Annotated in this window: 43 protein-coding genes and 5 pseudogenes; 18 read left to right on the top strand and 30 right to left on the bottom strand. The window is 65.9% G+C overall.

Annotated elements, in window-relative coordinates:
• A pseudogene (locus G3N96_RS18295) lies at positions 1 to 197 on the bottom strand (hypothetical protein); the annotation flags it as partial.
• A 160-nt stretch (positions 198 to 357) separates the two neighbouring features.
• The gene (locus G3N96_RS18290; RefSeq protein WP_124581401.1) at positions 358 to 663 is read right to left on the bottom strand and encodes a hypothetical protein; all 306 of its coding nucleotides are present in this window, start codon (positions 661 to 663) and stop codon (positions 358 to 360) included.
• 174 nt (positions 664 to 837) lie between these two features.
• On the opposite strand from G3N96_RS18290, the pseudogene G3N96_RS18285 reads away from it, so the two are divergent.
• Positions 838 to 1,011: pseudogene (locus tag G3N96_RS18285) on the top strand (CBS domain-containing protein); the annotation flags it as partial.
• A gap of 109 nt (positions 1,012 to 1,120) precedes the next feature.
• Here G3N96_RS18285 and G3N96_RS18280 read toward each other — a convergent pair.
• The 4 genes from G3N96_RS18280 to G3N96_RS18265 all read right to left on the bottom strand — a co-directional run bounded on the left by G3N96_RS18280 (position 1,121) and on the right by G3N96_RS18265 (position 7,137).
• A complete protein-coding gene (locus tag G3N96_RS18280; RefSeq protein ID WP_206138028.1) occupies positions 1,121 to 3,424 on the bottom strand; it encodes an ATP-binding protein in 2,304 nt (767 codons plus the stop codon).
• A 37-nt stretch (positions 3,425 to 3,461) separates the two neighbouring features.
• A complete protein-coding gene (locus G3N96_RS18275; protein WP_206138027.1) occupies positions 3,462 to 4,829 on the bottom strand; it encodes a sigma-54 dependent transcriptional regulator in 1,368 nt (455 codons plus the stop codon).
• Positions 4,830 to 5,286: 457 nt separating this feature from the next.
• Positions 5,287 to 5,751, bottom strand: a complete 465-nt coding sequence (locus G3N96_RS18270) for a DUF1269 domain-containing protein (protein ID WP_206138026.1) — start codon at positions 5,749 to 5,751, stop codon at positions 5,287 to 5,289.
• Positions 5,752 to 5,934: 183 nt separating this feature from the next.
• Positions 5,935 to 7,137, bottom strand: a complete 1,203-nt coding sequence (locus G3N96_RS18265) for an RNA-guided endonuclease TnpB family protein (protein WP_206138025.1) — start codon at positions 7,135 to 7,137, stop codon at positions 5,935 to 5,937.
• 164 nt (positions 7,138 to 7,301) lie between these two features.
• Here G3N96_RS18265 and G3N96_RS39225 point away from each other — a divergent pair.
• A pseudogene (locus G3N96_RS39225) lies at positions 7,302 to 7,415 on the top strand (transposase); the annotation flags it as partial.
• A 218-nt stretch (positions 7,416 to 7,633) separates the two neighbouring features.
• Positions 7,634 to 7,852, top strand: a complete 219-nt coding sequence (locus tag G3N96_RS18255) for a DUF6566 family protein (RefSeq protein ID WP_089444146.1) — start codon at positions 7,634 to 7,636, stop codon at positions 7,850 to 7,852.
• 38 nt (positions 7,853 to 7,890) lie between these two features.
• On the opposite strand, the gene G3N96_RS18250 is transcribed toward G3N96_RS18255, so the two are convergent.
• Entirely contained in the window at positions 7,891 to 8,268 is a 378-nt protein-coding gene (locus G3N96_RS18250) for a DUF5594 family protein (protein WP_206138024.1), read from the bottom strand.
• A 37-nt stretch (positions 8,269 to 8,305) separates the two neighbouring features.
• Positions 8,306 to 9,838, bottom strand: coding sequence for an FAD-dependent oxidoreductase (locus G3N96_RS18245; protein ID WP_206138023.1), 1,533 nt, complete (start codon positions 9,836 to 9,838; stop codon positions 8,306 to 8,308).
• 235 nt (positions 9,839 to 10,073) lie between these two features.
• On the opposite strand from G3N96_RS18245, the gene G3N96_RS18240 reads away from it, so the two are divergent.
• Positions 10,074 to 11,234: an NAD-dependent formate dehydrogenase gene (locus tag G3N96_RS18240; protein WP_206138022.1), complete on the top strand. Its 1,161-nt coding sequence runs from the start codon at positions 10,074 to 10,076 to the stop codon at positions 11,232 to 11,234.
• Positions 11,235 to 11,277: 43 nt separating this feature from the next.
• Here the strand turns inward: G3N96_RS18240 and G3N96_RS18235 are convergent, their stop codons facing one another.
• The 6 genes from G3N96_RS18235 to G3N96_RS18210 form a co-directional block, all read right to left on the bottom strand.
• The gene (locus G3N96_RS18235) at positions 11,278 to 12,702 is read right to left on the bottom strand and encodes a PLP-dependent aminotransferase family protein (protein WP_069249479.1); all 1,425 of its coding nucleotides are present in this window, start codon (positions 12,700 to 12,702) and stop codon (positions 11,278 to 11,280) included.
• Positions 12,703 to 13,095: 393 nt separating this feature from the next.
• Entirely contained in the window at positions 13,096 to 13,350 is a 255-nt protein-coding gene (locus tag G3N96_RS18230) for a hypothetical protein (RefSeq protein ID WP_206138021.1), read from the bottom strand.
• Positions 13,351 to 13,381: 31 nt separating this feature from the next.
• On the bottom strand, positions 13,382 to 13,837 hold the full coding sequence (locus tag G3N96_RS18225; protein WP_124585684.1) for a DUF1269 domain-containing protein: 456 nt from the start codon (positions 13,835 to 13,837) through the stop codon (positions 13,382 to 13,384).
• A 68-nt stretch (positions 13,838 to 13,905) separates the two neighbouring features.
• The gene (locus G3N96_RS18220) at positions 13,906 to 14,103 is read right to left on the bottom strand and encodes a hypothetical protein (protein WP_206138020.1); all 198 of its coding nucleotides are present in this window, start codon (positions 14,101 to 14,103) and stop codon (positions 13,906 to 13,908) included.
• A gap of 54 nt (positions 14,104 to 14,157) precedes the next feature.
• The gene (locus G3N96_RS18215) at positions 14,158 to 14,607 is read right to left on the bottom strand and encodes a phosphate-starvation-inducible PsiE family protein (protein WP_206138019.1); all 450 of its coding nucleotides are present in this window, start codon (positions 14,605 to 14,607) and stop codon (positions 14,158 to 14,160) included.
• Positions 14,604 to 14,984 (bottom strand): LysR family transcriptional regulator, encoded by a 381-nt coding sequence (locus G3N96_RS18210; RefSeq protein WP_206138018.1) that lies wholly within the window; start codon positions 14,982 to 14,984, stop codon positions 14,604 to 14,606. Before G3N96_RS18210 ends, G3N96_RS18215 begins: the two co-directional genes overlap by 4 nt.
• 385 nt (positions 14,985 to 15,369) lie before the next feature.
• Between G3N96_RS18210 and G3N96_RS18205 the strand changes: the two genes are divergently transcribed.
• The 5 genes from G3N96_RS18205 to G3N96_RS18185 all read left to right on the top strand — a co-directional run bounded on the left by G3N96_RS18205 (position 15,370) and on the right by G3N96_RS18185 (position 23,992).
• Positions 15,370 to 16,410 carry a Dyp-type peroxidase gene (locus G3N96_RS18205; protein WP_206138017.1) on the top strand — a complete coding sequence of 347 codons (1,041 nt, stop codon included), beginning with the start codon at positions 15,370 to 15,372 and terminating at the stop codon, positions 16,408 to 16,410.
• 515 nt (positions 16,411 to 16,925) lie between these two features.
• Entirely contained in the window at positions 16,926 to 17,741 is an 816-nt protein-coding gene (locus G3N96_RS18200) for a family 1 encapsulin nanocompartment shell protein (RefSeq protein ID WP_124585676.1), read from the top strand.
• Positions 17,742 to 17,845: 104 nt separating this feature from the next.
• Positions 17,846 to 18,115: a hypothetical protein gene (locus G3N96_RS18195; RefSeq protein ID WP_206138016.1), complete on the top strand. Its 270-nt coding sequence runs from the start codon at positions 17,846 to 17,848 to the stop codon at positions 18,113 to 18,115.
• 621 nt (positions 18,116 to 18,736) lie between these two features.
• Complete coding sequence (locus tag G3N96_RS18190; RefSeq protein WP_206138015.1) at positions 18,737 to 21,586, top strand: AAA family ATPase; 2,850 nt, start codon at positions 18,737 to 18,739, stop codon at positions 21,584 to 21,586.
• Between the two features lie 126 nt (positions 21,587 to 21,712).
• Positions 21,713 to 23,992, top strand: coding sequence for an FdhF/YdeP family oxidoreductase (locus G3N96_RS18185; protein ID WP_206138014.1), 2,280 nt, complete (start codon positions 21,713 to 21,715; stop codon positions 23,990 to 23,992).
• A gap of 108 nt (positions 23,993 to 24,100) precedes the next feature.
• Here G3N96_RS18185 and G3N96_RS18180 read toward each other — a convergent pair whose 3' ends face one another.
• Complete coding sequence (locus G3N96_RS18180; RefSeq protein ID WP_206138013.1) at positions 24,101 to 25,522, bottom strand: cytosine permease; 1,422 nt, start codon at positions 25,520 to 25,522, stop codon at positions 24,101 to 24,103.
• A gap of 394 nt (positions 25,523 to 25,916) precedes the next feature.
• Between G3N96_RS18180 and G3N96_RS18175 the strand changes: the two genes are divergently transcribed.
• Entirely contained in the window at positions 25,917 to 26,840 is a 924-nt protein-coding gene (locus tag G3N96_RS18175) for a LysR substrate-binding domain-containing protein (protein ID WP_206138012.1), read from the top strand.
• 83 nt (positions 26,841 to 26,923) lie between these two features.
• On the opposite strand, the gene argE is transcribed toward G3N96_RS18175, so the two are convergent.
• The 4 genes from argE to G3N96_RS18155 all read right to left on the bottom strand — a co-directional run bounded on the left by argE (position 26,924) and on the right by G3N96_RS18155 (position 30,620).
• Positions 26,924 to 28,087 carry an acetylornithine deacetylase gene (argE, locus tag G3N96_RS18170; RefSeq protein WP_206138011.1) on the bottom strand — a complete coding sequence of 388 codons (1,164 nt, stop codon included), beginning with the start codon at positions 28,085 to 28,087 and terminating at the stop codon, positions 26,924 to 26,926.
• The gene (locus G3N96_RS18165) at positions 28,080 to 28,757 is read right to left on the bottom strand and encodes a DUF1028 domain-containing protein (RefSeq protein ID WP_206138010.1); all 678 of its coding nucleotides are present in this window, start codon (positions 28,755 to 28,757) and stop codon (positions 28,080 to 28,082) included. Before G3N96_RS18165 ends, argE begins: the two co-directional genes overlap by 8 nt.
• Positions 28,758 to 28,766: 9 nt before the next feature.
• Complete coding sequence (locus G3N96_RS18160) at positions 28,767 to 29,204, bottom strand: RidA family protein (RefSeq protein ID WP_206138009.1); 438 nt, start codon at positions 29,202 to 29,204, stop codon at positions 28,767 to 28,769.
• A gap of 75 nt (positions 29,205 to 29,279) precedes the next feature.
• Positions 29,280 to 30,620: an NAD(P)/FAD-dependent oxidoreductase gene (locus tag G3N96_RS18155; RefSeq protein WP_124585662.1), complete on the bottom strand. Its 1,341-nt coding sequence runs from the start codon at positions 30,618 to 30,620 to the stop codon at positions 29,280 to 29,282.
• Positions 30,621 to 30,922: 302 nt separating this feature from the next.
• Here G3N96_RS18155 and G3N96_RS18150 point away from each other — a divergent pair, with 302 nt between their 5' ends.
• A complete protein-coding gene (locus G3N96_RS18150; RefSeq protein ID WP_206138008.1) occupies positions 30,923 to 31,216 on the top strand; it encodes a hypothetical protein in 294 nt (97 codons plus the stop codon).
• Positions 31,217 to 31,806: 590 nt separating this feature from the next.
• On the opposite strand, the pseudogene G3N96_RS18145 reads toward G3N96_RS18150, so the two are convergent.
• The 6 genes and pseudogenes from G3N96_RS18145 to G3N96_RS18120 form a co-directional block, all read right to left on the bottom strand.
• A pseudogene (locus tag G3N96_RS18145) lies at positions 31,807 to 31,989 on the bottom strand (hypothetical protein); the annotation flags it as partial.
• A 68-nt stretch (positions 31,990 to 32,057) separates the two neighbouring features.
• The gene (locus tag G3N96_RS18140; protein ID WP_089433632.1) at positions 32,058 to 32,339 is read right to left on the bottom strand and encodes a PAAR domain-containing protein; all 282 of its coding nucleotides are present in this window, start codon (positions 32,337 to 32,339) and stop codon (positions 32,058 to 32,060) included.
• Between the two features lie 9 nt (positions 32,340 to 32,348).
• Positions 32,349 to 33,236 carry a DUF4123 domain-containing protein gene (locus G3N96_RS18135; RefSeq protein ID WP_124585658.1) on the bottom strand — a complete coding sequence of 296 codons (888 nt, stop codon included), beginning with the start codon at positions 33,234 to 33,236 and terminating at the stop codon, positions 32,349 to 32,351.
• A gap of 37 nt (positions 33,237 to 33,273) precedes the next feature.
• Positions 33,274 to 35,355 carry a DUF2235 domain-containing protein gene (locus tag G3N96_RS18130; protein ID WP_241022701.1) on the bottom strand — a complete coding sequence of 694 codons (2,082 nt, stop codon included), beginning with the start codon at positions 35,353 to 35,355 and terminating at the stop codon, positions 33,274 to 33,276.
• A gap of 95 nt (positions 35,356 to 35,450) precedes the next feature.
• Positions 35,451 to 35,969 (bottom strand): DUF3304 domain-containing protein, encoded by a 519-nt coding sequence (locus G3N96_RS18125; protein ID WP_241022700.1) that lies wholly within the window; start codon positions 35,967 to 35,969, stop codon positions 35,451 to 35,453.
• A 420-nt stretch (positions 35,970 to 36,389) separates the two neighbouring features.
• Positions 36,390 to 38,912 carry a type VI secretion system Vgr family protein gene (locus tag G3N96_RS18120; protein ID WP_206138006.1) on the bottom strand — a complete coding sequence of 841 codons (2,523 nt, stop codon included), beginning with the start codon at positions 38,910 to 38,912 and terminating at the stop codon, positions 36,390 to 36,392.
• A gap of 509 nt (positions 38,913 to 39,421) precedes the next feature.
• Here G3N96_RS18120 and G3N96_RS18115 point away from each other — a divergent pair.
• Positions 39,422 to 39,577, top strand: a complete 156-nt coding sequence (locus G3N96_RS18115) for a hypothetical protein (protein WP_206138005.1) — start codon at positions 39,422 to 39,424, stop codon at positions 39,575 to 39,577.
• A gap of 212 nt (positions 39,578 to 39,789) precedes the next feature.
• Positions 39,790 to 40,803, top strand: coding sequence for a tryptophan--tRNA ligase (gene trpS / locus G3N96_RS18110; protein WP_206138004.1), 1,014 nt, complete (start codon positions 39,790 to 39,792; stop codon positions 40,801 to 40,803).
• 127 nt (positions 40,804 to 40,930) lie between these two features.
• Here the strand turns inward: trpS and G3N96_RS18105 are convergent, their stop codons facing one another.
• Entirely contained in the window at positions 40,931 to 41,341 is a 411-nt protein-coding gene (locus tag G3N96_RS18105) for a VOC family protein (RefSeq protein ID WP_206138003.1), read from the bottom strand.
• A gap of 461 nt (positions 41,342 to 41,802) precedes the next feature.
• On the opposite strand from G3N96_RS18105, the gene G3N96_RS18100 reads away from it, so the two are divergent.
• From G3N96_RS18100 to G3N96_RS18090, 3 genes are all read left to right on the top strand, one after another.
• The gene (locus tag G3N96_RS18100) at positions 41,803 to 42,231 is read left to right on the top strand and encodes an STM2901 family protein (RefSeq protein WP_206138002.1); all 429 of its coding nucleotides are present in this window, start codon (positions 41,803 to 41,805) and stop codon (positions 42,229 to 42,231) included.
• Positions 42,231 to 42,581, top strand: coding sequence for a DUF1493 family protein (locus tag G3N96_RS18095; protein WP_124585645.1), 351 nt, complete (start codon positions 42,231 to 42,233; stop codon positions 42,579 to 42,581). Before G3N96_RS18100 ends, G3N96_RS18095 begins: the two co-directional genes overlap by 1 nt.
• 128 nt (positions 42,582 to 42,709) lie before the next feature.
• Positions 42,710 to 43,150, top strand: coding sequence for a nuclear transport factor 2 family protein (locus G3N96_RS18090; RefSeq protein WP_206138001.1), 441 nt, complete (start codon positions 42,710 to 42,712; stop codon positions 43,148 to 43,150).
• Between the two features lie 24 nt (positions 43,151 to 43,174).
• On the opposite strand, the gene G3N96_RS18085 is transcribed toward G3N96_RS18090, so the two are convergent.
• From G3N96_RS18085 to G3N96_RS18070, 4 genes are all read right to left on the bottom strand, one after another.
• Positions 43,175 to 43,561: a VOC family protein gene (locus G3N96_RS18085; RefSeq protein WP_089429578.1), complete on the bottom strand. Its 387-nt coding sequence runs from the start codon at positions 43,559 to 43,561 to the stop codon at positions 43,175 to 43,177.
• A gap of 221 nt (positions 43,562 to 43,782) precedes the next feature.
• The gene (locus G3N96_RS18080; RefSeq protein ID WP_124585639.1) at positions 43,783 to 44,703 is read right to left on the bottom strand and encodes a bestrophin family protein; all 921 of its coding nucleotides are present in this window, start codon (positions 44,701 to 44,703) and stop codon (positions 43,783 to 43,785) included.
• Between the two features lie 176 nt (positions 44,704 to 44,879).
• A complete protein-coding gene (gene cydB / locus G3N96_RS18075) occupies positions 44,880 to 45,887 on the bottom strand; it encodes a cytochrome d ubiquinol oxidase subunit II (RefSeq protein WP_089444122.1) in 1,008 nt (335 codons plus the stop codon).
• Between the two features lie 3 nt (positions 45,888 to 45,890).
• Entirely contained in the window at positions 45,891 to 47,291 is a 1,401-nt protein-coding gene (locus tag G3N96_RS18070) for a cytochrome ubiquinol oxidase subunit I (protein WP_206138000.1), read from the bottom strand.
• A gap of 427 nt (positions 47,292 to 47,718) precedes the next feature.
• Here G3N96_RS18070 and fdhD point away from each other — a divergent pair, with 427 nt between their 5' ends.
• Positions 47,719 to 48,597 (top strand): formate dehydrogenase accessory sulfurtransferase FdhD, encoded by an 879-nt coding sequence (gene fdhD, locus G3N96_RS18065; protein WP_206137999.1) that lies wholly within the window; start codon positions 47,719 to 47,721, stop codon positions 48,595 to 48,597.
• A pseudogene (locus tag G3N96_RS18060) lies at positions 48,597 to 49,067 on the top strand (molybdopterin molybdenumtransferase MoeA); the annotation flags it as partial. The gene fdhD and the pseudogene G3N96_RS18060, both read left to right, overlap by 1 nt.
• Between the last annotated feature and the right edge of the window lie 138 nt (positions 49,068 to 49,205).

Below are 49,205 nucleotides of genomic sequence, written 5' to 3'. Positions count from 1 at the left end.
GTGTTGCCCGGCGACGGCCGCGGCTCGTAACGCGTATTGGCATCGGGCATCGTCGTGCCCGGCGACGGCGGGTGGGCGCCGGGCGGCGCGGGAGGCGCGTCTCGCGCGCCGTAGGGACCCGGTTGCATGCAGGCAGCCAGCGCGCACGCGGCGGCCAGCAGGCATGCGCCGGTGCGGATCGTGCGGATCGGTTTCATCGAACACCTCCTGACATCCGCGGCAGCCGCGGAATCGGTTGGGCAGGCCCCGGCCAATCCGCAATCCACGTGCCGTCCGTTCACGCTTCAAGCACGCCGTCACGCAGTGCGCCGGGCGGTTGGGCCGCCGTCGTTCGCCGCGATGCCTGCCTGCGCGCCGCTATGCGTCGTACGCGGCCATCACGAGCCACAGCTCGCGGCCGTCGTCGCGCACGCGTGCCGCGAGCGCATACGTGTCGGCGGGCTCGCATGCACGCTGCAGCGCGAATCTCGCCGGCTCGGTCGCGCCGAACGTCTCGTCGCCGAGCGGCCGCACGTCCGCCTTGCCCTCGAACATCCGCCGCTCGGGCCGGTAGATCAGCGGTTCGCGCTTCCATTCCTTGAAGCGGCTCTTCACCGAATCGAACCCGCCGCCGCAAACGTTGAGTTCGTAGCGCACGCCCTCTCGCCGTTTTGGAATCGTCATCGTGCCTCCGTGGATGTGCGCGCGGCCGGCACGGGTCGCGCCGCGCGTGGTCGTCGTCATCTTCGTCGTCATCTTCGTCGTGTTCCCCGTCGCTACGGCAAGTCGCGTGCCGCGTGCCGACCCCGGGCATGGTCGTTGCGGCGGCGTTCGCGTCATCGAGGAGGATTCGCTGGCGAGATCCAGCATGACATGGCCGATGCGCAGTTGCGGCGCCTGCCGGTCGTCGATCACGACAAGCGGCTGGTCGGCATGCGGTCGCTCGCGAACATCGCGACACGCTCGGCCGGCCCGGCGCGCGACGACGTCGCGAACACGCTCGAAGGCGTGTCGCAGCCGAAGCGGACGTGATAGCGCGTCGCAGGCCGCGCGCGATGCAGCCTGCCGGCCTCCGGCCAAGATCGGCCCCGCCTCACCGTTACGGGCCGTCGCAACAGGGCAACGACGGACGGCCGCCGCGTCAGCCGGCCTGCTTCGTCACGCGCACGATCTTGTCCGCCAGTTCGCGCACGTCGACCGGCTTGCACAGATAGCCGTCGAACCCGGCCTCGAGCGCGCGGCGTTCGTCGGCCAGGCCCGCATGCGCGGTCACGGCGAGCACCCGCATGCCGGGCGGCCCGCCGCCGTTCATGCCGGTGCGCCGCAACGCGTCGAGCAGCCAGAAGCCGTCGCCGTCGGGCATCGCGAGATCGGACAGCACGACGGTCGGCCGCAGGTCGGCGGCCACCGCGAGCGCTTCGCGCCCCGTCGACGCGATCGCGACGGCCGCGCCGAACGTCGTCAGCGCGGCGGTGAGGCTTTCGCGCGTCGTCGGATCGTCGTCGACGATCAGGATGCGTTGCGTATCGAGCGTCAACGGCGCGCGAAGGGCGTCCACGTGCGCACTCCCCCACGCCACCGCGCCGGCCGGCTGCCAGCCGGCCGGCAGCGTCACCGTAAACGTCGCGCCGCGATTGCGGCCCGCGCTCTCGACCGTCACGCCGCCGCCGTGCAGTTCGGCGATATGGCGCACGATCGACAGGCCGAGGCCCAGCCCGCGCCGCGACGACGCCGGCGAATCCTCCGCGCGGCGGAACATGTCGAACACGTACGGCAGGAACGCCGGCACGATGCCCTGCCCCGTGTCGCTCACGGTCAGCACCACGCGCGCATCGACGCGGGCGAGCCCGACCGTCACGCTGCCGCCGGACGGCGTGAACTTGAGCGCGTTCGACACGAGGTTCGACAGCATCTGCCGCAAGCGCTCGGCATCGCCCGACACCACGCAGGTCGAGGCCGAACAGTCGAATTCGAGCACGATGCCGGCCGACGACGCGGCCGTCTGGAACGCGCCGACCGAATCGGAGAACAGCCGCACGACGTCCACCGGCATCGCGTCGAACTGCAGCTTGCCGGTCGCGAGCGACGACGCGTCGAGGATGTCGCCGACCATCCGCGTGAGCGAACGCGCGCTGCGGTCGATCGCGTCGACCGCCTGCTGCTGCAGCGCGCTGTCGCCCGAATTGCGCAGCACCTCGACCCAGCCGTAGATCACGTTCAGCGGCGTGCGCAGCTCGTGCGACACCGTCGCGAGCAGTTCGTCCTTCAGCCGGTTCGACGTATCGGCCTGGTCGCGCGCATCGCGTGCGCCCTGCAGCGACCGCTGCGCGCGCAGGTCGCGGCGGCGCTGCGCGCCGGCTTCGCGCAGCGTCAGCGACAACGCGACGGACGCACGCACGTCGCCGCGTACCGGGCCCGCCGACACGGTCGCACGGAAGCGCCGGCCGTCGCGTCGCACACACAGCAGGTCGATCGGCCCGACCGCCGCGTGCATGTCGTCGAACGACTGGACGAGCGGCTTGCGTTTCAGCCAGCGCATCGCCACCAGCGATTCGAACGCGCGCCCATGCGCATCGCTTTCGTCGTAGCCGAACATGCGTTGCGCGGCGGGGTTCCAGCTGACGATGCGGCCATCGCCATCGATGCCGACGATCGCGTCGGGCGACGCATCGACGACATCCCGCTGCAACCGCGACGCATCGGCCCGCGAACGGTCGGCGCCGGCGTCGCGCAGCAGCAGCACGGCGCCGTCGACGTTGCCGTCCGCATCGCCGAGCGGCGCGGCCACCTCGACGATCGGCACCGGCTCGCGCCCCTCCGCGTGCAGCCAGTGGCGATCCGATGCGACGCCCTCGCCGCCGAGCGCGAGATCGAGCGGGGTCGATTGAACGCGCCGGCCGTCGCGATCGACGATCCGCAGCACGTCGCGCGCGGGACGGCCAATCGCATCGTCGGGCCGGCAACCGACGAGCGCGGCCGCGGCGGCGTTGACGTAGGTGAGCCGCCCGTTCGTATCGGTGGCGATCACGCCATGCGGCAACGCCTGCAGCACGGCTTCGAGCCGCCGGCGCGCGGCCGTTTCACGCCGTAGCGCCGCATCGTTCGTGAAGCGCGCGTGGCGCAGCATCGACGCGATCGCGCAGACGAGCGCACCGATCAGCACGAAGGTGCCGAGCCGCACGAGCCGATCGGGCAGCGGCTGCGTATAGGCCGCGGGGTCCGAGAGAAACAGCGTCCACACGAGCAGGCCGCTGACGACCGTCGAGGCCATCCCGAACAGGAACGACGTCGCCCACGCGGCGCCCGCGAGCAGCGGATAGTAGAGGACGAGCGGCAGGTTCACGCCGCCGAAGCGGATCGCGAGCGCCTGCAGCACGGTGGCGATCGCAACCAGCATCACGGCCGTGACGTAGTTGCCCGCGCGAGTGCGCGAAATGTCGATCATCGATCACGCTCCTGCCGGCGGGTCGGTCGCGGCGGCATCAGGACGCCGGCTTGTCCACTTCGTCTTCGAGCTGCGCGAGCCGGTTGTAGATCGTTTTCAGGCTGACGTCGAGCACCTCGGCCGCCTGCGCCTTCACGCCCCCGCATTGCGCGATCGTGCCGAGGATCAGCCGCCGGTCGGCTTCCTCGAGCGACGTGCCGAACGGCACGGTCACACGATCCTCGTGCGAATCGGCCAGGTTCGACAGTTCGTCCATGATCGGCGGCGGCAGCGTATCGATCACGTCCGCGTCGCAGAAGATGCTCGCGCGCTGCACGAAGTTGCGCAGCTCGCGCACGTTGCCGGGCCACGCGTAAGTCTTCAGCGCATCGCGCGCGGCCGGTGCGAAGCGCAGGTTCCGGCCGCTTTCGGCGTTGAACTGCTGCAGGAACGCATCGGCGAGCATCGGGATGTCGTCGCCGCGCTCGCGCAGCGACGGCAGCGGGATCGGGAACACGTTGATCCGGTGGAACAGGTCGGGCCGCAGCTTGCCGTCGGCCATCGCGGCCTCCGGGTCGCGGTTGGTCGCCGCGACGATGCGCACGTCCACGTCGATCTCGCGCGTCGAGCCGAGCCGCGTGAGGCGCCCCGTCTCGAGCACGCGCAGCAGCTTGACCTGCGACTCGAGCGGCATCTCGGTGATCTCGTCGAGAAACAGCGTGCCGCCGTCCGCGCGTTCGAAGAAGCCCTTGTGCTGGCGTTCCGCGCCCGTGAAGCTGCCGCGGTCGTGGCCGAACATCTCGCTCTCGACGAGGTTCGCGGCGATCGCGCCGCAGTTCACCGCGAGGAACGGGCCGCGGCGGCGCAGGCTCAGGTCGTGCACGGTCTGCGCGGCCAGCTCCTTGCCGGTGCCCGATTCGCCCGTCAGCAGCACCGATGCCTCGGTGCGTGCGACCCGGCCGATCGCGTCGTAGACGGTCTGCATCGCGGGCGAGCTGCCGAGCATGCGGCCGAAGCGGCCGAGGCGCTGCAGTTCGGAGCGCAGCTCGGCGATCTCTTCATGCAGCGCGGTGGTGCGCGGCACGCGCGCGAAGATGCTGTTCAACCGCTGCATGTTCAGCGGCTTCACCAGGTAGTCGGTCGCGCCGCGCCGCAACGCGTCGATCGCTGTTTCGAGGCTCGCGTGGCCGGTGGTCAGCACCATTTCACAGTGCGAATGCTTCGGCAACGCATCGAACAGATCCATCCCGTTGCCGTCCGGCAGCACGAGATCGCACAGCACGAGGTCGGGGGGGTGCGTCGTGACGAGCGTGCGCGCTTCCTCGAGCGTCGCGGCCGTGTCGCACGCAAGCTGCTGCGTGCGTGCGACCGCCGCGAGCATGGCGCGCGTATCGGCGTCATCTTCGACGATCAGGACGTAGGGCATCGTGGCTCCTTGTGAAGCAGCCCGGCGCGCGTAGCCGCCGGGACCGCGGCAGGTTTCAGCGAGGTCCGGCCACTGGTCGCACGACGATACGGCTTGATCGATGCACTCGTGCGAATGGGCTGTCCTCCCGTGAAAAGCAGTCCCTACGAGTATAGGAGAGGCATGTCGCGCATTCGCCGGCCATCGAATAAATCTATCCGCCCGCGGCATCTGCATTGCCAGATTCAATGCACGGCAATCGGTAAGAACGCCATCGTTTCACGGGGATCATGTGGCGTGAAATCGTGCAGATCGCGTCTTTTGCGCACGTTGACGCGCCAAGCGGTCAAACTTGCCGGTCTGATTTTTCGCATGTCGGAATGGTCGGATGACGATCGGGGCCGCTCGATGGCGTTCGACCAAGACCCTGCTGCGTCACTTGCCGCGCATCGAGCGTTCGATCCGATTCGTCGATCCGTCAGTCGATTGTGTTCTGACTGCCGCCGTCGCGTGCGTTCGAAATCGCTTCGACGAGCTTCAGCTCGTCGTCGATCGACAGCGTCGTGTCGATCACGTCTCCGCCGAACGGAGCGAGCGCGGTGCTCAACGCGTAGATATCGAGTTGCGTCGCAGCCAGCCCGAGCGACACGGTGCCGGGGCGTGCCTTGCGCGCGACGCGGTCGATCAGTGCGTCGTCCACCGGCTTCTCGCGCCACGCATCGAGCGACGATTCGATGTGCTCGACCACGCTGTCGAGCAGCGACGCGGGCGGCGTGCGATCGGGGTCGACCGCATGCGCGTGCAACTGTCCGTCGGTCGTGCACTCGACGATCGCCACCCCCGACAGCGCGACGACGTGCCGGTCGCGCAACGTATCGAGTTCGGCGAGCGCGCGATGGGCGGCCGCGAGGTCGGGATAGGACAACACGATCAACGTATTCATCAGCCACTCCGTGAAATCAGGCAGCCGCCTCCGGATACGCCGCGCTCAATGCGGCAGCCCGAACGCGGCCTTCAGGCTCGCGACGATCATCTGCATCGCGATCGCCGCGAGAATCATCCCCTTGACATCCTCCCCCGCCTAAAGGCGGGGGGGCCTACCGCGTCTGAAGCGATGATGCTCGTTTCAGATCGCCTCGGCGGGTTCCTGCTTCACGGAGCGGCCCGACTGCACCGGCTCTCCACAGGCTGCAACGCGGTGTCCCCGCGCCAGTATGTTGATCGCACCGACCACATCGGCATGGTCCTCATGACCGCAGTCGACACAGCGGAATGCCGCCTGTGTCTGCCGGTTTTCGGCGCTCACGTATTTGCAGACCGGGCATGTTCGACTCGTATTCGCCGGCGGCACGGCGATGAGCCAGCCCCCATTCCACGTCAGCTTATAGTCCAGCTGACGACGAAATTCGAACCACCCCTGATCGAGGATGGCTTTGTTCAGGCCGGACTTGGCCCGAGCGTTCTTGCCCGGTGCGCCGGGGCTGCCAGCCGCCGACCTCGACATGTTGCGTACCTGCAAGTCCTCGATGCACACCATCGCGTGGTTTTGGCTGATCGTGGTCGTGGCTTTGTGCAGGTAGTCACGGCGAGCGTTGCCGATGCGGGCATGGATACGCTGGATGCGAGCCTTTGCCTTCTTCCAGTTGTTGCTGAACTTGACCTTTCGGCTTATTCCCTGCTGCACACGACGCAGCTTAGCCTCGTGCCGCTTGAAGCTGTTGAGCGGCACAAGAAAGCTACCGTCGCTCATTGTGGCAAACCGTGCGATGCCCATGTCGATGCCGATCGCGCTGGTTGCCCGCAACACCGGCTGCGTGACTTCACGCGCAGTCTGGATGGAGACAAACCATTTTCCTGCGTTTCTAGACACGGTGGCATTGCGCACTTCGCCCAACACGTCCCGGCTGTTGCGATAACGGAGCCAGCCAAGCTTAGGCAGAAAGATGCGGTTGTTGACCTGATCGAGTTTGATCTGCTTCGAGTCGGGGTAGCGGAAGCTGTCGCTGCGGCCTTTCTTCTTGAAGCGCGGAAAGGCGGTGCGCTTGGCGAAGAAGTTCTTGTAGGCTCGCTCCAGATCCTTGAGTGCGTGTTGGAGCGGATGCACCGGGGAATCCTTGAGCCAAGGCGTTTCGGTACCGTTGCGCCATGCCGTCAGGCGCTTTGCCATCTCAACGTACCCGATGAACTTTCCGCCCGCCTCGCAGTTCTCCTGCTGCCACGCCAGCGCCTTGTTGAAAACGAATCGGCACGCCCCGGCGAAGCGGCGCATCTTGCGCTGCTGCTCGCCGTTTGGCATCAGTTCGAACTTGAAAGCCTGGAGTCGTTGCATCGGGCCATTCTATGCTTGGCCTACAAGTGAGAGTCAAGCCATTCGACGCGGTCGCCATTGCGTCGTTCTGATGCATACGCAACATGGACTTCGCGACGTGTTCCCCACGGAAATTCCGAACGATTGCGCGGCATTTCCGCCGCGTCGAATCCGAACTGATGGGGTTCGATGGCGAGGACGAGCATGTCCGCCTGCTGATGAGCTACCCGCCCGAGGTTTCTGTGTCGTCGTTGGCGAGCAGCCTCAAGGGCGTCTCAAGCCGCATGATCCGGCAGAAGCGCTACCCCCAGCATTCGCAAAAAGGTGGTGAGGCGGTGCGATGTGGTCTCCGTCTTACTGGAAAAGGTCAGGTCGAAGGCCACAGGTTCGCTCCCGTCTCGCGCGGCGACACGTGCGTCGGATCGCGCGCAGGTTCCGCTTCATTCCGGATGCACGGCGCACGCCATGCTGCTACGATCGACGCACCGCGTTCACGCAAGACGGAGGGTCCCGACCGATGCACGCCACCGACACTTTCATGGATCACGAGATTCGCGTCGACGCGACGCGCAACGCGAACGGCGCGTGGGTCGCGCAGGTGCGGATCTTCCGCGACGGCGCGCCGGTCGACCTGCCCGCGCCCGAGCTCGTCACCCCCGAATGGCTCACGTGCGACGAAGCACTGCGCGGCGGCATCGATCAGGGCCGCGTGATCATCAAGACACGCGACCGCTAGCGGCAACCGGCTCATCCGCACGCATCGCACGGCGCGATTCACGCATCGAAATCCAGATCGCGGATCAGGATCTCGCGATCGCGCTGGGTGCGCGTGCTGAAGTCGACCGGCAACTCCATCTGCCAGCGTTCGATCGTGACCGGCAACGCCGCGAGATAGCGGTCGAAGCGGCTGCGATCGGGCTCGGCCAGCAGCGCGTCGATCGCCTCGTCACGCCACGCGAGCCGCGCGTTCAGCCGGTTCGGCAATCCGACCGTCGACGTGAGGCCGATCACGTCGACACAGGTCGGGCCGCCCTGCCCGTCGTGCGGCACGACGTCCACCCTCACTTCGCCAGGCTGATACAGGCCGAGCACGCGCGCCGCGATGCGCGGCGCAAACTCGGTTTCGAAACGGGCACGCACATCGGGATTCATCTCGCCTCCGGGTTCGAATCATGTCGTCACACCACTGTCACGCGGCTGCAATCTGCCGCTCGAATGCCGCTTCCGCCTTCAGGCTGTCGAGATCGCGGCCCACCGTCGCGACCGCGAGCCGCGTGTTGCCGCGCCAGTACGCGATCGAGCAATCGTGCGCACCGAGGTCGCCATCGATCTCGACCCGATCGAATTGCTCTGCATGCCCGACATAGTTGACCGTCAGGTCGTAATGCTGGCTCCAGAAGAACGGCACCGCGTCGAACGGCCGCTGCTGCCCGAGCATGTTGCGCGCGGCGGCGATGCCTTGCCGCTCGGCGACGACCCAGTGCTCGACGCGAATCCGCTCGCCCGTCAGCGGATCGGGCCAGCGCGCGATGTCGCCGGCCGCGTAGATGCCGGGCGCACTCGTCTGAAGGAAGCGGTCGACCGTCACGCCGCGCTCGACGGCCAGCCCCGCGTCCTGCGCGAGCGCCACGTTCGGATGCACGCCGATGCCGACCACCACGAGATCGGCCGGCAGCGCGTCGCCGGTCGACAGGGTCACGCTGTCCGGCGTGATCCGTGCGGGTGTCGCGCCGAGATGGAACACGACGCCGTGCGACGCGTGCAGTGCCTGGATCGTGCTGCCGAGCGCTTCGCCGAGCACGCGCGCCATCGGATGCGCATCGGGCGCGACGACCTGCACGTCGAGCCCGCGCGTGCGCAGCGCGGCCGCCGCTTCGAGCCCGATGAAGCTCGCGCCGACCACGACGCAGCGGCGTGCGGTTTTCAGCTTGGCTATCAGTGCGTCGCAGTCGGCGCGCGAGCGCAGCACGCACACGTGCGGCAGATCCGCGCCGGGCACGGTCAGCCGGTTCGGCTCGGCGCCCGTCGCAAGCAGCAGCGCGCCGTAGCCGACGCGGCTGCCGTCGGCCAGTTCGACGGCCTGCTGCGCAGGGTCGATGCGTACGACACGCGTGCCGCATCGCACGTCGATGTGATGGTCCGCATAGAACGACGGCGCGCGCAGCGGCAGCCAGTCGGCATCGGCCGTGCCGGCGAGATAGTCTTTCGACAGGTTCGGCCGGTCGTACGGCGGATCGGCATCGGCGGTGAGCAGCGTGACGGGATGTGGATAGCCTTCCTGCCGCAGCGTCACCGCCGCCGCGATGGCAGCCGCACCGCCGCCGACGATCACCACCGACGCGGGCAGTCCCGCTGCCTTCAACACAGGCGGCGCGGCGGCCGGCCGCTCGTCGAGCACGACGGCACGGCCGTCGCGGCGTTCGACGCGCCAGCACGGCAGCCCGTCGAGCGCCGGTGCGCGCAGCAGCGCGCCGGTGCGCAGGCAGAACGCCGCGTGATGCCACGGGCAGTGGATCGTGTCGCCTTCCAGCAGGCCGTCGGCCAACGGCGCGCCGTAGTGCGGGCACTGCGCGCCCACGGCAAACAGTTCATCGGCGCGGCGCACGAGCAGCACCGCTGCATCGCCGACATGGCCCTCGATCATGGCGCCGTCGGCGAGCTCGTCGAGCGCGATGCCTTGCGTGAGATCGGGGCGTGACGACGAATCGTCGCTTTCAGTCATGACGTGGCTCCCGAAAAGTCAGGTAACGATCCCATTATCGACATCCCTCCTGAAAAGAACAGGTACAGACGTCCCCGCAACGCACGCAAACACGCACTGTAGCTTGTACGCGATCCATGACGGGCGTAGAACGTCATCAACGTTGCGGCGCAACACGGCAGCGGCCTGCGGCGCACGCCGCGCATCCCGCGCAAGCCGCGTGCCACCTTCTGCCCGTCACCAGGAGTACTACCCGATGGCCACCGTCCTGTGCGTCCTCTACCCCGATCCCGTGGACGGCTACCCGCCGCGCTACGTGCGCGATGCGATTCCGGTCATCACGCACTACGCGGACGGACAGACCGCGCCGACGCCGGCCGGCCCGCCCGGCTTTCGTCCCGGCGAACTCGTCGGCTCGGTGTCCGGCGCGCTCGGCTTGCGCGCCTACATGGAAGCGCACGGCCATACGCTGATCGTCACGAGCGACAAGGACGGCCCCGACTCCGAATTCGAGCGCCGGCTGCCCGAAGCGGACGTCGTGATCTCGCAGCCGTTCTGGCCCGCGTACCTGACGGCCGAACGGATCGCCCGCGCACCGAAGCTGAAGCTCGCGCTGACGGCCGGCATCGGCTCCGATCACGTCGATCTCGACGCCGCCGCGCGTGCGCACATCACCGTCGCCGAAGTCACCGGCTCGAACAGCATCAGCGTGGCCGAGCACGTGGTGATGACGACGCTCGCGCTGGTGCGCAACTACTTGCCGTCGCATGCGATCGCGCAGCAAGGCGGCTGGAACATCGCCGATTGCGTGTCGCGCAGCTACGACGTCGAAGGCATGCAGTTCGGCACGGTCGGCGCGGGACGCATCGGGCTCGCCGTGCTGCGCCGGCTGCAGCCGTTCGGGCTGCAGCTGCACTACACGCAGCGCCACCGGCTCGATGCATCGATCGAGCAGGCACTCGGGCTCACGTATCACGCCGATGTCGCGTCACTCGCGAGCGCCGTCGACATCGTCAACCTGCAGATTCCGCTGTACCCGTCGACCGCGCACCTGTTCGACGCGGCGATGATCGCGCGCATGAAGCGCGGCGCCTACCTGATCAACACCGCGCGCGCGAAGCTGGTCGACCGCGACGCGGTCGTGAATGCGCTCACGTCCGGGCATCTCGCGGGCTACGGCGGCGACGTGTGGTTTCCGCAGCCGGCGCCGGCCGATCACCCGTGGCGCACGATGCCGTTCAACGGGATGACGCCGCACATCTCCGGCACGTCGCTGTCCGCGCAGGCCCGCTACGCGGCCGGCACGCTGGAGATCCTGCAATGCTGGTTCGACGGCAAGCCGATCCGCAACGAATACCTGATCGTCGACGGCGGCACGCTCGCGGGAACGGGCGCGCAGTCGTACCGGCTGACGTGACGCCGCGCATGCGACGCACGACGCGCGATGCGCGGCGGATCACTCAGTCGAGGCAGTAGGCGGCGAGCTTGCCGACCGCGATCACCGCCTGCTCGATCTCCGGCGACCACGGGCTGCTGTAGTTCAACCGGATGAAGTTCCGGTAGCTGTCCGTGATCGAGAACATGTAACCCGGCCCGATCGTGATCCCCTGCTCCAGCGCGAGCTGGTACAGCCGCATCGCGTCGATCTGCGCAGGCAGTTCGATCCACAGCACGTACCCGCCCGCCGGGCTCGAGATGCGCGTGCCTTCCGGGAAGAACCGCGACACCATCGTGCGCATCAGGTTCGCCTGCTGCGCATACGCCTTGCGAATCCGCCGCAGGTGATGCTCGTAGCCGTCGCGTTCGAGAAACTCCGCGATCGCGAGCTGCGGCAGCGACGGCGTCGCGAGCGTGTTCAGGAATTTCAGCTTCTCGACCTGCTCGCGATAGCGGCCCGGCAGCGCCCAGCCGATCCGGTACGCGGCCGTCAGGCTCTTCGAGAACGACGAGCAGTGCAGCACGATGTCGTGCCGGTCGAACGACTTCAGCGTGCTCGGATGCATGTTGCCGAAATACAGTTCGTTGTACACGCCGTTCTCGATGATCGGCAGGTCGGCTTTCGCGGCGAACTCGACCAGCTCGCGCTTGCGCTCGTCCGGCATCTGGAAGCCGAGCGGATTCTGGAAGTTCGGCATCACCATGCACGCGGCGATCGGCTGCGACTTCGCGATCGCGGCCAGTGCCGCGATGTCGATTCCGTATTCCGGATGTGTCGCGACCTCGATCGCCTTCATCCCCATCCGTTCGATCGCGTGCAGCATCGCGTAGAACGTCGGCGATTCCACCGCGATCGTGTCGCCCGGTTTCGCAACGGCCTGCAGGCACAGGTTGATCGCCTCCGTCGCGCCGACCGTCACGATGATCTCGTTCGGGTCCACCGACATCCCGTTTTCCAGGTAGCGGCGCGCGATCTGGCGGATCAGTCGCGGATGGCCGGGCGGCAGCCCGTCCGTCACGCCCCACAGCGACTTGTCGCGGCCGGCCGCATACGCGTACCGGTTCAGCTTCTCGAACGGAAACAGGCTCGGGTCCGGGTACGGCGAGCCGAGCGGCACAGCGTCGTCGGTGCCGATCGAGCGCAGCGTCGACAGCACGAGCCGGCTCACGTCCACCGACGACGAGATCGCGATCGGCTTCGACGGGCGTAGCTCGCGCACCGGCGCATGGCTGTCGTCGCGCCGCAGGTTCACGAAATAACCCGACTGCGGCCGGCTTTCCAGCAACCCGCGGCTTTCCAGCAGCAGATACGCGTGCAGCACGGTCGTGATGCTGATCCGGTGCTGCTGGCTCGCCTGCCGCACCGAAGGGACACGATCGCCGTGTCGATATACGCCCTGCCGGATGAGTCTCTCTATGTCGTTTGCAAATTTCTCGTAGAGCTTCATCCGCCTCGCCCCGCCAGCGGTGAACCGGCGTGCGATGCACGGGCGGCATGGCCGCGCCGGTGCACGAAGCCGGATAGCCGTGCCCGGGCGCGGGCGTGCCGGTGCGAACCTCGTCCGTTATCGAAATTGAAGGCGGATAGCAATGCGAATCTCATCAAGACAAGGTTCGGCATCCTACTGCGTCATTTCGACGAATGTAAGTGACAGTTTGACGAGGAAACGTGAAATCCGGCCGGCGTGGTGAACAGATTCGAACGCGACGGCAAACGGCCCCGCACGATCGCGTGGCAAGCATTCGCCGGGCGCGGTGCCGGCGTGCGTCGTCGCGGTTTGCCGGCGGCCGTCGGGCGGCAAGTCACGCGAAGCCGGCTGATGCGCGGGCCCCGCGTGCGCTCAAGCGTCGTCGACGTTGTCCGCGTAGTGATCGATCGCGACCTTGCACTCGTCGAACACCACCGTCAGCCAGGCGATGTCGTTCGACTCGACCCACTTGCGGATCTGCAGGAACTGCCCGGTGCCGAGATCGGCGAGGCGGGCCGGATCGTCGGTCGTCACATCGACGCTCGCGATCGCGCGGTTGCCGTGGCCGGGCAGCGGCGACAGCGTCGCCGCGATGTCGAAGCGCCGGTACGATTGTTCGATGCGCATGCGGTTCTCCCTTTCCGGTTCGACGACACGCTCAATCGAGCGACTGGCGAAACACCTTGCCGCCGAATCCCGTCACGACGTTGTCGACCGAGAACGGCGTGTCTTCCTTCGCTTCCAGGATGATCGCGACGCTGCCGGGCACGAGCCGCGCCGCCACCGTCTCGACGAACGTGCCGTCGAGCAGCGCGTTGCCGGCCGCTTCCGCGAGAATGCCGGCGCCCGCGCCGGCCGCCATGCCGGTGACCACGCCGAGCGGCCCGGCAAGCAGGCCGAGCAAGCCGCCTGCGATCGCGCCGATCACGCCGCCCTTGAACGGCCGCGATTCGGCGTGGAGGACCGCGAGCTTGCCGGTCGCGTCCTTCTCGACGATGACGCCGTTCTCGATGTGGAATCCCTCATCCTTCTCCGACAGCGCCTCGAAATCGTTCGCGGCCTGGCGGGCCGTGTCGACGCTGCCGAACACGGCGACGATCAGTTGCTGGGTCATGCGATACCTCGCTCGGTTAGAGGGTGAATGGCAGCGGCCGCACCGGATGCGGCACGCCACGGTTCGATTCAGATGCCGATGGCCACCTCGCGTGCGCGCGCCGCGTCGGCATAGGCGTACGCGGCGTCTCGCTGCAACCCGGCGACGGTGGGCGCGCGGGCGAGCGCCGGATCGGCATCGCGGGTGTCGCGCGCCAGCCGGTAGGCGTCCGACGCCGCGTGCTGCAGCTCGATCGCCTGTTTCGTTTCGACGGAATGCGTCATCATCCGGCACCCTCCTTGCAGGGACATCGATCATGCAGGCGGCTTGCCGCCCGCGCGTTACCCGCGCGCCTGCGCATCGTCCTCGACATCGGCGACATCAGCCGGGAAGCGGTGCTGACCAAAACTCAGGATCAGCACGCCGACGGCGAGCAGCACGATCCCGACCGTCGTCATCAGCATCCGCTCGGGGCTGTCGGTTGCGCCGCGCAGTATCAGGTCGCGCGCGAGCGACGTCATCGCAATGAACAGCGGAAACCGCACGGGCAAGCGGCCGAGCCGCAGGTAGCGCACGTCCATCGCGAGCACTTCGAGATAGAGGAACATCAGCAGCAGGTCGGTCAGCGACACCTCGCCCGCGAGCACGACCTTCCACGCTTCCTGCGCCATCGCGAACGCGGTCGCGAGCCCGATCACGATCAGCCCGGCCAGTTCGGCCGCGTGAAGGAAATGGCCGAAGCGGCGGCGGATGCGCTCGGCGGGCGAGCAGGCAATGGTGGTCGTATTCAAGGTGACAGTCGCTGTGATGAGGCTTGAACGGCGCCGGGCGGCGGCGGGAACGTCGCGTCGCGCGCGGCGGCATGCACGGGATCGTGCGCGTCGGGCCGATCCGGCCTGTCCGGCGCATGCGGGCCCGCCGCGCCGGTCGCCTGCTCGACCGCGGACAGCGTCCGGCGGCAGCACACGTGGAACGCGTCGCCCGCATCGGTGCAGGCGACGTCGTCGTGGTCGCGGCACAGCAGCAGGCGGCAACCGAGATACCGTTCGAGGCCGTCGATCCGTTCGCTCACCTGCGCTTCGTCGAGTTGCAGCTCGGACGCCGCACCGGACAGGCCGCCATGCTCGACCACCGCGACATACACACGCATCGCTTCCAGCAGGTTCATGATGACGCTCCTCGTGGCGGCGCAGCGGGACCTAATCTACTGCACGCGGCACGCACGCTCAAGAGCACAGCGCCGCACGCGCCAAGAGTACAGCTGAGCGGGCGCCGGCCAAAATACGGCCCTGTTTGACGCATTCGCATGACAGTTTGGCGATTCGTGTTCCAAAGACCGGCCGAAGCTGCTAGATTGCTTGCTCGACGACGTCACGCGGTGCGGGCAGGTCGCGCGCCCGGTGCGGCCGCCACCGCCGCGGCCCGTTGCGGGATGCCCGCACGGCGTCCTTCATCCGCGTGACACAAAGAGAACAGTCGCATGACACAGTTCAACCGTTCGCCCTCGCGCGCCACGGCACTTCCGTCCCGACCTGACTGACCGGCAGCCCACGATGCAGACACCTCCCCCGCTCCCCCAAAACGTTCACAGCACGGTCACGCGCAGCGCGATCTTCCTCGTGGCGACGATCAATCCCGGCGCCGATCACGCCGACACGATCCGCTCATGGTGCGGCGACATCGCCGCGCTCGTGCGCTCGGTCGGCAAGCGCGTGCCGGGCGGCAACCTCACCTGCGTGTGCGGCTTCGGCGCCGACGCCTGGGATGCGCTGTTCGGCCACCCGCGCCCCGCCGCGCTGCATCCGTTCCGCGAATTCGGCGCGGGCCAGCGCGTCGCGGTCGCGACGCCGGGCGACATCCTGCTGCACATTCGCGCGGAAGCGATGGACCTGTGCTTCGAACTCGCGACGCAGTTGATCGGGGCGCTCGGCGATGCCGTCACGGTCGTCGACGAGGTGCACGGCTTCCGCAATTTCGACCAGCGCGCGATGATCGGCTTCGTCGACGGTACCGAGAACCCGGAAGGCCGCGAGGCGGTCGACTTCACGGTGATCGGCGACGAGGACGCGGCATTCACCGGCGGCAGCTACGTGATCGTGCAGAAGTACCTGCACGACATGGCCGGCTGGAACGCGCTCGCGGTCGAGACGCAGGAGCGCATCATCGGCCGCACCAAGCTCGCCGACATCGAGCTCGCGCCGGACGTGAAGCCGTCGTGCTCGCACAGCTCGCTGACCACGCTCGACGAGGGCGGCCAGGAAGTGAAGATCCTGCGCGACAACATGCCGTTCGGGCGCCCGGGCGCGGGCGAATTCGGCACCTATTTCATCGGCTACGCGCGCTCGCCGGCGCCGATCGAGCAGATGCTCGAGAACATGTTCGTCGGCCGCCCGCCCGGCAACTACGACCGCCTGCTCGATTACAGCCGCGCGGTTACCGGCTCGCTGTTCTTCGTGCCGTCCGCCGACCTGCTCGAAGCGCTCGCCGATCGCGCGGCGCCGGCGGCCGAGGCCGCGGAGCCGGAACCGGCATCCTCCGCGCCGCATCGCGACGGCTCGCTGAAGATCGGCTCGCTGAAAGGCGTGCCGTCGTAACGCACATCATCACCAAGGGCAGTCCGGCGCGCCGACCCCGCGCCGGGCGAGTCGAGTGGCCGCACCATGAATGCCCTCCACTCGTTGCGAAGCTTCAATAGGCTGCGCCTATGATTCATCCGGGCTCGGCTCGGGCAACTGAGCGCAGCCGAGCCCCGGCATCCGGAAACGCGGCCGGATGAATGTTCGTAAGAATGCCCGACACGCGATCGGCCCTCGGCCGCCAAGCGTTCGGCGCGCCATCGAGCGCGGCCCGCGCGACGCGTGTGCCGGCGCGCGCCCGGGTATCGCCATCCGTCGCGGCGTTCGGCACAAGCGCACACACGCTCCCCGCACGTGAATTGCAGAACAGTTGCGCCACCGCAGGGTGTCGTTTCGATTTGTGCTGCAGCGGTGTCAATAGAGCCTGCTAATATGCATTTTCGTCCGCGATCGGCTTGCCGGGCCCAGACGCAGTCCGTCAGCCGATCGGCCCACCCTGAAGTGTTTTCGCTGACGTGAGGCAACCCAAACCCATGAACAACCTGCACCGCGAACTCGCCCCGATCTCGTCCTCCGCCTGGGAGCAAATCGAGGAGGAAGTGGCACGCACGTTCAAACGCTCGGTGGCCGGCCGCCGCGTCGTCGATGTCGACGGCCCCGAAGGCCCCGAGCTGTCGGCCGTCGGCACCGGGCACCTCGTCGACGTCGCCGCCCCGCGCGAGCTGGTGAATGCGCGGCTGCGCGAAGTCCGCACGATCGTCGAGCTGACGGTGCCGTTCGAGCTGAGCCGCGATGCGATCGACAGCGTCGAGCGCGGCGCGCGCGACGCCGACTGGCAACCGGCGAAGGACGCCGCGCAGCGGCTCGCGTTCGCCGAAGACGACGCGATTTTCGACGGCTACCGGGCCGCCGGCATTCTCGGCATCCGCGAAGGCACGTCGAACCGCAAGCTCACGCTGCCGGCGGATGTCGCCGCGTATCCCGACGCGATCAGCGACGCGCTCGAAGCGCTGCGGCTTGCCGGCGTCGACGGCCCGTACTCGGTCGTGCTCGGCTCGGATGCATACACGGCGCTCAGCGAAGCGCGCGACCAGGGCTATCCGGTCCTCGGCCATATCAAGCGGATCGTCAGCGGCGAGATCATCTGGGCCCCGGCGATCAGCGGCGGCTGCGTGCTGTCCACGCGCGGCGGCGATTACGAGCTGCACCTCGGGGAAGACGTATCGATCGGCTACACGAGCCATACCGACAAGGTCGTCCGCCTGTACCTGCGCGAAACGTTCACGTTCCTGATGCTCACGAGCGAAGCATCGGTGGCCGTGGCGCCGCAGGGCAACCCGGCGGCCTGACCGCGGTTGCCTGCGCGCGATGCCCGCCGGGTGTCGCGCGCGAGCGGCCGCACTGCCGGCCGCAGGTTCGTCGCCGATCAAACCCATCTTGCATGGAGTGTGTGATGAGCGAGTCGAATGAGGCATTGCAGGCGCTGCAGGCGTCGGTCGACCACCTGAAGCAGGCGGTCGACGCGAACGCGAGCAGCCAGGCCGGCGACAGCGCCGTGCTGTTCACCGTCTTGTCGCTGGTCCTGGCGGAGTTGCCGCCCGACACGCGCAACCTGATCGAGGATTCGTTTTCCGTCTGGGCCAATGGCCTGCCGAATGCGGCACTGTCACAGGACGTGAAGCAGATCGCCCGGCAGCGGCTTGCGATGACCCTCTCGGACTGACCGCGGCACGCCGCGGTTGCGCCGCGTCCGGCCCGGACCGTGCAACCCGCCTTCGCCTTCGGCCGCCACACACGCATCGCCCGCGGTGCGTGCGTGGTAGCACTTGACCGCTCGCGGCACGCGCCCCCTGCCGCGCTTCCGTCGCGCCTCTCCATCCGCGCTGCCTTTCATCCCCCGGTAACCGGCGCCCTGCGCGCCGATGTCGCACCGCGATCCGTTCGCGCGCCGCCCGCTTCCGCGTCCTGTCATCACACGCCGCGCACGCCGCGCACGCCCGTGGCATCGTGCGCCCGCCCGTCTGTACTCCTTGCCATCCGTGCGCGCGCGCATGCGAGGGTGCAATTCACGGCCGGGCGGGTGCGGAACTGTGCCTTGGAGAGCCTGCGCCGATTCGCTATTTTGAACGCAGTCGAAGCGATGCCGTGGGCTCCTCCCGGCACGCACGCTTGCCGCCCTGACCGCGACCGTGCACGACGCCGACGCGCGCTGCGTGACCGCACCGGTGCCGCCCGCGCGCCGCCGTGCCGCGCGTCGTGCGTTCACGGTCGGCATGCGGCAAGCGCCGCACCGCATCGGGACTTCACCCTTCGACCCACTTTCACCGACAGGAGCCAGACCACCATGCCCGCACTTTGCGATATCTGCCACGCGCGACCGGCCGTCGCGCGCGCAACCGTGATGCAGGACGGCGAGCGCAAGACGATCTCGATCTGCGATTACCACTTCCGTCAGCTGATGCGGCATCAGAGCATGCTGAACCCGTTCGATTCGCTGCTCGGCGGTGGCGGCTCGTCGTCGCTGTTCGGCGGGCTCGACGACGAATCGCCGCTCGCCGCCGAGATTCCGCGCGAATCGGTCGACCCGACCGACGCGTTCAGCGAGCAGACGCTGGAATTGCTGCAGCGCGCGGCCGAAAAGGCGCACGAGCTGCGCCGCAGCGAGCTCGATTCCGAACACCTGCTGTACGCGCTCGCGGACACCGACGTGTGCGCCGCGCTGCTGAAGGAACTGAAGCTGTCGCCGGAGGACATCAAGTCGTACATCGACGCGCATGCGCACACCGGCACGGCCGATCCCGATGCGCCGCTCGACAAGCTGTCGATCTCGCCGCGCGTGAAGAAGGCCGTGCAGTACGCGTTCCAGGCGTCGCGCGATCTCGGCCACTCGTACATCGGCCCCGAGCACCTGCTGATCGGGCTCGCATCGGTGCCGGACAGCGTCGCCGGCACGCTGCTGAAGAAATACGGCGTGACGCCCGAGGCGCTGCGCCAGAAAGTCGTGAAGGTGGTCGGCAAAGGCGCCGAGGACGGCCGCGTCGATGCGCCGACCGGCACGCCGAACCTCGACAAGTTCGGCCGCGACCTCACCGCGATCGCGCGCCAGGGCAAGCTCGACCCGGTGCTCGGCCGCGCGCAGGAAATCGAGAGCACGATCGAGGTGCTCGCGCGTCGCAAGAAGAACAACCCGGTGCTGATCGGCGAGCCGGGCGTCGGCAAGACGGCGATCGTCGAAGGGCTCGCGCAGCGGATCGTCAACGGCGACGTGCCCGAGGTGCTGCGCGACAAGCGGCTCGTCGAAGTCAACATCAACTCGATGGTGGCCGGCGCGAAGTATCGCGGCGAATTCGAGGAGCGCGCGAAGCAGCTGATCGACGAAGTCACGGCGAAGCAGGACGAACTGATCCTGTTCATCGACGAGCTGCACACGATCGTGGGCGCCGGCCAGGGCGGCGGCGAAGGCGGCCTCGACATCGCGAACGTGCTGAAGCCCGCGCTCGCGCGCGGCGAGCTGAGCCTGATCGGCGCGACGACGCTCAACGAATACCAGAAGTACATCGAGAAGGATGCCGCGCTCGAACGGCGCTTCCAGCCGGTGTTCGTGCCGGAGCCGAGCGTCGAGCAGACGATCGTGATCCTGCGCGGGCTGCGCGACAGCCTCGAGGCGCACCACCAGGTGACGTTCGCCGACGACGCGTTCGTCGCGGCCGCGGAATTCGCCGATCGCTACATCACGTCGCGCTTCCTGCCCGACAAGGCGATCGACCTGATCGACCAGGCCGCCGCGCGCGTGCGGATCGGCGCGACCTCGCGCCCGGTCGACATCCAGGAAGGCGAAGCGCAGATCGCGCAACTGAAGCGCGAGCAGGACTACGCGACGTCGCGCAAGCGCTTCGACGAAGCGAAGCAGTTCGAGGAGCAGATCAACGCGAAGCAGAAATCCGTCGACGAGAAGATGGAGGCGTGGCAGCGCAAGACGGGCTCCGAGACGCTCGAGGTCACCGTCGAATCGGTGGCCGAGGTCGTGTCGCGGCTCACCGGCATCCCGGTGTCCGAACTCACGCAGGAAGAACGCCAGAAGCTGCTGAAGATGGAAGAGCAGCTGCGCGAGCGCGTGGTCGGCCAGAGCGACGCGGTGGTGGCCGTCAGCGATGCCGTGCGGCTGTCGCGCGCGGGGCTCGGCCAGACGCACCGGCCGATCGCGACGTTCCTGTTCCTCGGGCCGACGGGCGTCGGCAAGACCGAGCTCGCGAAGGCGCTGGCCGAGACCGTGTTCGGCGACGAACAGGCGATCATCCGCATCGACATGTCCGAGTACATGGAGCGGCACGCGGTCGCGCGGCTGATCGGCGCGCCGCCCGGCTACGTCGGCTACGACGAAGGCGGCCAGCTCACCGAGCGCGTGCGGCGCCGCCCGTACAGCGTGATCCTGCTCGACGAGATCGAGAAGGCGCATCCGGACGTCTACAACGTGCTGCTGCAGGTGTTCGACGACGGCCGCCTGACCGACGGCAAGGGCCGCGTGGTCGACTTCAGCAACACGATCATCATCGCGACGAGCAACCTCGGCGCCGCGATCATCATGGACAACCTCACGCAGCCGGAAGCCGCGCGCAAGACCGACAAGGCGATCCGCGAGGCACTGATGCAGGTGCTGAAGGGCCATTTCCGCCCCGAGTTCCTGAACCGGATCGACGAGGTGATCGTCTTCCACGCGCTGTCGAAGGAGAACATCCGCGCGATCGTGCAGATCCAGCTCGACCGCGTGGTGCGCACCGCCGCCGCGCAGGACATCACGCTCGTGATGGGCGATTCGCTCGTCGAGCACCTGACCGAAGCCGGCTACCAGCCGGAGTTCGGCGCACGCGAGCTGAAGCGTCAGATCCGCCAGACCATCGAGACCCGGCTCGCGAAGGAGATCCTCGCCGACCGCCTGAAGTCGGGCGACAAGTGCGAGGTCGACTACGACAAGGCCAGCGACGAAGTGAAGTTCACCAAGCTCGCCGCGCCTGAAGCGAAGGAGACCCGGGACGCGAAGAAGGACGCCGACGGCAAGGCGAAACCGAACGGCAAGGCGGCCAAGGCCACCGACGATGCGAAGGCCGGCGACACGCCCGCCGACGCACCGCCGTCCGCGCCTGCCGCGAAAGCGTCCGGCAAGAAGTCGTCCGGCGCGAAGAAGGACGCGCACTGAAAAACAGCATGCCCCGCACGCCCGGGGCACGCATGACCGGCTCCGTCCACCGGACGGAGCCACCCCACGCCGCGACACGGCGCAAACCGAGCCGCCCGCACCGGGTAAGGCTGATGGAGATTCAACATGACAAATCGACGCGAAGTGCCAGGCATCAGGAAGTACGACGGGCCCGCCGGTGGTTGGGGCGCGCTTCGCGCGACAGCCGATGCGGTGCGCACGCAAATGGAAACCATCGAGGCGCCGATCGTGCTGATGCGGACCAACCAGCCCGACGGCTTCGACTGCCCCGGCTGTGCGTGGCCCGACAAGGAACACAAGTCGACGTTCCAGTTCTGCGAGAACGGCGCGAAGGCCGTCACGTGGGAAGCGACGACCAAGCGCGTGACGCCCGAGTTCTTCGCGGCGAACACCGTGTCGTCGCTGCTGCGCATGTCGGACTACGAGCTGGAGAACATGGGCCGGCTCACGCATCCGCTCGTCTACGACCGCGCGACCGACACGTTCCGCGCGATCGAATGGGACGACGCGTTCGCGCGCATCGGCGAAGTGCTGCGCGCGCTGCCGCCCGACCAGGTCGAGTTCTATACGTCGGGCCGCGCGTCGAACGAAGCCGCGTACCTGTACCAGCTGTTCGCGCGCGAACTCGGCACCAACAACTTCCCCGATTGCTCGAACATGTGCCACGAGCCGACCAGCGTCGGCCTGCCGCAGTCGATCGGCATCGGCAAGGGCACCGTGTCGCTGGAGGACTTCGACCACTGCGAGCTGATCATCTCGATCGGCCACAACCCCGGCACGAACCACCCGCGGATGATGGGCACGCTGCACGAGTGCGCGCGCCGCAACGTGCCGATCATCGTGTTCAACCCGCTGCGCGAGCGCGCGCTCGAACGCTTCGCCGATCCGCAGGACATGATCGAGATGGCGTCGTTCGGCTCGACCCGGATCGCATCGACGTACTACCAGGTCGACGCCGGCGGCGACGCGGCCGCGCTGAAGGGCATCATGAAGGCGCTGCTGCAGCTCGAAGCCGAGCGCGGCAACGTGCTCGACCGCGACTTCATCGCGCAGCACACCAACGGCTTCGACGCGTTCTCGGCCGACCTCGAGGCCACGTCGTGGGACGACATCGAGCGCGCGAGCGGGCTCAGCCAGGCGCAGCTCGAACAGGTCGCGCTCGCGTATGCGAAGTCGAACGCGACCATCATCACGTACGGGATGGGCGTCACGCAGCACAACAAGGGCACCGCAACCGTGCGCCTGATCGCCGACCTGCTGCTGATGCGCGGCAACATCGGCAAGCCCGGCGCCGGCGTGTGCCCGCTGCGCGGCCACTCGAACGTGCAGGGCAACCGCACGGTCGGCATCACCGAGAAGCCGTCGGCCGAGTTCCTGAAGAAGATCGAGGACGTGTGCGGCTTCACGCCGCCCGCGCATCACGGGCACGACGCCGTGCAGGCGATGCAGGCGATGATCGACGGCACCGCGAAGGCGCTGCTGTGCCTCGGCGGCAACTTCGCGGTCGCGCTGCCCGATCCGGAGCAGTCGTTCCCGGCGATGGCGAAGCTCGACCTGAGCGTGCATCTCGGCACCAAGCTGAACCGCTCGCACCTGCTGGTCGCGAAGGAAACCTTCGTCCTGCCGGTGCTCGGCCGCACCGAGCTCGACATGCAGGCCACCGGCCGGCAGTCGATCACCGTCGAGGATTCGATGTCGATGGTTCACGCGTCGGCCGGCAAGCTCAAGCCGGCGTCCGACCAGCTGCGCTCGGAGCCGGCGATCGTCGCGGGTATCGCGCATGCGACGCTGCCGGCCAGCAAGGTCGCGTGGCTCGACCTGATCGACGACTACGACCGCATCCGCGACCTGATCGACCGCACGGTGCCCGGCTTCGAGGCGTTCAACGAGCGCATCCGCACGCCGGGCGGCTTCCGCCTGCCGCTGCCGCCCACCGAGCGCGTGTGGCCGACGCCGACCGGCAAGGCGATGTTCTCCGTCTACAAGGGCGTGAAGGAAGACGCCGACGTGCTCGGCGCCGAGCAGGTGCTGCGGCTGATCACGCTGCGCAGCCACGACCAGTACAACACGACGATCTACGGGCTCGACGACCGCTATCGCGGCGTGTTCGGCCGGCGCGACGTGCTGTTCATGAACCCCGCCGATCTCGCGAAGTACGGGCTCGAACACGGCGACCTCGTCGACATCGAGACGGTCACCGCATCGGGTCGCGCGCTGCGCCTCGAGAAGATCACCGCGATCGAGTACGACATCGCGCCGGGGTCGGTCGGCGCGTACTACCCGGAAGCGAACGTGCTCGTGCCGCTCGACTACATCGACAAGGAAAGCGGCACGCCGTCGTACAAGTCGGTGCCGGTGCGCGTCGCGCGCTCGGCGGTGGTCTGACGTACTAACGGACCGGCTCGCGGCGTACAGGCTACCGCGAGCCGGCCCGACCTCCTCCACGGGCCACCGTGTCTCGACGGATGCGATGGCCCCCTACCTTCCCCGTTGTTACCGCGCCGCCGTCGGCGGCAACGTCGCGCCCGTCTGCCGGCGCCGGTACGCGCTGTCACGCGACGCAAGCCAGTAGTACAGCGGCGACGTCAGCGCGAGCCCGACCAGCCACGACAGGTCCGCGCCGCCGAGATGCGCGGGAATCGGGCCCGCATACATCGGCGTGTTCATGAACGGAATCTGCACGAGGATGCCGATCGCATACGCGAGCAGCGCCTGCGGGTTGAAGCGGCCGTAGATCCCGCCGTCGACCATGAAGATCGACTTGATGTCGTACTTGCCCTTGTGGATCACGTAGAAGTCGATCAGGTTGATCGCCGTCCACGGCACCAGCACGACGAGCAGCGCGAGCACGAGATCCACGAGGTTGCCGACGAAGTTCGTCGACGCGCCGATCGCCGCGTAGCAGCACGCGACGAAGATCACGACCGACACCACCGCGCGCGCCTTCGCGGTCGGAATCCACTTGTACGCGAACGTCTGCGCCGACGTGATCACCGCGAGCACCGCGCCGTACAGGTTCAGCGCGTTGTGGCTGATCACGCTCAACAGGAACAGCACGAGCATCAGCGGGCCGAGCGGGCCCGTCGCCTGCTTGACCGCATCCATCGCGTCCGCGCCGGCCGGCACCGCGAGCACCGCGACCGCGCCGAAGATGAACGCGAGCGTCGAGCCGATCGTGCAGCCGAGATAGGTCGCCCAGAACGTCGACGCCACGCCGACGTTTTCCGGCAGATAGCGCGAATAGTCCGACACGTACGGCGCGAACGCGATCTGCCACAACGCCGACAGCGACACCGTCGCGAGCCAGCCGGCGAAGTTGAAGCCGCCGCGCGTCAGGAAATCGTCGGTCGTCACGTGCGTGAGGATCGTCCAGAAGCCGACCAGGATGCCGATGCCGAGCACCCACGTGCCGATCCGGTTCAGGATGTGGATGAACCGGTAGCCGACGATCCCGATCAGCCCCGAGCCCACCGCGCCGATCACGATGCCGACGGGCACCGGCACCGACGACGCGATGCCGTGCACCGACTTGCCGGCCAGCACGATGTTCGACGCGAAGAAGCCGACGTACATCACGGCCGCGATCACGGTCACGAGCAGCGCGCCCCACGAGCCGAACTGCGCGCGGCTCTGGATCATCTGCGGGATGCCCATCTGCGGCCCCTGCGCCGAATGCAGCGCCATCAGCACGCCGCCGACCGCCTGGCCGACGACGATCGCGACGATGCCCCACATCAGGTTCAGGTGGAACAGCTGCACGCCGAGCGCGCCGGTCACGATCGGCAGCGGCGCGATGTTGCCGCCGAACCAGAGCGTGAACAGGTCGCGCACCTTGCCGTGGCGCTCCGCGGGCGGCACGTAGCCGATCGTGTGCTTCTCTATCATCGGGGACGCGTTGCGGTCCACGTTCGTCATGGTGATGTCTCCTGTCCTGCGCGGCGATGCGCGCTTGCCGTGTCAGCCGGCGCGCGTTGGGGGGCGCGCCGGCAATCGGGTCCGGATACGCGAGCGACGACGCGCCGCGTGCACGCGCGGCGGGGTCGAACGAAGCGGTCGATGCGCACGCGGGGACGGATGCCCTGTCCCGCCGGTGCGTGCGCGGCCGCTTCGTTTGCTTCTTGATCCAGGTTGGAGACGATGGTGCGCCACGACCCGCGCGACCGGAAAATACTAAAAATATTTCCGCGACATACGAAAAAGCTCTGCAGCGGACATTTCGGCGCCGGGGAGCTTTCAGGTAAGGTGCTACGCAAACCATGGACAGATTGCGCCCGCGGCGGCACGCCGGGGCCGTGCATCAGAGGTGCTTGTGGCTCACTACACTTTGCGGCAACTGAAATACTTCGTGACGACGGTGGAATCCGGCAGCGTCGCCGAGGCGTCGCGCCAGCTCTTCATCGCGCAGCCGTCGATCTCCAGCGCGATCAAGGGTCTGGAGGAAAGCTTCGGCGTGAAGCTGTTCATCCGCCATCACGCGCAGGGCGTGTCGCTGACGCCGAGCGGCACGCGCTTCTACCGGAAGGCGCAGGAACTGCTGCGCATCGCGCACGAATTCGAACAGAACGCGCTCGCCGACAACGACGTGATCACCGGGCAGATCGACATCGGCTGCTTCGAGACGGTCGCGCCGCTCTATCTGCCGCAACTGATCGCGGGTTTTCGCGAGCGCTACCCGGGCGTGAACATCCGGCTGCGCGACGGCGACCAGCAGGAACTCGTGCAGGGCCTGACGTCCGGCACGTTCGATCTCGCGCTGATGTACGACCACGATCTCGACGGCACGATCGAGACCGAGCCGCTGATGCCGCCGCAGCAGCCGTACGTGCTGCTGCCGGAGAATCACCGGTTCGCGGGCCAGGCGCACGTGTCGTTGCGCGACCTGTGCGTCGAGCCGATGATCCTGCTCGACGTGCAGCCGAGCCGCACGTATTTCGTCAGCCTCTTTCACGAACTGGGGCTCACGCCGAACATCGTGTTCGGATCGCCGTCGATCGAGATGGTGCGCGGGATGGTCGGCCAGGGGTTCGGCTTCTCGCTGCTCGTCACGCGCCCGCATTCCGAATACACGTACGACGGCCAGCGCGTCGTGACGATCGGCCTCAGCGAAACGGTAAGCCCGTCGGGGCTCGTAAGTGCGCGGCTGAAACGCGGGCAACTCACGAAGCAGGCGCAGTCGTTCGTCGATTTCTGCCGCGAGCGGCTCGCGCAGATCGTCGCGGAAGCGGCGCGATAAACGGCGCGACAAGGAACCGGAAGGAACACGAAAACGCACGCGCCGCGGGAGGCGGTGCGTGCGTGCCGGTCAGGCGCGCCGCGTCAGGCGGCCTCGGCGAGATGGGCAGCCAGCCGCCCCAGCATCGCGTCGCAGCCGTGCAGCTGGTCGAGCGTGATGAACTCGTCGGGCTTGTGTCCCTGGTCCATGCTGCCGGGCCCGCACACCACGGTCGGAATGCCGGCCTCGCCATATAGGCCGCCCTCGGTGCCGAACGCCACCGTGCCGAACGCATCGGAGCCGCTCAGCATCGCGAGCAGGCGCGCGGCCTCGCTATCCGGCGCGGTCGCGAGCCCCGGATACGCGCCCAGCGGCTGCAGTTGAATGTCGGTGTCGGGCTGCACCGCACGCATTCTCGGCAACAGTTCGGATTCCGCATAGTCCTGCAGCGTCCTTGGCACGTCGTGCGCATCGAAATCCGGCAGCGCCCGCACCTCGAAATCGAACTCGCATTCGGCCGGCACGATGTTCAGCGCGCGGCCGCCCTTGATCAGCCCGGTCTGCACGGTCGAGAACGGCGGATCGAATCGCGCGTCGTGCCGCTCCGGTCGCGCGAGCGCCGCGCCGATCTCGCCGAGCCGGCCGATCAGCTTCGCCGCATAGTCGATCGCGTTGACGCCCGACGGCGCGTACGCCGAGTGGCAGGCAGCGCCCTTTACATGACAGCGCATCGCGAGCTTGCCCTTGTGACCGAGCACCGGCTTCAGCTCGGTCGGCTCGCCGATCAGGCACAGGCGCGGCCGGTGCGCGCGCGCGGCCAGTGCATCGAGCATCGGCCGCACGCCGAGGCAGCCGACTTCCTCGTCGTACGAGAACGCGAGATGCACGGGCATGCTCAGCGGCCTGGCCGCGAACGCCGGCACGGCCGCGAGCACCGACGCGATGAAGCCCTTCATGTCGGCCGTGCCGCGGCCGTACAGGCGGCCGTCGCGCTCGGTCAGCCCGAACGGCTCGACCGTCCACGCCTGCCCGTCGACCGGCACCACGTCGGTATGGCCCGACAGCGCGATGCCGCCGCGGTCGCGCGGCCCGATCGTTGCGTACAAGCTCGCCTTCGTGCGCTCCGCGTTGTAGAACAGTTCGCTCTCGACGCCGAAGCCCGCGAGATAGTCGCGGATGAAGTCGATCATCGCGAGGTTCGACTCGCGGCTCACCGTCGCGAAACCGATCAGTCGTTCCAGCAGTGCGCGGCTCGACATGTCATTCATCGCCCGGCACCCCGTAGCTCGGCGCGGCGGTGGGGTTCAGCGCGCGCGTCTGGTAGTCCTGCATCTGCGGCCGATAGGCCTGCCACAGCGCATCGAGCTGCCCGATCGGATCGGCCTCGGCCCAGTCGACGCGCAGGTCGACGATCGGCCAGGTCACGTCGCCGGCCACCTTCAGCGCGGCCGAATGCACCGGCCCTGCCTCGCCGCCTGCGGCCATCGCCGCGCGCATCGCGGCCAGCAGACGATCGGCGAGCAGGCCGGGCGCCTGTTCGAAGGCACGCGCCATTGCGTCGATCACGGCCGGCGCGGCCAGCAGGTTGCCCGCCGCCACGCATTGCTCGCCCTGCACCGCGTGATGCGTGCCGAGCGCTTCCTTGCCGGTGAAGCAGGCCGAGTGCCCTTGCCCGTCGATCACCGTGACCTGCCGGTACTGGCTCCAGCCGTTCGCGCTGAGCGCGCGGTCGAGCGCCGCGGCGGGCGCGAGCTGCTCATGCTCGATCAAGTCGAGGATCTGGGGCCCAAGCGCCGGCAGCGTGATGTTCTGCGTCGCGACGGCGCCGACGCCCGCGCGCACCCACGGGCAGCGCGCGCCCACCGCGATGCTCGACGAGCTGATCGCGATGCCGAGCTGGCCCGTCTCCGGGCAACGCCCGACGATGGAGAAAGTCATGTTTCCCTCCTATGCGCGGCTCGGCTGCCAGTTGTCCGGGATCACGGCGATCACGTCGATTTCCATCAACCACTGCGGCTGGCCGAGCGCCGATACGACGAGCCCCGTCGAGATCGGATACACGCCCTTCAGCCACTTGCCGACTTCCTGGTACACGGGTTCGCGATAGCGCGGATCGATCAGGTAGGTCGTCGTCTTCACGATGTGCGTGAGGTCGCTGCCCGCTTCCTCCAGCAGTTGCTTGACGTTCTTCATCGCCTGCTCGGCCTGCGCGCGCGGATCGCCGAGGCCGATCAGTTTGCCGTCGAAATCGGTGCCGACCTGGCCGCGCACGTAGACGGTATTGCCCGCCCGCACGGCCTGGCACAGGTCGTTGTCGAGCGTCTGGTTCGGATAGGTATCCTTCGTGTTGAACATGCGGATACGGGTATGGGTGGGTTGGCTCATCGGAATCCTTCAGTCGTCAGGGGTCACGCCGCCGCACCGGAAGCAGACGCGGTGCGGCAGGCGGCTGGGGTTCGGTCAGTTCACCGCGTCGGCGAGCGGCTGCGTGTCGGCATGAGGCGCGGCAACGTCCTGCTCCGATTGCACGGTCGAGCGGCGCTGCGATGCGTCGTGGTACTCGAGGTAGGTGCGCTGGATCGCGATGTGGTCGGCGATGTGCCGCGCGTCGTGCCACACGCCCCAGATGAAGCTGGAGCCGCGCCGCGACAGCCACGGCAGCCCGAGGAAGTAGATGCCCGGCTCCTTCGACACGCCGCGCTGGTGCTGCGGCTTGCCGTTGCCGGCGAACGCGTCGACCTTCAGCCAGCCGTAGTCGACCGCGTAGCCGGTCGCCCAGACGATCGACGTGACGCCTGCGCCGGCAAGGTCGAGCGCGAGGATCGGATGCGCGACGCAATCCGGGTTCGGCAGGATATGGCGGGCTTCCGGCTCTTCCGGCAGGTCGAGGCCGTTGCGCGCCGCATAGGCGTCGGCCGCGTCGAGCAGCGACAGGTAGTTCTCGTCGCCGCGTGCGAGATTGATCGCGAGATCGCGTTCGAACACGGCCACGCCGCCGTCGAACGACTTCGTCAGCCCGACGAGCGTCACGCCCTGGTTCGCGAGCTTGCGGAAATCCACCGTATGGCCGCCGCGCGCGCCGCTCACCGCGATCGTCACGTGCTCGCGGCCGGGCGTCGCGACTTCCTTGTCCCATTCGCCGAGCACGCCGAGCCACCAGCAGAAATCGCGGCCGCGATACGCACGCGGCGGCCGGTCGTGCGGGCCCACCGACAGGTAGACCTGCCGGCCCGCGCGCTGCAGCTCGTCGGCGATCTGCACACCCGACGACCCCGCGCCGACCACCAGCACCGCGCCTTCCGGAAGCTGCGCCGGGTTGCGATAGTCGGCGGAATGAATCTGCACGAGGCGCGCGTCGTCCGGCGCGATCGGCGGAATCACCGGGCGCTGGAACGGCCCGGTCGCGACGACCACGCGGTTCGCCTCGATCGTGCCGTCGGACGTCTCGACGATGAAACCCGGCTTGCCCGCATTGCGCACGACCTGCTTCACCTCGACGCCGGTGCGGATCGGCGCGTTGAACTTGCGCGCATACGCTTCGAAGTAGTCGGCGACCTGGTCCTTCGAGGCGAACGCGTCGGGATCGAGGCCGTCGAATTCGAGGCCGGGGAAGCGGTCGTGCCACGCGGGGCCGTTCGCGACCAGCGAATCCCAGCGCCCCGTGCGCCAGCGTTCGGCGATGCGGCTGCGCTCCAGCACGAGATGCGGTACGCCCAGCTTGCCCAGGTGCTCGCTCATGGCCACGCCGGCCTGACCGGCGCCGACGACGAGCGTATCGATTGAGGTTGTTTCGACTGCCACGGCTGTCTCCTTCTGAAGTGCGGCTCGGCGCGACGTTCGGGCGGTCGCGTGAGTTGGAATGGAGACATTCTGCTGACAGCCAGGCGAGGGCGAAATGATGTTTTTTGTGGTTGTTGACGAGAAAAAAGCTGGGGGATCGGTGATGCCGCCAGACGGAGACATCATGCATTCCGACACCGGGACGGCACTCGCTGCGAGGTGACGCGGCGGCCGGTCAACATGGCGAGCGAGGCATCCGCCGCTCTATACGGGAACGAATCATGCGCGTGAGTCGTAGTCGGCATTCAATGGAGGACGGCTCGATGAAACCCCTGACAATTGCAACGCGTCGCATTTTGGCGACCCTCGTGGCAGGCGGTGCACTCGCCGCGACCGGCGCGGCCTTCGCGCAAGGCTACGGTGCACCGCAACCGAGGGTCGAGGAGCGAGAGCGCGCCCCGGAGGCCGGTGTATCGGTCGAGATCGGCATGCACGGCGACCGCTACTGGGACGGCCATCGCTACTGGGAACGCGACGAGTGGAGGCATCGTCATCCGCGCGATCGCGATCCGTGGCGCGAACATGAGCACGAGCGCGGGGGCGAGCATCGTGAATAGTGACGACCGCCGCCTGGCATACGCGCAACTTCCGTGTGACGCGGGTCAAAAACCGGATTCCGATGCCAAAGCGCTCCGGTAAATGAGCGCAAACCGTGTCATCACACTTTTCCAGATCAGCTTGAACGCGGCCTTGTCTGACAAGAGATGGCCGCGTCTTTTTGATATTGCGCAGTGGCATGATCGCCTGATCAACTGCACCCCGGGATCTTCCACGCCGTCCTATTAACGGTAGCCGTGTACTCGCTGCCGGCGCATGCTCGTTGCCCGGCGCCGGCGCGAACGCCACTGCGCGCACGACCCGACGTCCAACACGGCGACTCGCAGGCAAGCAGTCGCCCCGCGCATGCCGGCCGCTACCGTTGCGCGGCATTTGCTTGCCGCCGAACGCGTTGTCTTAGTTTTTGCAATCGACTCACGCCACAATCATGTTTCGTCGAATACGATCTCCAATTTTTGTTATCCTAAGTAAGATGGCCGTTTTTATTTCGTAATCGACCATTCAATGCCCCAACTGCGCGTGCCGCCCGATCGCTCAATGCGTAGAACGCCAGCATGCTGGCGAGCATCGACACCGAACCCGGTGAAGCATCGCTCTTCGCGATCGGCACCGGATCGGAGGTTCCTTCGCGGTCACGCAGAATCTCGACGTCGAGCAGGTCGTCGTCGGTCGCGATGCGCTTGCGGCCGCTGCCGTTGCGATGGTTCGTGCCGTCCAGGTTCAAGCGCTTGCGCGGTCCTACGGTCGCTTCGTCCTTACGTTTGCGTGGCATAACGTGGCTCCTTGGCCATCAGTTTATGCCGCGCACACAAAAGTTCGGATAGGCTCGTTACCGTTGCGTCAATCCCCGACGCTGGCCGTCATGCTCCCAATCAGCGTGCACCCGCACTCGGTACGATGGCCATGCAGCGCGACACGCTGACCGTCGATCGTCACGGTCGGATGTGCCTCGACGATCTTGTTCACACCGTGGGGCCGACCATCCGGATATTTTTCCGGGCAATCAACCAGATCATGCAGACGGGCAATTTTCTTCCCGTCGATGCTGTGGGTTTCCGATCCCGTGATGACCCGTCCACCATGCGAGGTCGCGTCGCCAACCACGATCATCTTCAATGCCATGTCAACTCCTCATATCGTTACCGATTGCGACGCAATCCCGGTGTCGCGCACCGCTACCCGTTCGATCTCATCCCATACGCTCGCCGGAACGCCAGCGATCGCGGCCCCGAACGGTTCATCAGACTGCTGACGCTGAATCAGCAGATCGTTGACAACCCGATGCTGATCAAAATCAGCACCGTACAAGTAGGTGTACTGACAGAAAACCAGGCGATCCCCCGGCTCGCGAATCCCCCACTGCACTGCACGGAGATATCGCGGAATAAAATCCTCGAACCGGTCAAGATAGGGGCGCTCACCATCGACGTCACCGGACTCGACCAGCGCAGCCAGAATTTCGTCAGGTTCCGTGTGTACAGTCAGGACGTCGATATCCACCTGCTCCAGTCGAATCATGACTGATCGGCAAACCCTGGCTGGCGCCGTCGAATCGTTCCGGATATGCTGCCAGGCCCTATGGCGGCCCCTGTACATCCACTTCTCGAAAGGTCCCATGAACATGGCGCGGACCTGCTCGCCCCATACGCCGAATACCGCCTCGGTGTTACGCGGATCGAAGAACCGAACCATCGCGGTCATGTTGTCGCCTATGTCGGCAAACAGGAATGCCTGCAGATGCGTGACGAGCGCATCCATTTCGACCGTGCTCCAGATCAACGATAGGCATGGACTTTGAAGATCGAGTCGATCGAGCTCCATGAACCAGTCCGCTTCCGTGTCGGTCACTGACACCAGGAACAGCGACGCGTGCCCGAGTTCTTCTTCGGGCAAGCCGGCGAAAACGGAGAGATACGGGACGCCGGCGCGCTCCAGCAAAGGCACGACCTTCGGCGGGCATACCGCTGCGTCGATCAACCCCATCAGGCGGGCTGGCGGCGAGGAAGTCTGTAGTTCCATCAGAAATTCCGGTTATCGGTGCGCGTTCCAACCCACTTCACGCCCACCCAGCCTGGGTCCTGCCACCACCAATGTCTAGTGGCGCCCCGTTCGATGCAAGACCAAGATAGGCCTTGCGATTGTCCCCGCCGATAAACACGACTCGCGGGAAGCCGTACCCGCCCGGCGCGTACTCGTGAAAGTACGGAATACGGAACCAGCAGCGGCTATCGTGCACGTAGTCATCGAACAGGGCAATCGCCCCTGCTGGCAGTTTGTTCACTGCATCAGGCGACGTATGCTGCCGCAGGAATGATTCCACGCCAGGCAGCGGTGCTGCCACGACGTCGTCCTGCGGACGGTAGTGCTGCACGAGCGTCGACCAGGTCGAATTGAGCAGTATCCCGCTATATGCAAGCGTGACGCAGGGGGAGTCGCTACCGGGTTGATCGTGCGAGACGGAGAAGGTCGTCGGCACCTTGATTACGTCGCCGCCGCGGGTCACGATCGAGCGATGGTCCACGCGCTTCACCTGCCATCGCTCGCACTGGTCCGGATACAGGTAGCCCAGAAGCAACCGCATTTCCTCCGCCCCTTGCCGCATGTCGGTCTGGTCGTTGGTCACAACATCGAGTGGCCCCTCGCCCGGGCGAGCCGGTCTCGGGTTGGCGACCCCCGGATGGGCAATAACGCCGCACAGTTGCTCATTGCGGCGATCCATGGCTTCTTTCAGCGCCGTTACCTGCGCCTTCTGCAGGTTCATGTACGACGTGTATCCCGCACCCATCGACAGCGCGTTGGCCTCGAGCAACTCGGACTGCGACTTGAGCTTGCGCATGGCCGGATCGTTTTCCCCCGCCTTCGGCAGCGCCTGTTGAACCTTGTACGGCGTCATCTTGTCTTCATGCGCCCGCTTGAAGAATGGTTGCCCGGTCACATAGCGCTGCGGATTTCCGATATCCGCACGCAGCGTCCGCCACGTCAGCAACTGGCCCAGTCCGACCTTCAGTGCGTCCTCCACGCTGCTGACGTTGTCGACGGTCTTGCGCCATGCATTGAAGGCATCGATCACTGATTGGTCGAGAGCGAAGTCCTTTCCGAGCGGAGACCGTGGATCAAAGTCATCCTCGCCTCGAAGCGGCACACCATATGCAGCAGCCTTCAGATACATGTCGTGCAACGGAATTTGGCTCAGCTTGAAGCTGTCGTCGTTCGCTTTTGACGTAGCCCCTCCCTTGCCCTGTTCATTGGGCGCATAACCGCCTCCCACGTCCGAATGAACCCCTGGATAGGCCACCTCCTCACGGATACCGCTGCCGTAGCTGTCTCCATTGCGGATCGAATCGAGCGGAAAACTCATGCGTTGCTCGTGTACCGAGAACGCGTGATAACAGAATCGCACCTCCTTCGGAATATCGAGCCGACCGTCGTTGGCGAACGCGAAGTGCCCATCGAATTTGCCGATGTCCAGGGTCGCACGAGTCGAGTCAGGTGGTCCAACGGAAGCAACCGTGTCGAACAGGCCAACGAAATTAACCTTGTAATTCAGTGCGTACTGGCCAGTCTGGTAGCCGATTCGCCCATTTCGTGCCCATTCATTGATCAGCTTGTTGACGAATACACGCGCACATGCAGCCCCTCGCGAGAAGCCGATCACGTTAATCCAGATCTGCTTGATCGTCTGTGGATATCGCCCCTCGTTGACGGCCTGTCTGTGAGCGAGGCCTAGTCGGTCCGTGTAACCAACCAGCGGGAGTTTATGGCCATCGGACACCTCGTCGCATACATTTTTAGCATCGCCATCCGGAATCAGTCTTCGGGTTTTGTCCGTTGCAATAGCCTGGTAGATGGCGTTCAGCACTCTCGTATAACCCCAAACACAACGGCTCCCAAATCCCGCTGCCATTGACTTTCCGGAAGTTGAATACGTCAGTTCGCCAATTTCCTTGAACGGAGTGCCTACGCCGGGAATGTAGAATGCGTAAATCCCTTGCTCGTTCTTGTCCGCTGCCGCGTTGTAGAGTCGGGCAACGTTGGAATGTGTGTGAACCAGCGAATCCCTGAACGGATTCGTCTGCCCATCATTATTGTTCGTACCGTCGAAGAATAGTGTGATGTGAAGCGTTTGAGGGCAGGACATCAGCGCATCGCACACCAGTGCGCGCCCCTTCCTCAACGCTGCGGCGCTACCCGCCACTCGCCCCCCCGGAGGCATCGGGTCTGCCCATCTGAGACTCATTGCGCATTTCCTCCATCCCGGTGTAGCCGGTTCCACTCCTGATCCACTACCCCTTGTGCGATGTACGGATCGCTGTCCAACGGACGTACGCCGGGATCGTTCAGATCACCTTTCTGACCATCAGCTACCATGATGCGGACCCGCTCACCCGGCAGGAAAACTGCCCACAGCCCCCCCATGATTTTTCCGTATTTCGGTATCCTGACGTTTTCAGCCTTGTACCAATTCGTTGTGTGGTCCTCTTTCCGATAGGCCAGCCAACGCACCGTCAACCTCAAATCCGGCTGCCAGACAGACGGGATGTCACTACAGCACGTTTCCTTACCTCCACCGGACGGCTTGCCACCAACCTCCGCAGGCCACACATTGGGCCCACCACCGGCCACACCAGACCCTTCAGGCCCCTCTATCCCCCACTGGTGGATATACCAAGGGGAATAGTTCAGAGTCGAGGTGCCAACACCTAGCGTGTCGTAATGCTTGGGCAAGCTGGAGAGGTCAAGGGATTGCGCCATCGCGCCAGGATGCTTGTCGCATGCTCCGAGACTCAACACGGCCATAAGCGCCGCAACCCGGATCGCGCGTCGTCCATACCCGGAAAGTCGGCCTGTCCGGATCGACCTGGCTATCTGCACTTGTTCATACGCTAACGCGTCCTCTCCGTGACCCATTTGGTCTGCCCATCTACGACTCATTGCGCACTTCCTCCATTCCGGTATAACCGGTTCCATTCCTGATCCACCGCACCGTGCGCGATGTACTGATCGGTGTCCGGGGGGGGCGTATGCCAAGGTCGCTAGCATCGCCTTTCCAGCCGTCCGCTACCTCAATGCGCACCCGGTCACCCGGCAGGAAGACAGCCCACAAGCCTCCCATAACTCGCCCGTAGCGCGTACCGGGAAAGGCGGTCTGTCTTCGTGAATAGGGTATACGGTTTAACGAGGCACCAGTGCTGCCCCGCCCCGCGCCGCCTTCAGCATGCATTCGACACAGATCTTCTTGGGCGACAGATCGACCATCTGATCCTTCGGGCCCGGCAGATCGTGAGACGCGGCATATGCAGTGAACTTGCCCGTTGTGCCACTCATCACACCGCTTGAATCCATGTTCAGAAAGCTGCCGTTGACCTCGACGCGGAATTTGTGTGCACGCAACAGGATCTCCTCGCTTTCCAGCAGGATCTGCTTCTGCGCCCGTGCCACAATGGATTTCGTCAGCGCATTCAATACGATGTCGCCCGCAGCCGAAACGAGGTGCATGGGGCCGGTCTGCGCAAACAGGCGAACCGTATCGCGCACCGATGCAAAGAGACTGCGTCCGCTCGCAATACCGATATGCCCTTCCGTCGTGATCGCCGCCTGTTGAGACGCCACATGCACGGTAGCAGGCGTAGTAATCTCGATGCCCGCCTTGCCATCGATCACCAGGTGCGGTTCCGACAGTTCCGGGAACGTGTTGCCGCTGCTCGTACCCGTACCGCGGATTTGTTCATTCTGTGCCCCGATGGTATTGACGATGTCAGTCTGATGGCCGTCCGCATCCTGCGCTTCGCTCTGCTGGGCAATTTTCGTCAGCGCCTCATGCAACTGCTGCGCCTTCTCCAGTCGCGTGACGGTCTCGCTCATGTCCTTTGCCGCAGCAGTCGCGCCCGAGCGTGTCTCGGTCGTCACCAGCATGCCGCGGTTCGCGCGCAGCACGCCCCACGAATCTGTTGCCAGTTCCCACCCCATACCTCGCGCTTCGCTGCGCCCCGCATTGCCGTTGATGCGAGTGTTGTAGCCGACGACGAGACGCGATTGCTCGTAGTCGCTCGATACTTGCACCTGCAGTTTCCCCGGTGTGTCGTCGGCCACAACGTGATTCGCCTGCGTCCCCTCAAGGTCGCGAGAGCGCAGCCCCGAGAGCATCTGGTTATCCGGCAGCTTCCATTGCACGAAGTTGGTGCCGTTCGGCACGCGGCCCGTAATGATCGGGCGGTCCGGCGCCCCATCCAGAAACGACACGACGACCTCATCGCCGATTCGAGGAATATGGATCATCCCGAATCCCTCGCCCGCCCACGGATGACTCACTCGGACCCAGCACGAACTGCGCTCATCGCGCTGACCGATCCGATCCCAATGGAACTGGACCTTGACACGACCCAGCTCATCGGTATGAATACGCTGGCCTTGCGGACCGACAACGGTGGCCGTCTGCATCTGCATGACAGGCTGACGATGTTCGTACGGGCTGCGGAAGGGCACGGATTTGCGCTGCGCTTCGATCTCTACCACGAAGAAACCTTCGGATCCGTCGAAATGCGTCACGCCCGAGGCTGGCTGCCCTTTGAAGTTTGCTTTCGCTTCGGCCAGTCGCCCGTTCAAGCTATGCGGAAGATCCCCGTGATGGCTCGATCCTGGCAGGTTGTTCTCTATCAGCCACACAACTTCGATGACGGCGAATTCGTTGCGCTCCCGCGACGCCCGATCGTGCTCCGGGTGCCCAACGAGTTCGAACCACCGTCCAGCGTCGACACCGCGCAATCCCCCCATACCGTGGAATCGCTTTGCGCGTGACTCCCACTCCTCCATCCGTACTTTGGTGAGGTGATCGCCGCGCTCCTGCTCCAGATAGGTATAGGGACCAGTGTACTCATACATCTCGAGTTGCTCCGGCAACTCATGCGACACGGTCGGGATCGTGGTGCCTTTCGGATTGGCAAGCGGTGACGGATGCTTGTAATCGAACGTACGCGTCGTCAGGGCCGCGCTATGGAGGGTTCGCAAGCCGGACCAGTAAACCAGCGCATCGACCTCGCTACTCGTGCCGTATCGGGAAAACTGAACCGAGCGCACCGCGAGTGGCTCGCAGGTATCCAGATGATCCGTGACCGTCAGCGTGTGCGACTTGCCGTCGTCCGCTTGCTTCCAGATGCCGAACAGCCCTTCCTCTTCCATCAGCCGATGGACGAAATTCCAGTCGTCTTCGTACTGCGTACAGTACGATCTCGACGGAAGCGATCTGGAGAGCGCGAAATCGAATCGCCCTTTCGCCTGCGGATGGGCGTTGAATACATCCCTGAGGATTTCGTCGACAGGCTTGTCCTGCCAGATACGCTGGTCGCGTCGGAATTTTAAAAAATGCATCCACGATGCAAAGCGGAGCTGGTAACTGGTCAGTCCACCTTCTGATCCCAGCCTGCGCACCGCATAGACGTAGCCGTTTCGCGGAAGATATGACCGGTTTGCCTGTTGAATCCACAGGGTGATGGATTGCCCGATCAGTTTTTTCAGTTCGAGATCGTTGTGCGTCGACAGGACGTCGATCGTGAAGTCGAAATGTCTGCCAATTCGGGACCAGCCAGCGGCATGCTGAGGCAACAATACATTGTCGCCAAGGGGCGTATCGAGCTTCAACAAGCGATCTTGCTGAAGTAATCCCCCCTGCATCGCCCTCACGATGTCTTGTGCATCCATTTTTATCCGAACCTTACATTTATATTACTTATTGTCACCGGTATGACACACATCTCTCCCGCGCGATTCTACAGTCAAATGAATCGGAAACAAGGTCAAGCAAGGAAAGATCGGTGAGTCCAACAATCCAACCTGGACAAAGCTAGATCTTTCTAACCCGGCCCGTTGTTTTGGCTTGATGTCGGAGCCGCACCGTCAGCGGCAGGGATTGACAACTCATATTTCGCGCTGGTCCCCGCCCAACAATTCTTGACTGCGCCTACCTCGCTAGACTGGTACCATGCCGTTCGCCTTACAACAGGCGACACAAGCCTGCCCCGTGCCTGATCGATACCACCGATCACCCCTTTTTTTGGTGCTGCGCAACCTGCGATACCCGCCAGTGCGACGGCGACATGCCACCCGCGCCCCTTGTAACCCTCGCAACACCGCGGCGTTAGGCTCCACACGCCTGACCCCGTTGCAGCAACCGTTGGAGCGGCGCCTTTCGCGCCGGCAAGTCTGAAAGCATGAAGAACACGAAGCAGCCCCCCCGCACCCCGCACCACAAAGACCGCACGCCGCTGGCGCGCGCCGGCGCGCTGCTGCTGATGGCCGGCCTGCTGTACCTGCTGTGGCCGTCGGCCGAAACCGCGTACCTCGCCATGGAGTCGGTGATCCGCTGACGCGCACGGCCATCCGTCCCCGCACTACGCTATACTCACGCAATGGAAACCCGACCCGCCTCGCCGAACGTGCATTGCTGGTGGCGCGCCTGACCTAGGCGGCCCGTTTCCTTTTGCATGTCCCAAACGTGATGCCGCCAGCGATGGCGGCATTTGCGTTTCTGCGCAGGCACCATGGCTGGCGGCTTCGATAACCCGGAGCCACGACCAACATGACCCAACCCGCCCGACCGACCATCCTCACCGGCGACCGCACGACCGGCCCGCTGCACCTCGGCCACTACATCGGCTCGCTGCGCGCGCGCGTGCAGATGCAGCACGAAGCGAAGCAGTTCCTGCTGCTCGCCGACACGCAGGCGCTGACCGACAACATGGGCCGCCGCCAGCGCGTCACCGAGAACGTGATCGAAGTCGCGCTCGACTATCTCGCGGTCGGCATCGATCCGGCGATCTCGACGATCGTCGTGCAGTCGCAGGTGCCCGAACTCGCCGAACTGTCGCAGTACCTGCTGAACCTCGTCACGGTCGCGCGCCTCGAACGCAATCCGACCATCAAGGAAGAGATCCGCCTGCGCGGTTTCGAGCGTGACATCCCGGCCGGCTTCCTGACCTACCCGGTGAGCCAGGCGGCCGACATCACCGCGTTCAAGGCAACGCACGTGCCGGTCGGCGACGACCAGTTGCCGATGATCGAGCAGACCAACGAACTCGTGCGCCGCTTCAACGCGACCGTCGAGCAGCCGGTGCTGGTCGAATGCGAAGCCGTGCTGTCGGCGGTCACGCGGCTGCCGGGGATCGACGGCAAGGCGAAGATGAGCAAGTCGCTCGGCAACGCAATCACGCTCGGCTCGACACCGGACGAGATCACGCAAGCGGTGAAGGACATGTACACCGACCCGAACCACCTGCGCGTGAGCGATCCCGGCCAGGTCGAGGGCAACGTCGTGTTCACGTTCCTCGATGCGTTCGAACCCGACGTGCAGAAGGTCGACGAGCTGAAGGCGCACTACCGTCTCGGCGGGCTCGGCGACAGCGTCGTCAAGCGCGTGCTGAACGAGCGGCTGCAGGCGCTGATCGAGCCGATCCGCGCGCGCCGCCGCGAATTCGAGGCCGACAAGGCGGAAGTGATGGCGATCCTGAAGCGCGGCACGATGCATGCACGCGACGTGGCCGGCGCGACGCTTGCCGAGGTGAAGGGCGCGATGGGGTTGAATTACTTCGATTGAGTGTCGCAGGCGGCGAGCATGCGAATGCGCGCCGCGCGCCGCGCGCCGCCGGACGGTATCGGGCCGGCGCGCGGCGTTCACCACCGAGTCACACGCGCAAGCGAGCGTTGACGCAACCGCAACCTCATCACGATGCGCTCGCCGGCACGGACACGTGGCACACCGCCTCGACCCGATTGCCTGCCGGGTCGACGAGAAACGCGCCGTAGTAGTCGGCGTGGTACTGCGGCCGCAAGCCGGGTTCACCGTCGGACTGCCCGCCCGTCGCCAGCCCGGCCTCGAAAAACGCATCCACCTGCTCGCGGCTCGCGGCCTTGAAACACCAGTGCCGCTTGCTCGCGCCGATTTCAGCGGGATCCGCATAGACAGCCAGAAACGTCGATGCGGTGTCGTTCGCATTGCAACGTTCGCCATAGCCGAGCGCGGTCGGCCGGTCATAGACCTTGGCTGCGCCCAGCGCGGCCATGATGGCATCGTAGAACGGGCGCGCAACGTCAATATCCGGCACGCTGATGGATACGTGATCAAGCAATTGCATAGGGTTTGCTCCATGGAATGAGCATGAGTCTACACACTCGTGCGCGTTTCGCCTCGACCGCCCCTCCCTGCTGGCGTCCGTGCGACCGGTCGCGGCATTCGGTCAGCATCACGGCTCACTACACGCCCAAACGGATGCAGCACGAAGCCGCTTTCACGACGGGCGTTGGCCCTGAACACGGCCAGCGACACTTGGAAACCTTTCGATTCAAGCCATCCGTGGTGCCGGGAACCGCACTGGCCACGATTGCTCTCGCGCCGCTCACCGGTGATAGCGCAGCAAACGCAGGCCATCACGCAGTTCGCGTCCGAGCGCTCGAGCCATCGCAAGCCACATGCACGCCCGCCATCCGAAATTGACCTGCAATGGCAGTCTCGCTAACTTGGCCCACCGAAAACAAAGACGGCAAGCGAGACGCACAGCACCTGCGGCTTGTTTCGCCGGCACCGTGAGGGCACCGAGTGAACACCTATCGCTACCAGAATCTGCAAAACCTGAGTCAGATCGAACTATTCTTCCTGATTGCCGCCGATGAAACGTGCAAGCAAGCCGGAATCGACGATATCGAAGCCGTTATCCTGATTCTTTCCGGCTTGCCGATCCTTCCGACCCGCGCCAAACCACTCGGGGCGACCCACGGGACTTCCGTTGCGTCGGTGATGGCACGATCGGTATTCAGATATGAATTCAAGCGCAAGGTACTTCCGACCGTCACCCTGCAAAGCATCCGGAATCTGCGCGTAATCCTGACTCATCGCCTTGCGGTATTCGTAGGCCGGACCGTGCCAGGCGTCGGCTGGGTCCTGCTCGCCAAAGACGCCTTCCATATTGTCCGGAACACCGTTTCCCGGTACAACCTGATTGCCAAACCGGAGGACAGGGTTCTGTAATGGACGACCGTCAATTGTGGGAAAAGCTGGAAGCGTTCGTTCGCGAGGAAGCAGCCGTATCGAGCAAGCGCCGGATTAGCGGCAACACCTCCGTATCCGACGATCTCGGACAAACCGGAGACGATGCCGACATCTTCATGGATCGATTCTTCACCCGGTTCGAGGTGGATCGCGGCGACTACGATTTCGGACGTTACTTCCTGATGGAAGGTGAAGGGATCCTGTATCACGTCGTACGCAAGTACCTGCTCAGGAAACCCCATACGTTCAAACGGGAGGCATTGACCGTCAACATGCTGTGCAAAGCCGTCTCACTGGGCAAGTGGGACTCCGAGGCAATCAAGGAATGATCGGCACTGGCCGCCTCCCGCGCCTGCTCGACTGATCGTGAATCTCTAGCCGCCTTAGTCCACTCAGCCGATGCCACGCCCGCCCGCCCCCGCTATCGTTTCCCCGTCATCCACCTCCCCACGACACCATGACGCCCCAGGAAACGATCGACCGGATGGAGATCCAGGATCTGCTGACCCGCTATTGCCACGCCGTCGACCGCCACGACTGGCACGAATTCGAACGCATCTTCGCGGCCAACGCGACGCTCGACTACACGGCCTTCGGCGGTCCGGTAGGCCGCCGTGCGGAAATTGCCGGGTATCTGGAACAAGTGACGTCGGCGATGCGCGGCATGCAGCACACGATCTCGACGTCGCTGCTGATCGTCGACGGCGACGCCGCGACCGCTCGAACGGCCGGCCAGGCAATGATGACCACGGCCGATGAAGCCGGCGACGATCGCGTGTGCTTCGTCGGGCTCTGGTATCGCGACCTGCTGGTGCGGACCGAATGCGGGTGGCGCATCCAGCGCCGCACGCAGGAGCGCAGCTGGATGCACGATGCGCCGCCGGTCGCGGTGCGCTGAGCGCCCCACGAGCGGCGCGTGCCATCACTTCATCTGCATCAACTGAATCAGGTTCCCGCACGTATCGTCGATGATCGCGACACGCACGGGCCCCGCGTCCATCGGCTCCAGCGTGAAGCGCACACCGAGATCCGTGAGCCGCGCGAACTCCGCATCGAGGTCGTCGACCTGGAACGATGCCGCCGGAATGCCGTCCTCGTACAGCGCCTGCTTGTAAGGCCCGACCGCGCGATGGTGGCTCGGCTCGAGCAGCAGCTCGGTGCCGTCCGGCTGGTCCTTCGACACGACCGTCAGCCAGCGGGTCTCGCCCACCGGCACGTTGTTCTTCAGCTTGAACCCGAGCTTGTCGGTATAGAACGTCAACGCCGTGTCCTGGTCGTCGACGAAGATACTCGTCACGTAGATTCGCATTTCAATCGCTCCTGTCGCGGCAGCTACCGCCCTGCCGCTATTCTTCGCCGAAATCGATGATAAACGCATCACCGCCGTCGATCAGCGTACGCAGGTAGCCCAGTCGAAGTCGTCGGCGATCACCGGATCGCGGTCGGGATCGTGCGGGAAACGTACGACCTGCCCGACCTTGCCGCCCGACGCCGGCCCGAAATCGACGCAGCGCCGCGACGTGCCGCCGCTTACGTGATCTGGTACGTCGACGCCGGCACGAACTCCTCCGGCAGCGGACGATCGCCCAGTTCGAGTACCGACCGCTCGATCGTGCGCGTCATCGCATCGAGCGCCAGCGCGTTCGGCGCGAGGCCGAACGGCTCGGCCACCTCGCTCGCGATCGCTTCGAGCGCGATCAGCGTGTACGAGATGAACACGCAGATCAGCGGCGTGAAGAACTCCGTCGAATCGACGAGACCGAACGGCAGCAGCACGCAATACGCATACACGGTGCGATGCAGCAGCACGCTGTACGAGAACGGGATCGGCGTCGACAGGATGCGTTCGCAACCACCGACCGATTTGCCGATCTCGTCGAGCTGCGTTTCGAGCATCCAGCAGGTCGCGTCGCTGCCGGGCGCGCGGCCCAGCGCACGGACGATGCCGCCGCGCAGCTCGTCGAGGATCGCGACGGGCTTGAAGCATTTGCCGCCCAGCTCGGCCGTGCGTTCCGCACCGAGAATGCGTTGCAGGTCCGCGGTCGGATCGGTATGACGAAGCTGATGCTTGAGCGCATAGGTAAGCGCGATCAGCAGGTCGGCGAGCCGGTTGCGCTCGGCGTCGCTCACGCTGTCGGGCAGGTAGCGATTGAACTGCGACGTCAGCGCCCGCGCCGCGATCAGCAGGTTGCCCCACAGATGCCGCGCCTCCTTGAAGCGCTCGAAGCTCGCGCTGTTGCGAAACCCGAGAAAGATCGCGAGCGCGAGCCCGAACAGCGTGAACGGCGCGGTGTTGAGGGGGATCTTCTCGCCGAAGATGCGCCCGTTCGTGAAGACCGCCAGCGTGCTGACGACCGCCATGAACACGAGCTGCGGAATGATCGATTGCAGCACGGAGCCGTTCCAGACGAACAGCATCCTGAGCCAGTTTTGTTGCGGTCGGACGATCATGGTGTTTTCTCGACTGCCAGGGAATGCATCAAGCGGCGCGCCGGCGCCCGATGCGCAACGGCCCGCGCGTGGCGGGCCGCTGCCGGGTGAAGGCCGGGGCGGGCAACGCGCTGCGCGTGATGATACGCCCGCGCCCGCCCTGCCCGTCACCTCATGCGGCGTTCAGTGATGGCCGCTCAGTGATAGCCGATATCGCCCTCGCGCACCTTGCCGCGGAACACGCGGTACTGCATCGCGTTGTACACGAGGATGATCGGCAGCACGATCACCGTGCCGACGAGCGCGAACAGCTGGCTCGAGTGGCTCGACGACGCATCCCAGATCGACAGCGACGGCGGCACGATGTTCGGCCAGATGCTGATCACGAGCCCCGTGTAGCCGAGGAACACGAGCGCGAGCGTCAGCAGGAACGGCGTGGCCTCGTGCGCGCGCTTCACCGTGTGGAAGATGCCCCACACGCAGGCGACGACGAGCACCGGCACCGGCAGGAACCAGCCGAGGTTGCCGCTGCCGAACCAGCGATGCGCGACGGCCGGCAGCCCGATCACGGTCCACAGGCTGACCACGCCCATCACGGCGAGCAGCACGCCCGCGAGCGGCTTCATCAGCAACCGCATCTTGCGCTGCAGTTCGCCGTCGACCTTCAGGATCAGCCAGCCGCAGCCGAGCGTCGCATACGTGACGAGCACGCCGATTCCGCACAGCAGGCTGAACGGCGACAGCCAGTCGAACGGCCCGCCCGCGAACTGGTTGTTCTCGATCTTGATGCCCTGCAGCAGCGAACCGAGCACGATCCCCTGGCAGAACGCGGCCAGCGCCGAGCCGCCGATGAACGCGAGATCCCACATGTGTTGCGTGCGGGTGGCCTTCGCGCGCAGCTCGAACGCCGCGCCGCGGAAGATCAGCCCGACCAGCATCAGCACCAGCGGCAGGTAGTTCGCCGGCAGCAGCGTCGAATACACGACCGGGAACGCGCCGTAGAGCCCCGCGCCGCCGAGCACCAGGAACGTCTCGTTGCCGTCCCACACCGGTGCGACGGTGTCGAGCATCACCTGGCGCTCGGCCTTCGCATCGAAGAACGGAAACAGCAGGCCGATGCCGAGATCGAAACCGTCCAGCATCACGTAGATGAATACGCCGAGGCCGATGATCGCGGCCCAAATGACAGGAAGATCGATGTGCATGGCTTACTCCGCTTCGGTGACGTTCAGCGGCGTGGACAGCGCGCTCTTGCGCAGCCCCGGATGCCGGTGCAGCTCGATATACCCGGCCTGGGCAGCCGGCCCGCGCTTCATCAGTTTCATCATGTAATAGATACCCGTTCCGAACACCAGGAAATACACGACCACGAAGACCAGCAGCGACACGCCGACCTGCTGCGCGGTGAGCGGGGAGACCGAATCGACGGTGCGCAGCACGCCGTACACGGTCCACGGCTGCCGCCCGACCTCGGTGGTGATCCAGCCGGCCAGCAGCGCGACGATGCCCGACGGCCCCATCGCCACCACGAACCACTGGAACCAGCGCGTTTCATACAGGCGCCCGCCCTTTCTCAGCAGCAGCCCGAGCAGCGCGGTGAGCAGCATCAGCATCCCGAGGCCCGCCATGATCCGGAACGTCCAGAACAGGATCGGCGAATACGGGCGGTCCTGCGGCGGGAATTCCTTCAGCCCGCGAATCTCGCCGTCCCAGCTGTGCGTGAGGATCAGGCTGCCGAGGTGCGGCACCTGGATCGCATAGCGCGTGGTTTCGGCCTGCATGTCGGGCAACCCGACGAGGTTCAGCGCGGTGCCGCCCTTCTCGGTTTCCCACAGCCCCTCGATCGCCGCGATCTTCGCCGGCTGGTATTCGCGCGTGTTCAGCCCGTGCGCATCGCCGACGACGATCTGGATCGGCGCGAGCACCAGCAGCATCCACAGCGCCATCGAGAAGCTGCGCTTCACCGACTCGTCGCGGCGCCCCTTGAGCAAGTGCCACGCGCCGCACGCGGCGACGATGAAGCCCGCGACGATGAACGCCGCGATCGTCATGTGCACGAGCCGGTACGGGAACGACGGGTTGAAGACGATCTTGAACCAGTCGACCGGCACGACGAGGCCGTTCTCGATCTTGTAGCCCTGCGGCGTCTGCATGAAGCTGTTCGACGCGAGGATCCAGAACGTCGAGATCAGCGTGCCGACCGCGACCATCAGCGTCGCGAAGAAGTGTGCGCGGGGGCTCACGCGCTGCCAGCCGAACAGCATCACGCCGAGGAAGCCGGCTTCGAGGAAGAACGCCGTCAGCACTTCATACGTGAGGAGCGGGCCCGTGATGTTGCCCGCGACGCGCGAGAAGCCGGCCCAGTTGGTGCCGAACTCGTACGCCATCACGACGCCGGAGACCACGCCCATCCCGAAGCCGATCGCGAAGATCTTCGACCAGAACTGGAACATGGATTTGTAGGCGGCATCGCCGGTGACGAGGTAGCGCCATTCCAGCACTGCCAGGAAGCTCGCCATACCGATGCTGATCGCGGGAAACACGATGTGGAACGACACCGTGAACGCGAATTGCAAGCGGGCGAGATGGAACGCATCGAAGATTTCCATGACCGTAATTTGCTCGTGGTTGTGAGGACGTACGCTCGAAGCAGGAAATCGCGCGACGGCTTGGCGACAACACATGCGAACACAAGCAGTCACTCGCATGGCATCGAAGCGTGAATGACGATATCGCGTTTGCAACGATACTCGCAATCGTTCGAACGTGCGTTGAAACTGTGCTGCTTACGCCGCCGAAGATGTGTGCACGGAAAACACATTTCGTGCCTGCGGGATGGTCAGCTGTACTGCTTTCCGCGTTGCAGCGCTGTATCTCCGGCGCGCCTGTCATCCCCGTTAACATCCCATGAAACGCCTGCCCGAAGCGACGGCGCGCCCCCTCCGCCGCGCCGCTCGGCAGCCTCTCGATTCCCCTGGTCCGGCATACGCGCCCGACCCGGCCGGCCCGCCGGCCGATCCGCCTGGAGAAAACCGCATGGAGTCCTGCATCCGCCGCGACGAGCCGACCGGCAGCACCGCGTGTCAGGTGACGCGTCACAGTGCCGGCGAAGCGCGCGACACCGTCGATCGCGTCGTCGAGGAAACGCCGGTTGCACTCGTGTTCAACGACATTGCGCACACGGTCATGATGGCGACCCCGCTCGACCTCGACGTGTTCGGCCTCGGCTTCGCGCTGAGCGAAGGCATCGTCGAGCGCGCGTCGGACGTCTTCGACATCGAAAGCGAATGCCGGGCCGGCAGCGCCGAAGTGCGGCTGACCGTGTCGCAGCAGGCATTCATGGCGATGAAGGCGCACCGGCGCGCGCTGGCCGGCCGCACCGGCTGCGGTGTCTGCGGGATCGAAAGCATCGCGCAGCTCGACCTGCACCCGCCGCGCATCGCCGCCGCCGGCACGGCCGCCGGGATCGGCGCGGCGGCGATCGAACGGGCCGCGCGCGCGTTGCCGGCCCACCAGACGCTGATGCGCGAGACGGGCGGCATCCATGCGGCCGCGTGGTGCGACCGCGACGGCGACGTGCTCGACGTGTTCGAGGACGTTGGCCGCCACAACGCGCTCGACAAGCTGATCGGCCGGCTCGCGCGGCGCCGCGCGAACCTGCACGACGGCTTCGTGTTCCTGTCCAGCCGCGCAAGCTACGAACTGGTGCGCAAGGCCGCGCGGGTCGGCATCCCGATGATCGCGACGATCTCGGCGCCGACCTCGCTCGCGATCGACGTCGCCCGCGAAGCCGGCGTCAGGCTGGTCGGCTTCTGCCGCAACGACGGCTTCGTCGAGTACGTGTCGCCCGACGCCGCTCGGCCCTCTCAACCCGATCAACCCGCGCTCGCCCAAGCGCATCCGGCACGCTCCTGATGAAACCCCTGACCGATTTCGACACCGCGCAGCAGCATTTCGCCAGTGCGTTCGCGCCGCTCGGCGCCACCACGTCCATCCCGGTCGCGGAAGCCGCCGGCCACGTGCTGGCCGCGCCGCTCACCGCCGTGCTCGACCAGCCGCCGGCCGACCAGAGCGCGATGGACGGCTACGCCGTGCGTCACGCAGATCTCGCGCACGGCGAGCCGCTGCACGTCGCGCAACGCTGCTATGCGGGCGACACGCCGGCACCGCTGGCCCCGCGCACGGCCGCACGCATCTTCACCGGCAGCGTGATTCCGCCCGGCGCGGACACCGTCGTGATGCAGGAGCACGCACGCGAGCAGGACCGCTGGGTCGCGTTCGACGCGCCGCAGCGCAGCGGCTCGCACATCCGCCGCCAGGGCGAGGAAGTGCGAGCCGGCGACCGGCTCGTGCCGGCCGGCGTGCGCATGGGCCCGATGCACGTCAGATCGGAAGAGCGTCGCGTAGGGACAGAGTGGTTGCCTAGGTGTACGCCTCGCTTCTGTCGCTATCAGTGAGATAAATATATAGGCATACTGTACACGCGCATTGTCCATATCGCACACCTTTTCTCCGCACATAGT

Origin of the sequence: Burkholderia sp. Se-20373 (assembly GCF_017104705.1) — a bacterium.
In the GTDB taxonomy this organism is placed as follows: domain Bacteria; phylum Pseudomonadota; class Gammaproteobacteria; order Burkholderiales; family Burkholderiaceae; genus Burkholderia.
The sequence above is the reverse complement of the archived record's forward strand: the minus strand, read 5'-3'. Positions and strand labels throughout refer to the sequence as shown.

Coding starts and splice junctions, on each gene's coding strand:
- G3N96_RS18135 (WP_124585658.1), bottom strand. CDS start 33,236: ATGGAACTACAGACTTCCTCGCCGCCAGCCCGCCTGATGGGGTTGATC.
- G3N96_RS18095 (WP_124585645.1), top strand. CDS start 42,231: ATGGACGACCGTCAATTGTGGGAAAAGCTGGAAGCGTTCGTTCGCGAG.
- G3N96_RS18160 (WP_206138009.1), bottom strand. CDS start 29,204: ATGAGCCAACCCACCCATACCCGTATCCGCATGTTCAACACGAAGGAT.
- G3N96_RS18165 (WP_206138010.1), bottom strand. CDS start 28,757: ATGACTTTCTCCATCGTCGGGCGTTGCCCGGAGACGGGCCAGCTCGGC.
- G3N96_RS18150 (WP_206138008.1), top strand. CDS start 30,923: ATGAAACCCCTGACAATTGCAACGCGTCGCATTTTGGCGACCCTCGTG.
- G3N96_RS18125 (WP_241022700.1), bottom strand. CDS start 35,969: ATGGCGCAATCCCTTGACCTCTCCAGCTTGCCCAAGCATTACGACACG.
- G3N96_RS18180 (WP_206138013.1), bottom strand. CDS start 25,522: ATGACGAACGTGGACCGCAACGCGTCCCCGATGATAGAGAAGCACACG.
- fdhD (WP_206137999.1), top strand. CDS start 47,719: ATGGAGTCCTGCATCCGCCGCGACGAGCCGACCGGCAGCACCGCGTGT.
- argE (WP_206138011.1), bottom strand. CDS start 28,087: ATGAATGACATGTCGAGCCGCGCACTGCTGGAACGACTGATCGGTTTC.
- G3N96_RS18205 (WP_206138017.1), top strand. CDS start 15,370: ATGCAGACACCTCCCCCGCTCCCCCAAAACGTTCACAGCACGGTCACG.
- G3N96_RS18185 (WP_206138014.1), top strand. CDS start 21,713: ATGACAAATCGACGCGAAGTGCCAGGCATCAGGAAGTACGACGGGCCC.
- G3N96_RS18270 (WP_206138026.1), bottom strand. CDS start 5,751: ATGAATACGTTGATCGTGTTGTCCTATCCCGACCTCGCGGCCGCCCAT.
- G3N96_RS18140 (WP_089433632.1), bottom strand. CDS start 32,339: ATGGCATTGAAGATGATCGTGGTTGGCGACGCGACCTCGCATGGTGGA.
- G3N96_RS18115 (WP_206138005.1), top strand. CDS start 39,422: ATGAAGAACACGAAGCAGCCCCCCCGCACCCCGCACCACAAAGACCGC.
- G3N96_RS18240 (WP_206138022.1), top strand. CDS start 10,074: ATGGCCACCGTCCTGTGCGTCCTCTACCCCGATCCCGTGGACGGCTAC.
- G3N96_RS18190 (WP_206138015.1), top strand. CDS start 18,737: ATGCCCGCACTTTGCGATATCTGCCACGCGCGACCGGCCGTCGCGCGC.
- G3N96_RS18070 (WP_206138000.1), bottom strand. CDS start 47,291: ATGGAAATCTTCGATGCGTTCCATCTCGCCCGCTTGCAATTCGCGTTC.
- G3N96_RS18245 (WP_206138023.1), bottom strand. CDS start 9,838: ATGACTGAAAGCGACGATTCGTCGTCACGCCCCGATCTCACGCAAGGC.
- G3N96_RS18085 (WP_089429578.1), bottom strand. CDS start 43,561: ATGCGAATCTACGTGACGAGTATCTTCGTCGACGACCAGGACACGGCG.
- G3N96_RS18280 (WP_206138028.1), bottom strand. CDS start 3,424: ATGATCGACATTTCGCGCACTCGCGCGGGCAACTACGTCACGGCCGTG.
- G3N96_RS18250 (WP_206138024.1), bottom strand. CDS start 8,268: ATGAATCCCGATGTGCGTGCCCGTTTCGAAACCGAGTTTGCGCCGCGC.
- G3N96_RS18275 (WP_206138027.1), bottom strand. CDS start 4,829: ATGCCCTACGTCCTGATCGTCGAAGATGACGCCGATACGCGCGCCATG.
- G3N96_RS18195 (WP_206138016.1), top strand. CDS start 17,846: ATGAGCGAGTCGAATGAGGCATTGCAGGCGCTGCAGGCGTCGGTCGAC.
- G3N96_RS18130 (WP_241022701.1), bottom strand. CDS start 35,355: ATGTCCTGCCCTCAAACGCTTCACATCACACTATTCTTCGACGGTACG.
- G3N96_RS18265 (WP_206138025.1), bottom strand. CDS start 7,137: ATGCAACGACTCCAGGCTTTCAAGTTCGAACTGATGCCAAACGGCGAG.
- G3N96_RS18220 (WP_206138020.1), bottom strand. CDS start 14,103: ATGATGACGCATTCCGTCGAAACGAAACAGGCGATCGAGCTGCAGCAC.
- G3N96_RS18200 (WP_124585676.1), top strand. CDS start 16,926: ATGAACAACCTGCACCGCGAACTCGCCCCGATCTCGTCCTCCGCCTGG.
- G3N96_RS18290 (WP_124581401.1), bottom strand. CDS start 663: ATGACGATTCCAAAACGGCGAGAGGGCGTGCGCTACGAACTCAACGTT.
- G3N96_RS18080 (WP_124585639.1), bottom strand. CDS start 44,703: ATGATCGTCCGACCGCAACAAAACTGGCTCAGGATGCTGTTCGTCTGG.
- G3N96_RS18225 (WP_124585684.1), bottom strand. CDS start 13,837: ATGACCCAGCAACTGATCGTCGCCGTGTTCGGCAGCGTCGACACGGCC.
- trpS (WP_206138004.1), top strand. CDS start 39,790: ATGACCCAACCCGCCCGACCGACCATCCTCACCGGCGACCGCACGACC.
- G3N96_RS18230 (WP_206138021.1), bottom strand. CDS start 13,350: ATGCGCATCGAACAATCGTACCGGCGCTTCGACATCGCGGCGACGCTG.
- G3N96_RS18090 (WP_206138001.1), top strand. CDS start 42,710: ATGACGCCCCAGGAAACGATCGACCGGATGGAGATCCAGGATCTGCTG.
- G3N96_RS18235 (WP_069249479.1), bottom strand. CDS start 12,702: ATGAAGCTCTACGAGAAATTTGCAAACGACATAGAGAGACTCATCCGG.
- cydB (WP_089444122.1), bottom strand. CDS start 45,887: ATGCACATCGATCTTCCTGTCATTTGGGCCGCGATCATCGGCCTCGGC.
- G3N96_RS18105 (WP_206138003.1), bottom strand. CDS start 41,341: ATGCAATTGCTTGATCACGTATCCATCAGCGTGCCGGATATTGACGTT.
- G3N96_RS18120 (WP_206138006.1), bottom strand. CDS start 38,912: ATGGATGCACAAGACATCGTGAGGGCGATGCAGGGGGGATTACTTCAG.
- G3N96_RS18210 (WP_206138018.1), bottom strand. CDS start 14,984: ATGAACCTGCTGGAAGCGATGCGTGTGTATGTCGCGGTGGTCGAGCAT.
- G3N96_RS18255 (WP_089444146.1), top strand. CDS start 7,634: ATGCACGCCACCGACACTTTCATGGATCACGAGATTCGCGTCGACGCG.